Origin of the sequence: Legionella sp., assembly GCF_049790535.1 — a bacterium.
In the GTDB taxonomy this organism is placed as follows: domain Bacteria; phylum Pseudomonadota; class Gammaproteobacteria; order Legionellales; family Legionellaceae; genus Legionella.
Map to the genome: position 1 here is coordinate 1 of NZ_JBAQZB010000131.1, position 57,671 is coordinate 57,671.

The window sequence follows — 57,671 nt, forward strand, 5'->3', positions numbered from 1 at the left end:
AAAAAAGGCTATTCTGAAGCAGCAGAGGAGGCTTGGAGTATTTATGAGAAATTAACTTCCAATAAAAAGAAGTTACTTGAGCAAAAAATAAATGTAAATCAATTTGTAGAGCTATGTAAAAAGACCATTGATTCCCAAGAAACAAAAAATCTATCTGAGCACCGGGGTATATTAAAATACATCGCAGTGATTCTAATCGTTTTTTCTGTTTTAATTAAAACAGATTCTATGAAAATAGTTGACGATATTGGAAAAATATTCGATTCAATTAAAGATGAATATGAGAAGGATGAATATGAAAAGGAAGTGCATGAAGTAGGCGAAGTAAGGTTTAGTTTGTGAGGATATTGGAATAATTTGAATAATTCTGAATAAACCTTACGTGTTAGCGCAATCTGTTGCCCGCGTTTTTCCGTCTGGTGCTTTTAATTTCAACTGTCGACAAATTGTCGACAGATCAGTGCTGTTCTCATCTTTGACGCGAATTTTCATTTTATACCTTAGCTGAGCTGAAACAAGCAGGTGAATTGCGCAGCCTCCCGCCGCCATCCGCTAATAATTTTTTTCTAAATGAAAAACGGTCCTTTTGTACCTCTTGCTAGACCTGCTTTATCTTAGAAATCCAGGTAAAATCTCCACAACATGCGCAATCCATTGATTATTGTCAGTTCGAGTGAGAGTACTGGTACGATCACACACTTGACTGTTTAAGTTACAATGCGTTACCGAGGAAAGTATTTCATTACATTTGACTGAAAAATAACTGCGACTGGTCGAGAGAGTTTTTATATGATTTTTCAGTAATAATGTACCAAAAGGAATATTTGTATTAAGCACGTCTGCTATTACTTTTTTGGGTAATTCGTTAAAGTTCATCGTAATAAAAGCTAATTCAACTACCATTATCTCTTTCTTTTTTTGTGCGAGAGCTACATTATTTCTCGTTTTGTTATGATCCAATAACATTATAACTGCTCGATAATAGGTATTGTCATACTGATTCTTTTTAGCATAAATCGTCTGAATAATGGGTGTACGCTGATAATATTTTTCTATTCCTATAGTCATTAATGGTTGAGTTAGTAAATAATCATAAGGGCTAGGTAACATAGATTGACTAACTTGAGTAGCCATTTTGTCGATATTAGCGAGCATGCTCACTTTCTTTTGAATGTCTTGCAATTGCCGATCTACAGGGATAGAAGCCGCGTGCGGTATTTGAAAAATAAATAGTACATAAAAAACGTAAAATTTTCTAATCATTTTCTACTCTCCTAAGTCTATTGCTGCAATTTTTTAATATCATATAGCCTCATATAAAAATGACAATAATATAATCAGGCTATGATTTGGGGAGTGTGGAAGTAGATCTGATCTGCCTTGACACACGAGTTGCTATTGAAATTGATGGAGTTCAACATCTTTCATCCAAAGAGGCTTAGCGTACAGTGTTACTACAGAGCATGGCTTGGTTTTGCGTTTTCTTGTCGAAGATGTCAGTAAACGGCATGACTATTCCATCAGTCATGGCTCACTTGGGAGTTACTACTAAATTCTCCTAGCTTATAATATCGGGGGTGAGATCATAAATTTAATCGTACTTTGCCTACTTCTTGCCCTTCCTTCTCATATTCATCTTTAATTGTATCTAATATTTTTCTAATATCGTCAACTATTTTCATAGAATCTGTTTTAATTAAAAAAGAAAAAACGATTAGAATCACTGCGATGTATTTTAATATACCCCGGTGCTCAGATAGATTTTTTGTTTTTTGAGAATCAATGACTTCATTACATAGCTCTACAAATTGATTTACATTTATTTTTTGCTCAAGTAACTTCTTTTTATTGGAAGTTAATTTCTCATAAATACTCCAAGCCTCCTCTGCTGCTTCAGAATAGCCTTTTTTAAGCAATGCCTGATTTTTATCATGAATATTATTTAAATTATAGTCAAATCCGACTTTGATTAATAATGCCTCAAATGCCACTACTTCTCTATTTAGCTGGTCTACTTCTGCTGTGGTTCTCTCTGCAGTTTGAGGGAGCGTTGCAATTTTAAATTTAAAGCATTCATTTAACGTAAAATTTACCTTAGTGACCGAATCATTTGACGGAGGATCTACATTCTTTGATTTGAAACCTATATCCTTTAACTTAAAATCTACATTCTTTAGAAAAAGATCATGCTTATCCAAATCCTCTTTCTTAAGTACTGTATTTTTCTCTAATTGTAATTGTAATTGTAATTGTTTATTTATTAGGTCATCTGGATTTACATAGGGCTTCACTATATCTAGTTGTAATAATAGTTTTTGTCTCTCTGCCGCTTTTCTTTCTTCTTCTATTTTTTTAGCCTCAGCTCTTTTTATTTCTTCGTTTACTCTTTTTTTCTCCTCCTCTTTTTTTTGAGCTTCTAGTGTTCTTTGAGCCGCTAAATTTTCTTGATTGATAATTTCTTTTGCAATTGATTTTAAGGTAGCAGTGCATTGTTCACTGGCATTAATAAATTTTGATACCTCATCTTTGTTTATTAAAATTTTTCTTAACTCAAAAAATTTAGGCATGCCTATTGAAGCAACTAATTTCTTTTGATTTTCTGAAAAATCAATAGTTTTCAATCCTTTATTTATTTTTGTTATTATATCGTGTAATTTATTAGTCAAAAAATCGTTTATTACTTTTTCGCCCCTTCTTTTCTCCATTTGTGCATGTTTTTGTTTAACACTCTCTTCAGATATTGGAGTTTTTTCAGCCGTTTTAATTGTTTTTGGTTTTATAGGTATATATGTATCAGGCTCATTCAAACAGGATTGCAAATTCTGTTCGGGCGTTCGTAGTATCGCTTTATTATTACTTGTAGTGAGATTATGCGTAGGAAGAAAAAGAGAAAATTGAGGTGGTGGTGGTGGCATTTGAGGTGGTGGTGGTGGCGTAGAAATAGAAAATATCCTTGGGCTCGTTGATAAGTTCCTGGTTTCGAGCTTTTTTTCTTCATTTTTTGATAATTCAGAAGCAACGTTCACTTTTACTTTTGTTAACTTATTTTGCATTTCTGCTTTGAACTTATTTAATTTTTCAATCGTATCACTTTGGCTCTCCAATATTTGCTGATACACTTTTTGATGAGCTTCTTCTAGTGCCAGTTCTCTATATAATTTCTTAATTTTGTCTGTGCCCTCCATTTTTTGTGAGTTTAACCCTTGGACTTTTGTTAGCGTCGATTTTTTACTCATTCTTCCTAATGTTTGCATACCCATTTGAAGGTCTTTTAAATCGGGTGGTTTGGTTTGATTCATTACTTTTTGTTCAGAAGGTGATGGTGAACCTCCTCCTAATAAAAGCTCAAGTGAGGTTAGAGGGACATTTGAAAGTTTTTTTAGCTCGTTTACAATGTTTTTTTTCAAGCATTCGATTTCATGTATTTGATTATTAATTTCAATTTTATTGCTTGTAATTTTCCACTTATCTTTCTTAAAATTATTAATTTCTTCTGTTAATTCCTTTACTATCTTAGACAAGTCAATTGACGTTTCTTTTGAAGGTATAAATGATGAAGGGACAAAAAAATTGCGTTCCATATTGTTTCTCTCTTTATAAAAATAAGAACCACTAAGGTTTTTTTAGAGCGATGAAAACATTAAAAAAACTGAAAGTTTAAATAATGATCATTTGGAATTGTAAAATATATTCAAATTTTTAGCTATATATTTATTAATTAAAATCAATAAGTTATTAAACAATCGTTTTTTAATGACTAATTATTAAAAATGGATATATTTTGTGCGTTATTTGGAAGATACAAGCTAGTAGCAATCGGTAAACGAAAAATCCAACAATCAAGTAGCTAAGCTGCTGGATCTTTTAATTTTATCTTTTTTTATCGTTAGCCCTTTTATCTTTCGTGCTCATGCGTTAAATTTGGTCTAATATAGTTATATAGTTTGCATAATTTGGTAAGCACATGGCAGAATCAGACATTGAAGAACATCCCGATCTTCCTGGTGATCACGACGAAAATGATTTAGATCTGAGAAAACTGGAAATGACAGCAGATTTGAATGATCCCGTAGCTTTAGTGGAGCGAGTTTACCAAATCTGGGGACATTGGGCTGATTTCCATCTATTTATTATTTCTCCGTCTATTCCAAAGATTTATCCACCAGTAGTGATTAAACCCGAGCTAATAACGGGTACTCATGAATTTGAGTTTGTTTATGATATTCATGATACAGGCTCGAAATTATCCACTTCTAAGGGCGAGAACATGATGAATGTGGGTATGTCTATGTGTAAATTATATATGACCATAGAAAAAATAATTTATCTTCTAGTTGAACGTCTAAAATCAGGAGGAATAGACCCTGAAACCGAAGTTCAGGTTGCTTTTGGGGGGCATTTGCTTCCACAACGAAAGGCCTTTGAATCCATTATCAATCTGCCTTACAATGTAGTAGTAACTAACTTTGATCCTGGTGAATGGGGTGAGCGTTATTTACAAATCGTCAAACAAAATGCGGAAAAATTTGGTTATCCTCTTGAGGCGCCACGTTCAATATTCCGACAGTCACGCGAAACCACTGGAATAAAGCTCAAATAATTGTCAAATTCTTATGGTTGAACTGCATGAATTTTGCATCATTTACCTACTTAATGGGTACTATATCGTCTACTGAGCATGGCTTAATCTTGCGTGATAAAAACAGAGTGTTATACTTCACATTTATGTATCGTTTTATGTAACTGCTTACTCCGTATCAAGGAACTGCTCTATTTGACGCAACTTGAACGAACACCTTATTGAATAATGCTTACGTAGTTATCTCTACTGCGTTTTTTTGATGAGGTGTATGTTCCACCTAGACTTAAATCTGGCCGTTCGCCAAGATTTTTATATGGCGATTGAGTAGTTATATTTTATAAATTTTTCTAATTAAGGAAGAAACGTACAGTGAACAAGAAAAGGCCCGTTAATCTTGATTTGGGTAGTTTAAAATATCCCCCTATGGCAATAGCATCTTTGTTACATAGGATTTCAGGGGTGGTTTTATTCTTATTATTGCCAATTATGTTGTTTATTTTTGGACAGTCAATGCAATCGGAAGAGTCCTTTGCGCAGATGAAAATTTTATTAACTCATCCGTGCTATAAATTAGTGTTATGGGCTTTTGGAGCAGCATTGATTTATCATCTGCTTGCAGGTATTCGGCATATGATTATGGATTTGGGATTTGGTGAGCATCTTTGTGTTGGTCGGCGTACGGCTATTCTAGTGATTGTTCTTGCCATTATTTTGACAATTTTTCTAGGATTCTGGATATGGTAACGAATGTCACCAGCTTAACCGGCAATGGGTTAAAAGATTGGTTAATTCAAAGAATTACTGCACTTTATTTTGCGATGTATACAGTGTTTATTTTGGGGTTTTTATTGTTGCATCCTGCATTGAGATATGAGCAATGGCACGCTTTATTTGCCTGTTCTCTCGTGCAAATTGCTACTGCCATCGCATTACTAGCGTTTACATTACACGCTTGGATAGGTATTTGGACGGTGACTACAGATTATATGAAATGTACTGTGTTGCGTTTATCAGTACAAATGCTTGTTGTACTATGGCTCTTTAGTCAATTGATTTGGGGCCTTATGATTCTTTGGGGGCGGTAAAGTATGGCTATTGCACGTAATACATTTGATGCGGTAATTATTGGTGCGGGCGGTGCTGGAATGCGCGCAGCACTACAGATGGCCAATTCGGGCTTAAAAGTTGCACTCTTATCTAAAGTGTTTCCCACGCGCTCTCACACAGTTTCTGCTCAAGGCGGCATCACCTGTGCCTTGGGAAATTCACATGAGGATGATTGGCGCTGGCATATGTATGATACGGTAAAAGGTGCTGATTATATTGGTGACCAAGACAGTATTGAATATCTGTGTAAAACAGGTCCAGCAGCAGTCTATGAATTAGAGCATATGGGCTTGCCGTTTTCACGTATGGATAATGGTAAAATTTATCAGCGTCAGTTTGGTGGTCAATCGAAAAATTTTGGTGGTGAGCAAGCTGCTCGTACTTGTGCTGCAGCAGACAGAACTGGACATGCTTTATTGCATGTCCTATATCAACAAAATTTGAAAGCTAAAACTCATATTTTTAGTGAATGGTATGCGCTTGATTTTGTTAAAAATGCTCAAGGTTGTATCTCTGGCATTACCGCAATGAGCATTGAAACGGGTGAGGTGGTGTTTTTCCAATCTCGAGTATGTATTGTGGCCACGGGTGGGGCAGGCCGTATTTATCAATCCACAACGAATGCCTTTATTAATACTGGCGATGGTTTGGGTATGGCTTTAAGAGCAGGTATCCCATTACAGGATATGGAAATGTGGCAGTTCCATCCTACAGGAATAGCTGGGGCAGGAACTTTAGTAACTGAAGGCTGTCGCGGTGAAGGTGGTTATCTGATTAATAAAGACGGCGAACGTTTTATGGAACGTTATGCGCCTCGCGCCAAAGACTTGGCTTCTCGTGATGTGGTTGCACGGTCTATGGCTTTGGAAATGCGCGCTGGTAAAGGTTTTGATCCTAAAGGACTTGACTATGTTAAGTTAAAATTGGATCACTTAGGTGCAGATCTCATTAAATCGCGTCTCCCTGGAATCCGTGAATTGTCCATTAAATTCGCAGGAGTTGATCCTATTGTGGATCCTATTCCTGTCGTGCCAACATGTCATTACAGCATGGGAGGAATTCCTACCAATATGTATGGACAGGTAATTACTAAAACTAAGGGTAAAGAGCATCTAGTAGAAGGTCTTTATGCTGTAGGTGAGTGTGCTTGTGTTTCTGTACACGGTGCAAATCGTTTAGGTGGTAATTCTTTATTAGATTTAGTTGTATTTGGTCGCGCTGCGGGCCTGCATGTTGAAGAACTATGGCAATCAAATCAATTACCCGACATGACCTACATCAGTGATGAGGATATTGCTGCATCTTTAGTGCGTTATAACCGCTGGAATAATTCAAAAAATGGTGAGAATATAGCTGTAATTCATGATGAAATGCAACGCGTGATGCAAGAAGATTTTGGGGTATTTCGCACGGGTGAAGTGATGGAGTCAGGTCTAAAACGCTTACAAGCTCTACGTGAGCGATTGGCGAATGCCAAATTAGACGATAAAAGCCATGTTTTTAATACAGAGCGTGTCAGTGCATTGGAATTAGATAATTTAATGGCAACGGCCTATGCAACAGCACATTCTGCACTTATCCGAACTGAAAGTCGTGGAGCGCACAGTCGTGAAGATTATCCAAAGCGTGATGATGCAAACTGGATTAAACACACACTGTATTTTGAGGAGGGTGAGGTAATCGATTTTCGCCCAGTTAATACATCACCCAAACATATTGCGCCTTTTGAGCCAAAAGAACGCATTTACTAAAGAGGATATTTCACATGGCAGATAATAGAAATTTGACATTATCAATTTATCGCTATAATCCTGAGGTCGATGCGAAACCTTACATGAAAGATTATCTATTGGCGATACCTGCTAAAAGCGATCCCATGCTACTTACCTTGCTGGAACGCTTAAAAGCAGAACAAGATCCTTCTATTACTTACCGACGATCATGTCGTGAAGGAGTATGTGGTTCTGATGGGATGAACATTAATGGGACTAACGGTTTAGCGTGCATTACTCATATTTCTGAATTAAAAACAGATAAAATTGTGATTCGTCCTTTGCCGGGATTTCCGGTAATTCGCGATTTGGCCGTCGATATGTCGCAGTTTTATCAACAATATGAACGAGTTGAGCCTTATTTGCAAAATGATCAGGTTGCACCAGCCCAGGAGCGTTTGCAATCTCCAGAAGAACGAGCTCAACTTGATGGATTATATGAATGTATTTTGTGTGCATGTTGCACCAGTTCATGTCCTTCTTTCTGGTGGAATCCAGAAAAATTTGTCGGTCCTGCCGGATTATTACAGGCAAGAAGATTTTTAGCAGATAGTCGTGATACGGCTACAGATCATCGTTTGGATAAATTACAAGATCCATTTAGCGTGTTTCGTTGTCGTACTATTATGAATTGCACGAATGTTTGCCCGAAGGGACTCAATCCAACAAAAGCAATTGCAGAAATTCGCATGCAAATGTTGAGGCAGGAAACGTGATCAAGGTAATTAGTCAATTGTGATCTTCTTTTCTTTTTGAGCGAAGAGCGTTTTGAATTAGTTACACCCTTTGGAGAGAAATTATGAGTAGTTCCAATCTGCAAAATGAATGGGCTTCTTCCTATTTGTCGGGTGGAAGTATGGCCTATGTTGATAGCCTTTATGAAGATTATCTTGATGATCCGGATTCAGTTCCTGCCGATTGGAGAGCAGTATTTACTGCCTTACCAAAGGTGAATAACAGTAACCAAGAATTGTCTCATCGTGATGTTCGTGAGTATTTTTTACAGAATGCGAACAAGAAGGTTACGCACGTTGTGGAATCAGCGGATAGCCAACAATATCAAGTCGCCAGTTTAATTAATGATTTTAGAGCATTAGGTCACCTTGCGGCAAAACTTGATCCTTTGGACATGACCCATCGTCCAGTGGTACCCAATTTAGATTTAGCATACCATCATTTATCGAATACGGAGAAAAGCCGTAAGTTTTTTGCTAAAACTTCCTTTAATAGTCATGAAATGTCCTTAGAGGAACTCTATAATGCATTGCATGAAACCTATTGTGGCAGTATTGGTATTGAATACATGCATATTTCTGATATTCAGGAAATTGCATGGTTACAAAATAAAATGGAAACGACGCATGGACAAACTATTTTTAATCCAGAAAAAAAAATAGAAATTTTAAAAGATTTGATTGCTGCGGATGGTCTGGAGCGTTATTTAGGTACTCGTTATGTTGGACAAAAACGTTTTTCTCTTGAAGGAGGGGATTCATTAATTCCTTTAATGAAGGAAATTATTCGTTGTGCCGGAAAAGATAATGTAAAAGAGTTAGTCATTGGGATGGCACACCGCGGGCGTTTGAATGTGTTAGTTAATGTATTGGGTAAGGAGCCCAAAGAGCTTTTCCAGGAGTTTGAAGGTAAAATTAAGTTAGAGCGCACTGGTGATGTAAAATATCATCTGGGTTTTTCTTCTGATGTTAGAACAGAATCTGGTTCTATAGTGCACTTGGCTTTAGCATTTAATCCATCCCATTTAGAAATTATTGGTCCTGTAGTGGAAGGTTCTGTTCGTTCACGTTTACGTCGTCGTAATGATTTAGTAAAAAAAGATTCAGTAGTGCCTGTGGTCATCCATGGCGATGCTGCTTTTGCTGGCCAAGGCGTAGTTATGGAAACTTTTAATTTTTCGCAAGCGCGAGGGTATGCAACTGGTGGGACGGTACACATAGTCATTAATAATCAAATTGGTTTTACCACCAGTAACCCTCTGGATGCTCGTTCTACAATGTATTGTACTGATGTAGCTAAAATGGTGCAGGCACCAGTGCTTCATGTAAATGGTGATGATCCTGAGGCAGTGGTATTTGCCACCCAAATTGCGTTTGAATTCCGAATGAAATTTAACCGTGATGTGGTACTTGATCTTGTGTGTTACCGACGCCATGGTCATAATGAGGCTGATGAACCGGCAGTAACGCAGCCTGAGATGTATAAAAAAATTAAATCCATGCGTCCGCTACGAGAAGTATACGCAGAGCAACTCATTCAGCAAGGATTAATTAAGAGCAAAGATGCTGAGCAATTAATAGAGGCCTACCGTGATGGTCTGGATCAAGGTAAAGCAGTAGTTGACGTGGTTTATGGTGATTATGATGGTAAGTTCGCAAAAGATTGGACACCTTACATTAATGCCAAGTGGACCGATAAAGCCGATACGAGTATTACCCAGGCCAATTTACAAAAGCTTGCCAAACAATTAAATGATTTACCTGCAAATTTTAGCTTACATCCTGTTGTTCAACGCTTATTAAGCGAACGCGATAAAATGACGGCCGGTGAGATCCCGATGAACTGGGGTTATGCTGAAATTATGGCTTATGCGAGTTTGGTTCAAGAAGGTTATGGGGTTCGTTTATCAGGTCAAGATAGTGGTCGTGGAACTTTTGCTCATCGCCATGCTGTCTTGCATGATGTTGAGAATGGTGACATTTTTACACCGTTAGAGCATATAAATAATGAACAAAATAGATCTTTTTGTGTAATCGATTCAGTTTTGTCTGAAGAAGCTGTATTAGCTTTTGAATACGGTTATGCTTCTTCTGAACCTAATTTTCTGGTACTTTGGGAAGCACAATTTGGTGATTTTGCTAATGGTGCTCAAGTAGTAATCGACCAGTTTATTAGTTCGGGTGAACAAAAATGGGGTCGTTTGTGTGGTTTAGTGATGTTGTTACCTCATGGTTACGAAGGACAGGGTCCAGAACATTCTTCTGCCCGTTTGGAACGGTTCATGCAACTGTGTGCTCAACATAACATTCAAGTATGTACTCCTACTACGCCAGCGCAAATATTTCACTTGTTAAGAAGACAAGTGATTCGTAATTTCCGAAAGCCGTTGATTGTCATGACACCTAAGAGTTTATTGCGTCATAAATTAGCTGTCTCTCCTTTGGACGATTTATTTAAAGGGACATTTCATAATATTATTCCGGAAATTGATGCTTTAGATGTAAAAAAAGTTACCAAGGTGGTGTTATGTTGTGGAAAGGTTTATTATGATTTATTGCAAATGCGACGTGACAAAAAATTGAATCATTGTGCAATAATTCGTATAGAACAATTATACCCATTCCCCAAAAAAGCACTTACTGCTGAGATAAATAATTATCCAAATGCCAAAGCAGTAATTTGGTGTCAGGAAGAGCCACAAAACCAAGGTGTATGGTTCTCCTCTCAGCACAATGTGAGAGATTGTCTGCGTCCTGAACAAACACTAAGTTATGCGGGGCGGGAATTTGCTGCAGCTCCTTCAGTAGGAAGTTCAGCATTGCATGCACAACAACAGTTGGCCTTAGTTGAACAGGCGTTGTTGGGATAAATCAAAATTTAATAATATTATAAAATAAGAAGGTATAACCATGTCTATTGAAGTCAAAGTACCTGTTCTGCCTGAGTCTGTTGCGGATGCAACTGTAGCGGCATGGCATAAAAAAGTAGGGGATAAAGTCACTCGTGATGAGAATTTATTAGATCTTGAAACGGATAAAGTAGTGCTCGAAGTTCCGTCTCCAGTAGATGGAGTGCTTTCTGAAATAATGTTTCAGGTTAATGATACAGTAACCTCTGGCCAATTACTTGCAAAGATTACAGAAGGGGCTGCAATTACCGCAACTCCTGCCGCTAAAGGTAAAAACGAGAGCATAAGTGACGAGGTGGTTTCTGCTAAAGAAGATAAATATAGCAGTCCTGTAGTGCGTCGTATGATGGCTGAACATGATTTACAACCCGGTCAGATTCAGGGAAGTGGTAAAGAGGGCCGAGTCACTAAAGAAGATGTTCTTGCATACATCAAATCAAATAGAGAAAAATCAGCCAAGCTTGAGAACGCTAAAAAAGAACCTGTCTCTGCATCAATGGCAAGTGGTTCACGCGAAGAGCGTCGTGTACCCATGACTCGCTTAAGAGCCAAGATTGCTGAACGTTTATTAGAAGCCCAACATAATGCAGCCATGCTGACTACGTTTAATGAAGTCAACTTAAAAGCAGTCATGGAGTTACGTGCTCAATACAAAGATAGTTTTGAGAAAAAGCACGGTGTAAAACTTGGTTTTATGTCATTTTTCACGGCCGCAGTAGTCGAGTCATTAAAGCGTTTTCCTGCAGTGAATGCCTCGATTGATGGTCAAGATGTGGTTTATCATGGTTTCTATGATATTGGTATCGCTGTATCTACTGAACGAGGCTTAGTGGTTCCTGTGATTCGTGATGTGGATCAAATGAGCATGGCGGAAATTGAAATGGCAATTAATGACGCAGCTACAAAAGCGCGACAAGGTAAATTGTCTATGGAACAAATGCAAGGTGGAACATTTACTATTACAAATGGTGGTGTATTTGGTTCATTATTAGCTACTCCAATTATAAATCCACCCCAAACAGGTATTTTGGGAATGCACAAAATTGAAGATCGGCCTGTGGTGGAAAAAGGGCAAATTGTTATTCGTCCTATGATGTATGTGGCCTTATCTTATGATCATCGTCTGATTGATGGTAAAGATTCCGTACAGTTTTTGGTGAGTGTTAAAGAGTTACTCGAAGATCCAGCTCGTCTTTTACTTAATATTTAATAATCACAATTAACCGCAAGACGCGCCAGTAACGAGTTTTGCTTTTTAGAAAGGTAATTGCAATGAATTTACATGAATACCAGGCCAAACAACTATTTGCTAGCTATAACTTACCTGTTCCAGCGGGTGAAGTGGCTTATAATGTTGAAGATGCTTTACAAGTAGCCTCCCAACTATCAACTACACGTTGGGTTGTTAAAGCACAGGTTCATGCAGGTGGCCGAGGCAAAGCCGGTGGCGTTAAATTAGTTTCTAACAAAGAGGAATTAGCCGCCGCAGTGAAAGCATTAATAGGCACGCACTTAGTTACGTATCAAACAGATGCGAAGGGACAACCAGTTAATGCGGTTTTAATTGAAGAAACTTGTGATATTGACAGAGAATTATATCTTGGTGCTGTAGTGGATAGAGCAACTCGCCGAGTGGTAATTATGGCCTCTACAGAAGGGGGCGTTGAGATTGAAAAAGTTGCTGAAGAAACTCCTGAAAAAATCTTTAAAGTAATTGTTGATCCTTTAGTTGGGGTGATGCCATTTCAAGGCCGTGACGCAGGGTTTAAATTAGGTTTACATGACGAGCAAATCAAGCAATTTACTCATTTAATGGTTTGTTTAGGTAAAATGTTTATGGAATGTGATTTAAGTTTGTTGGAAATTAATCCTTTGGTAGTAACCAAATCAGGGCAATTAATTTGTCTGGATGGTAAAATTAATATCGATGGTAATGCGTTATATCGGCAAGCAAAATTGAAGAGCATGCGTGATACTTCTCAAGAAGATGAGCGTGAAAACCGGGCCAGTGATTGGGAATTAAATTACATTCCCCTAGATGGTTCTATTGGTTGTATGGTTAACGGTGCTGGTCTGGCTATGGCTACTATGGATGTTATTAAGCTTCATGGTGGTGAACCAGCAAATTTCCTCGATGTAGGTGGTGGTGCAACTAAAGAACGAGTGAGTGAAGCGTTAAAAATTATTTTATCTGATAATAAAGTCAAAGGTATTTTAGTAAATATCTTTGGTGGTATCGTTCGTTGCGATCTTATTGCAGAAGGGATCCTTGCTGCTGTGAAAGAAGTTGATATAAAAATTCCTGTGGTAGTCCGACTCGAGGGCAATAATGCTCAATTAGGCGCTGATATTTTAAATAAAAGTGATTTAAATGTAATTGCTGCAACTAGTTTAACTGATGCTGCGAAGAAAATTGTGGCGGCGGTTGCTTAATTATATCTAGCGCTATAGAGCGAGTGCCTGAGTCCATAATTGGGCTAGGGTTTTAAACTAAATTTTGAGGTTAACAATGAGTGTATTAGTTAATAAACAAACCAAAGTACTGTGTCAGGGATTCACTGGCAAGCAAGGAACTTATCATTCAGAACAAGCGATTGACTATGGTACTCGTATGGTTGGTGGTGTAACACCAGGTAAAGGTGGTCAAATGCATTTGGGTCTTCCAGTATTTAACACAATGCGTGAAGCGGTAGAAGAAACTAAAGCTGAAGCCAGTGTAATTTATGTTCCGGCACCATTCTGTAAGGATTCCATTATAGAGGCTGCTGATGCGGGGATTCAATTAATTGTATGTATTACTGAAGGTGTACCTGTATTAGATATGCTGGAGGTAAAGGTTTATTTAGAAAACAATACCCAGGCTCGTTTAATCGGTCCAAACTGCCCAGGAATTATTACGCCTGGTGAGTGTAAAATAGGCATTATGCCTGGTTTTATTCATTTACCTGGCAAAGTAGGTATTGTGTCACGTTCTGGGACCTTAACTTATGAAGCTGTAAAACAAACTACAGATAAAGGTTTTGGCCAAAGTACTTGTATTGGTATTGGTGGTGATCCAATTCCTGGTACTAGCTTTATTGATGCACTAGCTTTATTTGAGCAAGACTCTCAAACACAAGCCATTATTATGGTTGGCGAAATTGGTGGTTCTGCGGAAGAAGAAGCTGCTGAATACATTAAATCAGAGGTTAGTAAGCCTGTGATCTCTTATATAGCGGGTGTTACTGCACCTGCAGGGAAGCGTATGGGGCATGCGGGTGCAATCATTTCGGGTGGTAAAGGCACAGCTGCTGAAAAATATGCTGCTTTAGAAGCTGCAGGTGTCAGAACAGTACGTTCACCTGCAGATTTGGGTGATGCAGTTGCTGAGGTAACAGGCTGGTAATTTAACGAGAGTTTTAAATAACATTTAGTTAGTATTTTGCTCCGCTTTAGCCATGTCTCGAAGTTTTGGCACGAGTTTCAAGTCCTGCATCAAAGCTTCGAAACGTAGTTCTCGTTCCTTTATTACAATGCCTTCTTAGGAGGAAGGCTTAACTCACATCTTAAGGTATTTCATGACGAATTTCAGAAGCATTGCTGATATAAGACGCGACTATGGTGAGTTAAATTTAAATGAAAAATCAGTTCATAAGGACCCCTTGATACAATTTCAACTTTGGTTTGAGGATGTTTTAAAAAATGAAACAAGTGATCCGACGGCTATGGTACTTTCTACTGTAGATGATAAAGGATGTCCTGATTCAAGAGTGGTTTTATTAAAAGGCATTAATGAAGGAAATTTCCTCTTTTATACTAATTATGAAAGTGCAAAGGCAATCCAAATGTTAAATAAACCTTATGTCGCACTTAATTTTTATTGGCCCCAGATGGCAAGACAAGTACGTATTCGGGGTGCAGTCATTCAAGTTAGTAAAGAACAATCAGATAATTATTTTTCATCAAGACCCTTCAAGAGCCAATTTAGTGCGATTATTTCACCTCAAAGTCATGAAATTTCTAATCGTGAAGCGTTAGAAACGGCTTTAAATGAACTCATTCAAAATCATGGCCAAGATGCTGTGGTGCGTCCAGATTATTGGGGAGGGTATAGAGTCATACCTGATGAAATTGAATTTTGGCAAGGCAGGGATAATCGTTTGCACGATAGAATTCATTATTACCGGCAAAAGGGGCAATGGAAACACCATCGCTTGGCTCCTTGACGGCAAAATTTACCGGTGAACATTTAGTTTTTGTCTTATAAGCTGTTTCACAAACAGAGTTTCTCTTTTCACGCCTAATTAAAATAGAAAAAGTCCTTAATTTTTACCTACTTCTAAGTTTCATAATTTTTCCATGAAATCCAGCGATCAAGTGCCGCAGCGAGATTTGTGGATACACTGTGGATAAGGTGTTGAATATAGGTAGATAAATAGTGTAAAAAAAAAAAATTGGCCCGTTAATTGCATCTATAATATTGAAAGCATAAAAGAAGAAATAAGTTTTGCTTTAAATTGTCAAAAATTAGTAAATATTTTTACTTTGGATTTTTAGTGAATTTTAAAGTCGTAGAATTGCTTTATGTGTATAAAATTAAATCATAAAAATATGAAATGAACACATCGTTTTAATAATTACACTTGGAGTAGTCACAGTTGAACGTAGAAAAATATAAAATAGATATATAAATTGAGGGTACAATAATGAACGACATTACTACAGCCTTACTACCAGACATCAAATTACGCTTTAGTATCGAACATCCAAGTTATGAGGAGAGCTATGACCTGGGTTATAAAGATGCATTGGCTTATGCTGCAGAAGAAGACAACCCGTTTCCCCAAGGTTCTCAAGAAGCTTCGCATTGGTTAGAAGGTTGGTGGGATGCATTAGCAGGAGAGGAGCCTTTGTTTGATACCAGTACCTTACCAAATCAAGAAATTTCATCAGAAGTTGCTGCAAATGATCAGCAATATTGTCACAAATCTAGTTTTTTATCATTAGTCATTGAAATTAGTGGTGCGATTGCTGCTTCAGCAATCTTGGGTTATCAACTATTTGAGTTGGTAGCTTAATTAGTCGTTATCTTGTTTTTATGATTAGGCGCGCATACGTTGGACCCTATGGTCCAACGGCCATTTGTATTAATTTTTAAAAAATTTTAAGATAAGAGAACGCATTCTAGCTGTTTCAGATGGATTAAATTCTTTATAAATATCACTACCAATGTCAAGGCATAGAGTAACCTTATCACCCAGTCCTTTTAGTAAATCTATCCCGGATAATTTAAGTAAATTAATTTTTTGTGTTATATCTCTAGCCCAAGCATCAAGATAATTCATTTCTGTGAAGACAGGAAGAAATACATTTTCATTATCTCGAAGAAATAAGACCTTTGGTTGCTCATCCTCTTGGTTTTTTTCAATAGGAATAATGAAATTTGCTTTTATAAATTCAAGATAAGCTTTGTTTGCTTGTTTAGTATTTCCAGAACAATCAAGCGCTTCTTTTATTGCCTTATTAAGTGCGTTCATTTTTAAGAATATCTTAGTGGTATAAAAATGGATTATAACTGACAGTGGTTCTTATTAAAATGAAATGTACTTCAATTCAGAATTTCATAGTCTTTGTATTTATTGGACAAAAACATAGATGACGGTATGTATATGCTTATACACTGTTGATATTAATAAGGCAAATAATTATGAAAACGCATGGCGGTTGGTTTGAGCTAGTTGAAAAATTGGCATCTGTACTCCTTTCTTTAGGTTGCTTTAATTGCTTCTACCAAAAAATTATCTGATAAAGTTATTTACTTTGCACGTGTTTAACCCATAGTCCTACAGAAATCAAACTATAGGTATGAAATAGATAACATCAGCAGTATAATGCATGTCTTTTGTTAATTTATCGTCATTTCAAATGATGAGTCGCTACTCGTGTGTTTACAAAACCAGACGAATTAGAGCTTTATACGTAGGGATTATATGAACATAATAAATGATTTTAAAATAGAGGTATATAACAATAAAAGTTATATGGGATTTGCCTGGTTGGTTTGGGGCCTGGCTGCGGCATTTTATTTTTCTGATTATTTGGCACGCGTTGCACCTGGAGTAATGCACCGATATTTACAAATTGATTTTGGAATTAATGAAGCAGGCTTCGGAATCTTAACTGCCTCGTTTTATATCCCATATATTTTTATGCAGATTCCAGTAGGACTCACCGTTGATCGTTTAAGCATCAGGGGGCTATTGACAGTGATGTCTTTAATCACCGCATTGGGTTGTTGTGTTTTTGGTCTTGCGGATGGTTTATTAATGGGATCAATCGGAAGAATGCTTATTGGTTTTAGTGCTGCTTTTGCGTTTGTCTGTTCTCTTCGTCTAGCTACATCCTGGTTTCCACCCACCATGCTGGGTTTGTTAGCCGGTTTAACCCAATCTTTGGGGATGTTAGGTGCTGCTGCCGGGGAAGCTCCTGTTTCTTTTCTCGTTAGTAATGTTGGCTGGCGCCATAGTATGTTGATTATTGCGTTTTTATTTATTGCTCTTGCTGGTTTGTTATATCAATTTGTACAAGATACCCCTGGGAAGCATTGTAGTGAGTCTCATTCGGTTAACCGACTCAGTGTTTTTCAAAGTTTAACAATCATTTTGTCATGCAAACAAACTTGGTTTAATGCCTTGTATGCTGGATTTTTATTTGGACCCACAGCGGTAATTGGTGAAGCAATTGGTCCTGCTTATTTACAATTTGGTCGAGGATTGGGAGCACATGCTGCGGCTTTTGCCACGGGTTTAATTTTCATTGGCTGGGGTATTAGTGGTCCAATATCTGGCTGGTTATCAGACAAAATGGGACGTCGTAAACCGATCATGATTCTTTCAGCAGTTTGCGGTATTATTTTCACTTCTTTATTTATATTTGGCCCTGATTTGAGTCAAAATTCTGCTTATTTACTCTTTTTTGCATTTGGTTTAACAAATACAGGTGTTGCTATAGCTTATGCGGTTTCTACAGAGTTACACACTCGCGATGTAGTTGGAACGTCTATTGCTTTTACCAATATGATTTCAATTTTTATTGGGGCTTTATTACAACCGTTGGTAGGGAGTTTAGTGGATAGGGTTGCAGGTGCTCGTGGTTATAATGTTGAATCTTTATCACTCTCAGATTTTCAGGGTGGGTTACAGCTATTACCTCTGTGTTCACTAATCGCTTTAATATTGGCATTCACAGTTAAAGAAACTTATTGTAAGCAAGTTAAGAAAATTTGATTAACAGAACATCTGATGTTTTGACCCTGATTTATTTGGTTTTTAAAGCCATGGAGTTATCGCACTTTCAGGTTATTTGCTGGTATACTTTACTCTGCAATTTTGCTACAAGCGAATTATTAACGTGGAGAACATAATGAAAAAATTGGCAGGATTAGTGATTATCCTGGCCGCTTTAGTTTTAGGCGGGTATTATGGTATGGGAGTTCTTACTGAGAGAACAATCAGAAAGAATATGGAGGTAATGGACCAATCGAATGGGTTGCACGCCAAAATAAAAAACTACAATCGAGGATTATTTAGCTCTACGGCTGAAATTGAGTGGCAGCTCCATATTCCTCAACGTGTTGTCACTGAGACAAATGGGACAGTGCAAACAATTTCTGCGCAAGATTATACCTTGGGAACACCACTTATTATTCATCACGGCCCGGTTATTTTTATTAATGATCACATGCGTTTCGGGATGGGTTATGCGGAGTCAGTGTTTCCATTTCCACACCAATATGATGCTCAATTTGACTCAACATTTACAAAAGAATCGATTAAACCACAATTGGATTTAAGCGTTTTCGTAAATTATTCTAATTACAGTACAATTAACTCCCACGTGCCCGCATTTCATTTATATGGCAAAGAAAGTAATTCTCGTTTTGATTGGTCAGGTATGAATATGACGACTACGATGTCGCCGGGAATGAAAAAAATTAGTGGAACTGTAGATCTTGATGACATACATATTGCAAAAGATGACTCCACAGCTGATATAAGTAAAGCTTCGACAGATTATGATTTGCATGAAACTTTATCTGGATTGTATTTGGGTGATGCAAACTTTAAACTGCCATCTTTTAATATTGCAGTGAAAGGTCAAAAGATATTTGAGATTATTGATTTGATAGTGAAATCAGACAGTGATATTGAACAACATCTTTTTAATAGTAACTTTGCCCTTACTATGAAATCAATATTTGCTAACGCACAAAATTATGGTCCGGGTGAGTTGGTAATGTCGCTAAGAAATCTTGATGCTGATGTTTTAGTTAAAATAAATCAACAAGCAGCTGCCATGCAAAATGGAACGGACGTACAACGCCAACAAGCCTTGATTGCATTGCTTCCAGAGTTAGCCAGATTATTTAGCAAAGGTGCAGAGTTTGAAATTTCTAAACTCAGCTTTACAATCCCGCAGGGTGAAGTTGAAGGTTCTCTTTTTGTTTCATTGCCTAAAGGGGAGAATATAAATCCATTTGAATTAATGCAAAAGATTAATGGTAAAGCTAAGTTGAAAGTTCCTGCAGCTGCTGTGAAAGAATTGATGCGACAATCTGTAATTCAGCAAATTGCAAAACAGCCTGATTTACAACAAACCCTGGCACAGCAATTACAGGGTAATCAAATTGTTTCAACGTCGGAAAATCAGCCAACACTTACAGTTGACCAAATTGCATCGATACAAACAGAAAAGCAATTGAGTGCGTTACAGCAAACAGGGTTGATTACAGTATTAGGAACTAATTATTTAATCGAAGTTACTTTGGAGCAAGGAAAGTTTATTGTTAATGGAAAGCCGTTTGATTCTGCAATGTTGAAATTCTAAAAACCATCTACTTTTCAAAGAGATAAACTGTTACAGTATATCTTACATTGGAATTTAAAGGGATTTTGGAACCCGGAAACACTGGTGATACGATGGTTATATGTTGATTCTTAACATAGTTTTTTCAGTTCTACCCTTGTCTCACACTGTTTGATTCGGTAATATATTGTTTTTAAAAGGAGGAGCTAATAATAATGACAACAATCAGTAATGAAGTAGGGGATAGTACCGCTTCACTAGCCGAGAGCGTAACACATTCAGTACAAAAATATTTTTCAGAGCTTAAGGGAACTGATCCTGTTGACTTATACCAGTTTGTACTTGAAGAAATTGAGACACCTCTCTTTCGTGCAGTAATGGAACACTGTAAGTACAATCAGTCTCGAGCTGCAATTATGCTGGGAATCAGTCGTGGAACATTAAGAACTAAGTTAAGACGTTATTTTGATGATAAATATGTGGGTACACGTGATTAGTAATTATTCACCTCGAATGTATACGATTGATTAAAAGGAGCCTAGGCTCCTTTTTTAAAAGTTTAAAGCCTATTGCTCTGCAAACATAGAACTAACAGATTCTTCAATATTTACGCGCTTAATTGCTTGTGCCAGCATATCAGATAGGCTAACTACACGGATCTTTTTGCATGCACGCCCTTCATCCGATAAAGGAATGGTATCAGTAATTACTACTTCATCAAGCCCTGAATTTTTAATATTGCTCACCGCTGGACCTGACAAAACGGGATGGGTAATGTAAGCCCTGACGCTTTGAGCTCCACTTTTCTTAAGTTCATGAGCTGCAGAACAAAGAGTACCTGCTGTATCCACAATGTCATCAATAATAATGCAGTTTTTATTTGCAGGTTCGCCAATGATGTGCATTACTTCGGATTTATTAGGCCCACTTCGTCGTTTATCAATAATAGCTAATTCAGCATGTTCAATTCGTTTCGCAACCGCACGGGCTCTCACAACGCCCCCAACATCAGGGGAGACCACCATTATATCTTTCAAGTTCTTTTTGGTGATGTCTTCTAACAATATGGGTGTGGAGTAGACGTTGTCAACAGGCATGTAAAAGAAGCCTTGAATCTGATCCGCATGCAAGTCTACAGTTAGAACACGGCAGATACCAACAGATGCCATCATATCTGCAACAATTTTTGCGGTAATAGGCACACGTGCTGAACGTACGCGTCTGTCCTGTCGGGCATAACCAAAGTAAGGAACAACTGCTGTGATACGAGCTGCCGAGGATCTTCTTAAAGCATCTGCCATGGCTAAAAGTTCCATCAGATTATTATTTGATGGAGCACAGGTGGATTGGATGACAAAAACGTCTCTACCGCGGACATTTTCTAAAATCTCAACCATAGTTTCACCATCACTGAAGGTTCCAACAGTCGCTTGACCTATGGGCAGTTGTAAATGAGCGGAAATTTTTTGTGCTAAGTCCGGGTTGGCGTTACCGGTGAATATCATCATTGTGGACATGCGTAAAAAGCCTTAGATTTAGGGTCATCATTTAACTTAAACACATAGCAGAAGACAGCCAAAAAGATATTATTATTATTCGAGCATTAAATTAAAATGCATCCTTCCAAGTTATCTTCTGCTGTCTGTTTACGTGTGAATCAACAAGAAAATGGCAGGGGTGCTAGGATTCGAACCTAGGTATGCAGGGATCAAAACCCTGTGCCTTACCGCTTGGCGACACCCCTATAGTTGCAGATTCTAAAAAAACTTCCGTAAGTTAATAAAATCTTTCATCCCTGCCAGATGTGATGCGTATTTTGCAGCGCTTTTGAGTCTATGTCAACTTTGAAGCACTAAATTTTTTTAATTTTTATCGTAAGTTATAAACCACCATTTTCTTGTTTGTAAATCTTATCCAGGAAGCTAGTGGTTTACTTACAGTTTAGCAAAAAAGTATTTCTAAACCGACCAATTTTTGATTATAACTTTAACCATTACCCCATTTCCATCAAGGCGAATTATTTTGGGAAGGTCCACTCCTTTAACTGAAGTGTAATTTCCAAAGGTAATGGTATAGCCATTTTGTCTTAATTGAACCAAATGGTTGTATTGATCGCGTTGTTCTGAACTTACTTTAGATGGGGCAGGTAAGCCTCTAATCCAATAAAAAAGATTGTTTACAGGCAGTCGGATTCCAGTTTGTTGGAGTAATAATTCGTCGGCATTGCTGGAACTAATTTTTTTAGGTCCATCCTGGAAGGTAATTGTATTGCCGTGTTTATTAATAAGAACAGTGCCTGCGCCTAATGGACCTATTAGACGAATGTGGTATGCTTCTGGACCATTTTGTACCCAATTCATCGATGCAGACCAGCCTTTAGATTTATTTTTGGCTGCCAAAGCGCCACTAATTTCCCAGGAAGTAATCGTGTTGGTTTTTTCCTTACGTTGTTTTACTGAAATTACTTTATTAAGTGTGGGAGGTTGATTAAGTGTTGGGACTTGTTGTGTTTCCATTAAGGGTTTTGGTGGAGCACAAGCTGTCAATAAGTAAATCGGAATTATAATGAAACGTTTTAAATTATTCATGTTTGCCTCAGTCCCTTATTCTAGTTTTTTAATTGTAACTACCCACTCAATATCAAAAAGTGGGTATATTTCCACGCAAATCTGGGCTGTTTCCCAAGATATTTTTACATTCCGATTAAGTAGTTACTTTTAATTAACAATACGCTAGACTGTTCATCTATGCAACCAGTCTTATTTAAACTAACATGAAATTAAAAGCAATATATCCAGGAACCTTTGATCCGGTGACTAACGGTCATGTGGATATTATAGTTCGCGCGATAAAAATTTTTCCGGAACTTATTGTGGCTGTGGCGAGTAATAAAGCAAAGCATCCTTTTTTCCCGTTGGAAACCAGAATTCGATTTCTAGAAGAAGCAGTTGGTCATTTATCTGGAGTGACAATTATTGGATTTGATAATTTATTAATTGATTTGGTGCAAGAACATAATGCTGAAGTTATTTTACGGGGTTTGCGTGCTGTTTCAGATTTTGAATACGAGTTTCAATTAGCAGGAATGAATCGAAAATTATATAAACAAGCAGAAACTATATTTTTAACCCCTTCAGAAAGTTTAATGTTTGTTTCTTCTACTTTGGTGCGAGAAATTGCTTGTTTAAATGGTGATATTTCTCAGTTTGTGCCTTTGTGTGTGGTCAAAGAGTTAGAAAAGAAGCATCAGCGTAAAGGAGCTATATAGTAGAATGCGTATCCATTTTTTGAGAGTTACTTTTGCCATCAGTTGTTTACTTCTGGGTACATCAGTGATTGCCAAACAACAAAACAGCCGTCCTCCTGGTTATGCAGTGGCTACGGCAAATCCTTTAGCAACTAATGCCGCCTTAGAAATGTTAGCACAAGGCGGAAATGCTTTTGATGCCAGCGTAGCAGCTGCTGCAGTACTGGCTGTTGTGGAGCCTTATCATTCAGGATTGGGGGGGGGTAGTTTTTGGCTATTACATCTGGAAAATGATCACAAAAATATTTTCGTTGATGCAAGAGAGACTGCCCCATTAGCAGCTAAAAAAGAGATGTATTTAGATGCTAATGGTAAAATTATTCCTGGTTTGTCATTAAATGGTGGTTTAGCTGCAGCGATTCCTGGTCAACCCGCGGCGCTTGTCTACATCGCTCAACATTATGGGTGTTTACCCTTATCCAAAACACTTGCGCCAGCAATTCATTTAGCACAGGAAGGGTTTTTAATTGATAATCAGTTTAACCGTTTTTTAAATAGACCCGATCGGCAAGAGCAAATTAAAAAATATCCGGCTACTGCGGCACTTTTTCTAAAAAATGGGCGACCGTATCAAATTGGGGAACGGTTGGTGCAAACTGATTTGGCCAAAACCTTAAAGTTGCTTGCTGAGAAAGGGCAAGAGGGTTTTTATAGTGGACAAGTTGCTCAAAAATTGGTTCAAGGTATTAATGCAGCGGGAGGAAAATGGACACTTGCTGATTTAGTTCAGTATCAAGTTAAGCTCAGAGAGCCTTTAGTAGGGGCATATCATAACATGTTGATCATTACTGCTCCGCCACCTTCTGCAGGTGGGGTTGCCTTATTAACTATGTTAAATATTTTATCTCATTATCCTTTATCATCATTTTCCAAAGTACAATGGATTCATTATTTAGTGGAGTCAATGCGTTTGGCTTATTGGCAGTATGAAGAATTCTTAGGGGATCCAGATTTCGTAGAGGTTCCTGTAGAAAAATTAGTTTCTTCAGAAAATGCAAAACAATTAAATGCTTTAATTCCTGAAAATAAAGCCATTTCTAGTAAAGTGTTGCAAGGACCCTTCAACAAGCCAGCTAAAGTTACGAATACTACACACATTTCCATCATGGATGCTGAAGGAAATCGTGTCGCTGCCACAATGACTATTAATTATATTTTTGGTTCCAGTGTGGTTGCCCCAGGAACGGGTGTTTTGCTTAATGATGAAATGGATGATTTTACTGCAAAAGTAGGTGAAGAAAATGTTTTTGGCATTGTAGGTATGGATAAAAATACAATTGCTGCGGGTAAAAGACCAGTATCAACAATGACGCCAACCTTCCTTGAGTCACCAGGGCGCGTCGCAATTTTAGGCACACCAGGTGGAAGTCGAATTGCTACCATGGTTCTCATTGCATCGTTAATTTTTCATGATGATTTTGGCGCCATTAGCATGGTATCTGCAATGCGTTTTCACCATCAGTTTATACCTGATGTAGTGCAATTTGAGCCTGATACTTTTTCGTCACAAATTCAAGAGGCATTAAAGAATATGGGCTACCAATTAATGCCCTTAGCCCAGTATTATGGGGATATGCAGGCCATTACTTGGGATAAAGAGACAAACATTTTAACTGCTGCTTCGGATCCTAGAGCTATTGGCTTGTCCACTTCAGTAGTGGTTAATAAGGGTGGTTATGGCGTGAAGTATTAACGTACTCATTTTGAGCTAGAGGGGTTAATTAGTCTGATCAATCATTCAATTTTTTAACTTATTCCCCGATTAAGTCTTTTATCGCCTGGTAGGTGCGTTCAATCAGTTGACTTTTATCTTTCAGGGAAAATTGGGAGGCATCGATGGGTTTGCCAACATGTATTTCTGCTTTTTGATTCAAATGAATAGAAAAGGTGCGGGCAGGAAGAATATTCTGAGCACCTCTAATCCCAATAGGAATAATGATTGCATTTGCTTCAATTGCGGTAACAAAAGCACCTTTTTTAAATGGGGCTAATTTTCCATCTTTGGAACGAGTACCTTCAGGAGCAACCCATATAATAATGCCGCTTTCCATTAATTCTTTTACGTACGTGAGGTCTTTCATTGCCTGATATCGTTGCTTGCGATCTATAAAGGGAAATTCTGCTGCCGCCATTCCCTTACCAAATAGAGGGATTTTAGATAGTTCCTTTTTTGCTAACATCCGAATGGAACAATTAGGAAATGCTTTAAAGCTTAAAGGAATATCGTAGGCGCTGGAATGATTGCACATCAAAATAGTAGCTTTTCCTGCTTCCGGGTGTATGTTATGAGGGTTCACCAAAGTATATTCTACTTTTACTTTATTAAGTAATTGATCAACCCAATGATGAATTACTTTATCTGTCCATGCTCTGGTGAGGGTACTAAAATAATATTTGCAGATACAGCGCATACTACTTATCGCAGTATAAAAAAATAACACGCTAATGATCCATGCGGTTCTGAGTTTATTTAATTTCATTATCGTTAAGGTCAGTTATATTAGTGATTAATATAGCTTAAGTCAGCTTCATTGCCCAGATAGCAAAAGATTATTTTGCACTATTAAAATTTATAGTGTTATTATTTTTGACACTCAGGACAAAAAGACGAACTGCGTCCACCAATGACCATGCTCGCAATGGGATGTTGGCATTGGAAACAGGGTTGATTTTTGCGACCGTACATTCTAAGCGAATTACTAAAATAACCTGGTTTGCCATCACAAGCATAAAAATCACGTAGCGTAGTGCCACCGCTTTGAATTGCCTGTTTAAGTACCTCTTTAATATGAGTTGTCAAAATATGACACTGTTCTTTAGAGATATTTTTTGTCGGTTTGTTTGGGTGGATTTTGGCCAGAAACAGACTTTCCGTAGCGTATATATTCCCAATACCGACCACAACTTTATTATCCATGATGAATGATTTGATGGGTTTATTTTTATTTTTTGCTCTGTGGTAGAAGTAGTCACCACTAAATTCTTCAGAAAGTGGTTCCGGACCTAAATGAGCTAGTAATGGGTGTTGGTGTGGGTTGTCATCGATATAAATGAACATTCCGAAACGTCTGGGATCATAAAATTGTAGTAGCTGATCATTAGACAGGGTTAAAGTAATATGATCGTGTTTTTGCGGAATGCTGTGCTTAGGAGCGATGCGCAAATGTCCTGACATTCCTAAATGTATTAGAAGATGTCCTTGTGAAAGCTGAATCAGAATGTATTTTGCTCGGCGAGTTAGAGCAACAATTTTTTTACCGAAGCAGAGTTCAGCAATATTATTCGCTACAGGTATTCTAAAATTAAAATTACGTACGGTAATTTCTTGAATAATTTGTCCTTCCAAATGAGGTTTAATTCCTTGTTTCGTTGTTTCAACTTCAGGTAATTCAGGCATTATTTTTTATCGTCGTGTTCAATGATTCGGCCAGGAGCCTTCTTAGTTATTACAGAATTTTTAGAATTTGGGAAGAGAAGTCCTTTAACTAAAGAGAGCAGCCAGAGCACACCGCCGATCATTAATCCCCAAATTACAACATAGGAAAACATAAACAATAGACCGATAAAAAGGGCGATAGCAATTCCTGCAATGATAAATGGAACTAAGGTTTCAAAGATCTTTGATGGTTGTAATTTAGTGTTCATGGCATTTCCAAACTTGAACTTTAATTTCTCATTATCGACTACATTGTAATATGTTGCAATGTTTAGAAATGTGTTATAATTACTTCGATATAAAAGTACTTAAAGTTTTAGAGGGAGAATCCAGCTTAGGAACGGCATTTCTTAATAGTGCATTTGACGTGGAGTTATTATGGTTTTTGGCTATTTAAACCTATCTCTTTGGGGATACATTCTTGCAGGATTAATTTTAACGCAAATTACTATAGCCGCGGTAACGCTGTACCTTCACCGCTATCAAACTCACAGAGCATTAATTTTACATCCTATTATAAGCCATTTTTTTCGTTTCTGGCTGTGGTTAACTACCGGAATGGTTACAGCAGATTGGGTGGCTATTCATCGAAAACATCACGCTACCACTGATGTTGAAGGTGATCCTCATAGCCCTGTAGTCTTAGGAATTAAAAAAGTATTTTGGGAAGGTGCTGAACTCTATCGAGATGCACGTAAAGACAGAGAAATGGTAGCGAAGTATTCTCATGGTACACCGACAGATTGGATAGAGCGAAAAGTTTATTCTTCTCATTCTTCCAAAGGTATTTTGTTAATGCTTTTCATTGATCTATTCTTGTTTGGTGTTCCTGGAATAACGATGTGGGCTATTCAAATGATGTGGATTCCCGTACATGCTGCTGGTGTAGTTAATGGAATTGGTCATCATTGGGGCTACAGAAATTATGAATGTCGCGACGCAGCAACTAATATTTTTCCTTGGGGATTTTGGATTGGGGGTGAAGAGTTGCATAATAACCACCATACTTTTGCCTCTTCTGCAAAGTTTTCTGTTAAGTGGTGGGAGTTTGATATTGGTTGGTTGTACATTCGTATTCTCTCATTTTTCGGATTGGCAAAGGTAAAAAAACTTCCTCCCAAGTTGGCTGTTGATGAAGGTAAATTAAATGTAGATTTGGATACCGTGAAAGCAGTAATTTCTAATCGGTTCCAAGTAATGTCGAATTACTATAAAAATGTGATAAGACCTATATTGAAACAAGAAAAAAATAAAACCTCTGATGCTAAGGAAATTAAAAAACTGTTTACTAGAGCTGGAAGTTTATTACGACGCGAAGATTCTTTATTAACATCACATGCTAAAATGCGTTTGTATACTTTATTAGAAGCTCGTGAACAATTACGTGTTGTTTACGCATATAAACAATCATTACAAAATGTTTGGATGAAAACAGCAGCTTCACAAAAAGAATTAATCGAGGCATTACAGCAATGGTGTCGCCATGCTGAAGAGTCTGGTCTTGAAGTACTTAAACAGTTTGCGCAGCAATTAAAAGGATATGTACCAGTTTATCAGACAATTTAAATTTAATTAATTGTCAACTGCTTTTGATTCTTCTTAATTTCATTAATAACAGGGAGTTATTCATGACGAAAAGAGTAGCAATAGTTACAGGTGGAACTGGGGGAATCGGATCAGCAATTTGTCAGCGTTTAGCTGCAGATTTTCAAGTTATAGCCTGTTACTTTAAACATGGAAATCATGAAGAAGCAAAACAGTGGCAAGAAGAACAAAAAAAACTCGGCTTTGATATGGATATCATTTATGCTGATATGGTTCAATTTACTGATTGTGAAAAACTAACTGCTCTAATTTTAGAGCGTTATGGTTATATTGACGTGTTAGTCAATAATGCTGGTATTACTCACGATTGCAGTTTAAGAAAAATGTCTCCCCACCATTGGCAGCAAGTTCTTGATGCTAATCTGACCAGTGTTTTTAATATCACTCGCAATATAATTCCCCATATGCTGGATAAAGGTTATGGTCGTATCGTCAGCATTTCTTCAATTAACGGACGCAAAGGACAGTTTGGTCAATGCAACTATGCTTCTACTAAAGCCGCATTATTTGGTTTTACTAAAAGTCTAGCTTTAGAGGTAGCGACTAGAGGAATTACTGTTAATACTATTTCTCCAGGATATATAGACACTTCCATGCTTGCTGCACTTAAAAAAGAAACATTAGATGCAATTATCGCAAATATTCCTATAGGACGATTGGGTACACCAAAAGAAATTGCTGATGCAGTTGCTTTTTTGGTTTCGGAAAACAGTGGATTTATTACTGGAGCGAATTTAGATATTAATGGCGGTCAATATATGTAACAGGACTAATTTCCAAAATTTGGACGTTTTGCGAATTCTGCCAACCTCTACTCAAAAAACTAACTAAAAGAGAATTTTATGCATAATTACAACCTGGTTTTAATTACCGGCGGTACAGGAGATATTGGTACTGCAATTGCCAAACAATTAAATGCTTCATCAAAAAATGTATTTGCGCTTGATTTAGTTCCCGTAGAAGAAGGTAAAGCATGGGAAAGTAAAGTGAGGCAAGAGGGGTATAATAATATATCTTTTCGTCATATGGATGTAACTAATTATGATGAATGTGAACACGTTATTTATTCAATCATTAAGGACTGTGGTAATGTTGATGTCTTAGTTAATAATGCAGGTATTACCCGTGATGCAGTGTTTACTAAAATGACTAAGAAGCAATGGGATGAAGTATTGCGTGTGAATCTTGACGGTATGTTTAATGTGACTCGTCAAGTGGTGGATAATATGAGAGAACATGAATTTGGAAGAATTGTGAATATTTCTTCTGTAAATGCTCAAAAGGGACAGTTTTCCCAAGCAAATTATGCTGCTTCTAAAGCAGGCGTTTACGGTTTTACGAAAAGCTTGGCGCAAGAATTAATGAGTAAGAATATTACTGTGAATAGTTTATCTCCTGGTTATGTGGATACTCATTTAATGAAAGGAATACGACCTGATATTCTCAAATCGATTGTTGCTCAGATTCCGGCAAAGCGCTTGGCAGATCCCAAAGAAATTGCTTGGGCTGTTGAGTTTTTGGTAAACGAAAAAAGTAGCTATATCACAGGCGCTAACCTAAGTATTAATGGCGGTCTTCACATGTACTAGTGTTACTGTTGTTATCCTATCAACATATTTTAATGGTTCTTACTCTACCGACCCAGATTTTATCTTCTCTCTTAATAGGGGAAGTTTTGATTAAATTAAACTTTGGTTGTTGTAGCTTAAGCACTTGCCACTTTGCAAAATTATATTAATATTCATGGGAGAATTAGATGAGTCGTTTAATAAAAAAATATAAAAATCGTAGGCTTTATGATACTGAAACAAGTCAATACATTACCCTTGAGCAATTACAGCATTACGTAGTGGATGGTGTTAAATTTAAAGTGGAAGACTCTCTAAATGGAAAAGACCTGACTAATTCGATTTTGTTGCAAATAATTGTTGAAATGGAAGCAGGTGCCACACAATTTTTATCCGCTGATATTTTGCGACAAATAATTTCTTTAGCGAATCATCCCATGCATTCTTCATTGAAAACTATGATGGAACAAATGTTTCAAGTTATGGAAAAGCCATTACAAAATAATCCTTATGCTAAGGCAACTGAAACTTGGAATCAACAATTGCAGAACATAATGCAACAGTGGCAGAATTTTTTTAAGTCGTAAAGGAAATTTTTTTATGCTGCATTGCAAAAAAAGTGTTTTAACTCATTGACAAAATTAATATAGATATACTATTATTAAATTGTGCAGTGCAACATAACTTGGAGAACATCATGAACCAGCCTAATTTTGATAAATGGAGCAATTTGGCTCAGAAGTTACAAGTGCCTTTTCAAGCCCTAGCCGATTTGAATGTTAAAGCGCTACAAAATGTAACTTATATGAAACCAGAAGAACTTGCTACTATAAAAAAACCTGAAGATTTGTTGGAAAAGCAAATTAATTTAGTAGTTGAGAATGGCCATAAGGCATTAGATTACATGCAAAAATCTTTTCAAATTCTTGAAAAAGCAATGCTCAGTCTGGTTGAAGAAGCTAAAAAATCTTAAGCTTAATGGGGTAATTTAAAAAGCAACTCGTTCCCGCGCTAGGCGGGAATCCATCAAATCACATGTCCTCTTGTTGTATTAATTCTTTGTTTGCAGCATGAATGAAAAAGGGCAATTAAAACTGCCGTTACCTAGTCCCGTCACTACAAAAGCAAAAAAACTGTAATTCTAATCAGTAATCAGAACTTACTGACGCCATTTCATTAGTTAAATGAAACGGTTTTTTTTATTTTAGTGTGTGAGAAATGGCACTTTAGTGAATCTACGATCTGTTGCAATACACTACCCTAGTTAGAACAATTAACATCCCCTCACTATATCAGCTTGCTAAATACAGACTATTTATCAGAGTGTAGGTTATAAAAGCAAGCTCATTTTCATTAGGTAAAGCAAACACAAAGCCTCCTTGAGTTCCCACATACATCATACTGGCACTGGCAGGGACGAAAAGGCTATAGACTTGCTGGGCAATTGCTGTTCCCCAAGAACCGCCACCCATTAAGGAAGCGCTGCTGTATACCAATTCATTTGCAGTTCCTACATACAATAGACCATTGGCGAGATAAACGCTACGGATAGCGCTTCCATCCGGTTTGCCATTAATCTCAGTCCAACTAATCGCAGCATTGCTTGAGTAGTACACAAACCCATTTGCAGTACCAGCGTATAAGTCATTAGCAGAGACTACATAAAGACTATTAACCGACGAACTATCTGGAGAACCGATAAGGGTCCAATTACCACCAGGATTAGCTAAAGATAAAGAGTACACATTACCTGCGGCAGTACCTGCATAAAGCGTAGTAGAGGTAACGTAAATACTTTGCACTGAAGTTAGATCAGGTGGTAGGGTTGCTTGCCACAGAATTCCTTCATTATTTGAATAATATACATTACCATTTGCAGTACCTGCATAAAGTGCAGTTGGACTAGCAAATACAGCATTCACAGAACTTCCATCAAGCCCTGCAGTTGGAGCCCAGGTCGTTCCATTAGTTGATGAAAAGTAGACAATCCCATTTGCACCACCAGCAACAAAGCTTGCAAAAGGGGTTACCGCATTAGAGGGGGCTGAAGCAGGATCCGTGCCCGTTGCATTGGTAGCTGTGACCATGAAGGTATAGCTTACGCCGTTCGTTAAGCCAGTAACAGTACATGTTAACGCACCCGTTGTAGCACAGGTGAGTCCACCGGGGCTTGAAGTTACTATATAGCCGGTAATTGGTGCACTGCCATTAATAACAGGGCTCCAGGTAACTGTTACCTGAGCGTTGCCTACAGTGGCGACTACATTAGTAGGTGCGGCAGGAACGCTCGTGCTCTGAAGGACGATGCTCTTAGCTACGGTAGGACGCACTGGAAATAAACAATAGCCATTGGGAATCGGAGTGCATGCAACTCCTAGGTTGGTTATGGCATAGCCGGGGGTATTAATTTTAATTCCGGCAGAGGAATAAAAATGATTGGGTACCGCAAGGATGCTTAAATTTAATGCTGAAACAGTATAATTTTGACAGGATATAGGCCCTTTACCATTTAAACAGAGGGTAATATCAACATTGGCTGGTACACCGGTGGCAGTGACGTTAAACAATAAGCCACTTTCAGCAAACACAGTTTGACAGAACATTAATAACAGGGCAACCCCCGTTTTAATCACCATCCTTTTTATCATTTTCTATTCCTTATATAAAAACAGGTAAATTTCGCATAGGACTTCCTAGGCTTACATACTGTCCAATCTTAGCGCATTAATCAATTGTTTTTTAAATTCGTTCTGTCTCAAAGAGAAGTCGCGATAACCACATTCCAGAGGTATAGAACCAAATAATTACTTTATTTGCTTTACATTAGAATACTCAATAACATATTAAAAGTTATTAATTTTTGACAATCAATTACCACAAAAAAATATTATGGTAATTAATTGTCGCTGTAAAGAGTTTTATGTCTTTAAATATTTTTTTTCTATAGAGTTTAAATTCATGTAGAACATTTAATTATTCATGGCCTTAAATAAAAGAAAAATATATTTTTATTAAATATACTGTACTTCAATAATTTCGTAATCAACCAAACCACCAGGAGTATTTACGGTGACTGTATCATCCAATTCTTTACCAATTAAAGCGCGGCCAATTGGTGAGCTGTATGAAATTTTTTGTAGTTTGATATCTGCTTCATCTTCACCAACAATTTTGTAAGTGATTTCCGCATCGGTTGCCAGATGACACACAGTGACGGTAGAACCAAAAACCACTTTGCCGTTATTAGGGAGTTTACTGATATCAATAACTTGCGCATTCGATAATTTTGCTTCCAGTTCTTGAACTCTACCTTCATTGAAACTTTGTTGTTCACGAGCGGCATGATATTCCGCATTTTCTTTTAAGTCACCATGCGCACGTGCTGTGGCAATAGCTTCAACAATACGAGGCCTATTGACAAATTTTAAATGGTGTAATTCTTCTTTTAGTGCTTGCGCACCTTCAATTGTCATGGGATGTTTATTCATATCTACCTCTAAATATAATGCCCTGGTATTAAAACTCTTTCCTAGCCCTCTTCTTGTAAGCGGAAACCCAAACCTCATACCAAGATATCAATTAGTTAATGTAAATCCTGTAACCGAGTTACAGTTTCTCTGTCTTCATATTTCATAGCAAGACATGCTGCTTCACCACCTGATAAGGTTGTAGTATAGCTAACCTTGTGTTGTAATGCATTGCGTCTAATTGCAAAAGAATCGGCAATCGCTTGCTTACCTTCAGTGGTGTTTACAATAAAATCAATTTCATTATTTTTGATTAAATCCAAAACATGAGGACGTCCTTCACCTACCTTTAATACTCTGCGACATTCAACGCCTGCTGCTTGTAATGCTAGGGCAGTACCTCGAGTTGCAATGATTTCAAAACCTAATTCAATTAAGCGTTTTGCAATCTCACCTACTCGAGTTTTATCGGCATTACGCACTGAAATAAAAGCACGTCGTCGCCTAACAATGTTACAACTTGCACCTAATTGTGCTTTAGCATAGGCTTGTCCAAAACGTCTGGCAATACCCATGACTTCTCCAGTGGATTTCATCTCAGGGCCCAAAATGGAATCCACTCCAGAAAACTTAATAAATGGGAAAACTGGTAATTTAATTGAGTAAAATGCTGGCATATGATGATGGTTTTGGCTCAAACCCTGATCTTTAAGACTAATACCTAACATGCAACGAGCAGCTATTTTTGCTAAAGGCAAACCCGTAGCCTTTGAAACAAAAGGAACTGTTCTCGAAGCGCGTGGATTTACTTCCAGCACATAAATATCATCTGCCTGAATGGCAAATTGTGCATTAATCAAACCAACGACACCTAATTTCAATGCCATTTGGCGCATTTGTTCCATCAAATCTTGTTGCACTACCACGCTTAAACTAAAAGGAGGCAGTGTACAAGCTGAATCACCTGAATGAATTCCTGCTTGTTCAATATGTTCCATTACCGCACCAATCAACACTTCTTTGCCATCGCAAATCGCATCAATATCTACTTCAATCGCATCATTCAAAAATTTATCCAATAACACAGGAGAATCATGTGAGACAGCTACCGCATGGGCTAGATAATAACGTAAATCTTCTTCTTGATACACTATCTCCATAGCGCGACCACCTAGAACATATGAAGGTCTGACTACTAAGGGATAACCAATTTTATTAGCTAAGATAATGGCTTCTTCTTCACTACGTACAGTGCCATTTTCGGGTTGATGCAAACCTAATTCAGTAATCATCCTTTGAAAACGATCTCGGTTTTCAGCCATATCAATTGCATCTGGAGAGGTACCAATTATTTTGACACCATTAGCTTCTAAAGAATATGCTAATTTTAATGGCGTTTGACCACCATAATGGACAATGATGCCATCAGGTTTTTCTATATCAACAATTGCTAAAACATCTTCAAGCGTTACTGGTTCAAAATATAGGCGATCTGAAGTATCGAAATCAGTTGAAACAGTTTCTGGATTACAATTTACCATAATCGTTTGGCAACCTGCTTCTCTTAAGGCCATAGCAGCATGCACGCAACAATAATCAAATTCGATTCCTTGACCAATGCGGTTCGGGCCACCGCCTAGAATCATAATTTTTTTCTTACCACTTTCAGGTCGTGCTTCACAACTACGCTCATAACAAGAATACATATAAGCAGTATCACTGGGAAATTCACCAGCACACGAATCAATGCGTTTATATACGGGAAGAATACCTAACTTTTTACGATGATGACGTATATCCTCCTCAGCACAAGAGAATAATTGCGCTAAATAAGCATCTGCAAAACCGTGCCGCTTTAGTGAATGTAATAGTGTCTTATCGAGTTCTTCAATTGCTAAGCCTAATACTGAACGCTCCATAAGCACTAATTCTTCGATTTGTGCCAGAAACCAGGGATCAATACGGCTTTCCAAATGAATTTCTTCCAGCGAGATATGCTGACGAAATGCATCTGCAATATACCAAAGCCTATCGGGAGTAGGTTCACGCAAATGGCCTCTTAATTGGGCTAGCTCCCCTTTTTTAAATAAAGAATTTAAACCACAACGTCCAATTTCCAAACTACGAATCGCTTTTTGTAAAGACTCTTGAAAATTGGAGCCAATAGCCATTACTTCTCCAACAGATTTCATCTGGGTAGTTAAAATGTTGGAAGTTTGTGGAAATTTATCAAAGTTAAAACGTGGTATTTTGGTCACTACATAATCAATGCTTGGCTCAAAGGATGCCGGAGTTCTACCTCCAGTAATTTCATTTTTAAGCTCGTCAAGTGTATAACCAACAGACAATTTCGCTGCGATTTTCGCAATTGGAAAACCAGTTGCCTTAGAAGCCAAAGCAGAGCTGCGCGATACTCTTGGGTTCATTTCTACAACCAGCATACGCCCATCTTCAGGATTGATGGCAAATTGTACATTAGAACCACCACTATCTACACCAACAGCTCTTAAAACCTTAATTGCCGCATCACGCATCCGTTGGTATTCTTTATCTGTTAAAGTTTGTGCAGGCGCTACGGTAATTGAATCACCCGTATGAACACCCATGGGATCAAAATTTTCAATAGTACAGACAACAATGCAATTATCATTTGTATCCCGTACTACCTCCATTTCAAATTCTTTCCAACCAAGCACTGATTCATCAATTAATAATTCATGAGTAGGAGATAATTCCAAACCGCGAGTACAAATTTCTTCAAACTCTTCTCGATTATAAGCAATGCCACCGCCACTGCCACCCATGGTGAATGATGGACGAATAATTGCAGGATATCCCAATTGTGCCTGTACTTGAATCGCTTCTTCCATACTGTGTGCGATGGCAGAACGAGGCATATCCAAACCAATTTTTATCATTAATTGACGAAATTTTTCACGATCTTCTGCCTTATCAATGGCCTCACGGGTAGCACCAATCATTTCTACTGAATAGCGTGCTAAAACACCCTCACGTACCAAATCTAAAGCACAATTTAAGGCTGTTTGACCACCCATGGTAGGTAATAAGGCATCAGGACGTTCAATTTCTATAATAGAAGCCACTTCTTTCCAGGAAACCGGTTCGATATAAGTTGCATCCGCAAGTTCGGGGTCTGTCATAATGGTTGCGGGATTGGAATTGACTAATATAACGCGATATCCTTCCTCTTTCAGCGCTCGTACGGCTTGAGTACCAGAATAATCAAATTCACAGGCTTGCCCAATGACAATGGGACCTGCACCAAGTATCAGTATGGATTTAATGTCAGTTCGTTTAGGCATAGCGACCACAAAAAAAATACGTGCTTTATTTTACCGACTTTTGCTTAATGTTTACACCTTTGATTGGCATCTTTGAATAATTTAGCGGTATTCATTAGCTAAGATCACTTGCAAGCCAGCTTCAGTTAACGATAAATATTTATAATTAGGATCTGCAGTGGTACGCTCCAACCATTCATTTGCAATGCAAACGTCAGTTAATTTTTGCGCCATTTCAACTGAAATAGGAGTATGAAGTTTTTGCGATAACATCGATGCTGCTTCGTCTTCAATAGTTAAAAACACCTGATCCCGAGTAACACCACGGACTCTCATTTCATCATAAAATAATTTTAAAATGTCTATTTCATTCATGAGGCTCACCTTAAATTAATTTAGGGCTAAATTCCATAATATAAAGTATTGTTGATAACTCTTAGGAATGTCAATTCGAACATAAATTATAGAGAATTTTTAATATCTAAAACCTGGAAAATCCAAGTAAGCTAAATAATAAATTTCGTTTCAAGGTACTGAAATAAGCTACATTGTGTTGATTTTATAAATATCTAATACAATCAATTAACAAACGGTACTGTTGGTAAGCAAATTATCCTTTTTTATCGAAAAATAAAAAGTGAGTTAAGAGGGAAGTTAATCTTTCAACGTGCTCTACGCATTAAATAAAGCCCAAATAACGCAAAAACAAAAGTTGGCCCTAACGCAGCTAATTCAGGTGGAATTTGAAATACCGTGCTTACTGGACCAAAAAAACGACTCAAAATATGAAAACCAAAACCTGCAGCTGCTCCAATTAGTAATTTTGAACCCATAGTTGATGAACGCAAGGGACCAAATATAAAAGGAATAGCTAAAACCATCATGACCATCGTTGTAAAAGGCTGAATAATCCGTTGTAAAAAAGCAAATTGATAATTATGTGTATTTTGATGAGTATGTTTTTGTTCGCGAATATAACGATTAAGTTCACGTAACGTCATTTCATCAGGCTCAATACTACTAATTGTCAAAATTTTCGGCTTTACAGGCACATCCCATGGAAGCATCGCAAAAGTATGTGCTTTAGTTTGCTCTCCATTGAATTCGGTTTGCTGAACGTTATAGGCAATCCAACCTTGCGACGTATATTTTGCCTCACCAATTAGCCGAGCAATTTTTAAATGATGTTGTGCATCAAAACGAAATTGATAAATATTTTGCAACTCATTAGATTGAATACGACCTACTGAAATAAAATCATTTCCATGTCGCAACCAAAAGCCTTTTGAGGTTCGTATGCTTTGTCCGCCACTAACGGCAGCCGTTTTATAATCATTAGCATAATGAGAAAAATACGGAACGATGGTTTCACCCAATATGGTGACCAGAATAATCAAAAGCACAGAGGCTTTTAAAACAGCCCCTGTTATTTGTAATAGAGACATCCCAGAAGCACGCATCACCACTAACTCATGGTGATTCGCCAGAATTCCAAGGCCAATCAAAGACCCTAGTAGGCTGGCCATAGGAAAAAATAAATAAACTTGATAGGGCATTTGCAACAAAACAAAAAAAGCTGCTTGCATAATTCCATAATCAAATTTTCCCAAATCACCCAGCTGATCAACAAATAAAATAAAAATCTGCAGTCCTACTAGCATTAAGGTGACTAAACCAATAGAAGTCAGAACTGTTTTTGCAATATATCGCTCTAACATTTTCATGCTAATTTCACCTGATTACGCCAGATCAAGAATAAACCTAAGGCGATCACAAGAAGATGAATCCACCATAAACCAAGCCACGGTGGAATTGTCCCGGAAACTACAGCATCACGTCCAATAAACATCAAATTAGCATATAAAATATAAATAATAATGGCAGGTAATAATTTGGCATACTTGCCCGAACGTGGGTTTATCCGGCTAAGTGGTACGGCTACTAGAGTCAAGGTAAGTACCATAATAGGAACCGATAAACGCCATTGCAATTCTGCTGCTTTTCCTCGATCTGCATTATTTAAAGGCCATAGACTCACCGTGCTAAATGTTCGTAAGTCATCACCAATTTTTATTTTCGGATGGGGCAAACGGGCTTTATATTCGCCAAATTCAGCAATTTGATAATCTGCATGGCCAGGAGTCCCCTGATATTCCTTACCATTTTGGAGAATTATATAATCTTCTCCTGTTTTTGCATCGGTTTCTGCAAAAGCCTTATCTGCCCATAAAACATCCCAACGTATTTTATTATTTTCATTAGTATGTTTTGCCAAAAAAAGTTGTTTTGCCTTACTGTGATCACGACTCATAGATTGTACATAAAATACTTCCCGCCCATCGTTAATGGCATGAAATCGTCCAGGCATAATCGTTTGGACTAAAGTTTGTATTCCCGTTGTACGTAACAATTTAGCCCGCTCAATGTAAATATATGGACTAGCCCAAATCATCACTGATGCGACAATAGCAGCCACTACTGTCGCCATAATAAAACTGTGTTTTAACAATTGGCTTGGGCCATAACCACAAGCGCGTAATACTGCCATTTCACTTTCAGCATACAAACGACCGTAAGCAACCAACATTGCAATATAAAAACCTAAGGGAATTAGCAAACTCAGTAAAGTAGGTAATTCGAGCATCATTAATTTCATAATAATGACACCTGGAATACTTCCTGAAGCAGCCCGATTTAAATATTGAATCAATTGGTTACTCAAAAAAATTAAGACCAATATAGAAGTCAACGCAATTAACGTAATAAAGACTTCTCGGGCTAAATAGCGAAAAATAAGCACTCAAATCCTTATATTGAGATGATATTTAGAATGTTTTTTCATTGGTGTCTTCTTGTTGAATACCGCCGATAACCCATTCTTTATTGTTATCAAACTGACGGAAATGCCAGATTTCAGTAAATCGAGTTGCGGGATCGTCATTTTCTTTAATCAAACCCGTAAAACGAACACTGGCAATGAATGAATTAGTTTGTTTAGAAATATCGAGTAATTCTGCATCCAAATTAATTACCTCAGTTTGATTGGGTGCATCACCCTGTTCATCAAGTTGCATTTTTATTTCTGCAAAAACTTCAGGGGCGGTAAATTCTCTTAAATCATGTATATTCTTCTCGTCATAAGCTGCTTGTAAACGATTAAATTTTACTTTAGCTTCACGTAAAAAAGCTGCTGAAGAAAAATTTGCCGGCATGTTGGTAGTGCTACTATTCGCTGCAGTACTGTTAAATGCTTGGGTAAAATCATTAAAAGAGTTTTTATTAAAAGTATTGTACTGTCCTGCTTGCAAACCGGGTTGCATTCTTTTACGGAATAAATTGACCACAAAAAATATCAGTGCACCTAAAAAAATCCAGCTTATTAAGCCACTAGCAAGACCATGTCCCATAAAGAGACTGGTTAATAAGCTACCAATTAACAACCCCCCTAACAGGCCACCCCATTTATTGCTACGAGCACGTTGCCCCAGGGGAGTAGTATTTTTTGAGGCTTTATTAGGTGAGAACATGCTGCTTTGAGAGCGTTGGACACCAAAGCTTCTACCATTACCGAAGCGTTTGGCTGATGCTTCATTAATTAATAACCCAAAGCTTAGTAATGTAATAAGTAAACATGAAGTGAACATCCGCATAATATCTGACCTTATTTTAAATAGGGATTATTAGTATATCTGAAGTAGGGCAATTTTTCCTCTGTTTAAACAATCACTTCGTTTAATATAAAACCATTTAAAATCCCTGGTGTAAATGGATTCACCTGATTATTGGTTTTTAACAAATAACGTCCTGAATTGCTATTTACTTCAAAGAGTATTTGTAAACTGGAGCTGTCTTGTTCATCAACTAAAACGTTCACTTTTTCCAGTAATTTAAACAACGCCCAGTTTCCTTGCTCAGCCAGTTCGTAATGATTGCCTTCGATAGAATTGAGTACTAATTTTGCGTTTGCTTGTGGCCAGAAAAAGCGAATTAAAGAATCACTGCTTTGGTTATCTGTGAGCCTAGTTTTACCAATCTCAAGAACAAGGCTGGCAACAACTGGATCAAGATTGATTTTTTGCAGACTGAATTCAATCCTACTTTCATTGCGTTGATAAGGAAAAAACATATTGGTAATAATATTTGCACGTACTAGGGCATCGAGTGTATCGGATGATATAGGTATTATTGAGTCATTTACTGCTTTGGGTTTCCATTCAGCACTTGAAATATCTAAGAATGGTTTCACAAAGTTTTCAGTAAAAGTATTTAATGAACCATTTGTGGAAAAAAAGTGATTAAAGTCAGTAATTGCTATTTCTTTTTGCTGTGTGGAGTCAAAGGGATAACGTTTGGCGATGTTACTCTGGTATTCTTTATAAATTGTGTGTTGCCATTGCTGGTTAATGTATTTACGACTGTCTTTAATGAGCAGAGTCCAGGTTTCACTTGCTAATTGTTTGGCCCAGGTACTTAATGGTTCTGGTAATTGTTGTGCCTGATTATAGAGCAGGCTTACTGGATCGGAGGCCACATCATTGATAAAACGTGATCGTGTAATATTAAATGCTGTTTTTCCATCATCATCGAGCATGGAGAAAGTAGAAATAAAACGCTCTAAGTCCATAATTTTCACGCTTAATTTTTTAGTACTGGAGAGACTCATTAAGTTTAACTCAGCAAATTGATTGGCAATGAACTGATTAAAAGGCGACGTATTGCTTGTCATATCTGCGTTGGTTTCTTTTTGAATTAAATGAACCAAATTGGTAATTGTATGTGATTGTGCCAGATTCTCGATAATCTCACGTCCTTGTTGATAGTCTTGATAATGCGCAGGTTGTGACTTACGTATAAACGTTTGCCACCAGGTCACATAATCAAGGCAATAGGTATGTATTAACATATTAGGTAATTCAGCCAAGTCTTGACGCGCCAGTACCCAGTTTTCTTTTTGTAAAGTTTGACTTATCTGTGTTATTTTTTGCATCACTTTACTAAAGCCTGTTTTGGTATAATAGACAGGCAATTTCTCAGTTGCTAAAGTAAATCCCTTAGCTGAAATTTTTTGATGGTCTTTTGGAAACAACTCTTTAGCAAGAAAATAATAGAGATAACCAGTAGGTAAGGCGTTTAAATAATTTCTGGCATCACTGACCACCTGCTGCTTCACTAGTATTTCTTGAGGTGGTTTTTTTAATGATTGTTTGAGTAGTGCTAATTGTTTTTTCAAAACATTTTTAGGAAGATTATTCCATCGTGCAGCAAACCAATTATGTATTTGCATTGCTGAAAAATGTTCAGGTTGACTCAACATCAAATATACTTTTAGGGCGTTGTAACGAACAATAGGTGTATTATTTGGATTATTAATGACTTCTTCAATCTCCATAGCTAAAGCAGGTAGAAATTCAGCATGCAATCGATATGCAGTCGTGTTTTGTAAATGGCTTTTTAATTTATATACAGCAGCTAGGGATAAAGAATTACTGGGAATGGTGGTCATTGTCTTAGCTGCATGAGATAGATGATAAAGGGCTTGTTTGTCTTTGTCTTTTTGGTTATTTAATAACTCATAAGCAAGTAATTCTCTACTTGCTACATCTAACAGACGTATCGCTTTATAATGATGGTGGATTAAAATACATAAGCTGATTCCTGCAATGGCTACAGTAATGCCAATAAGTGGTTTTTGGGGAAATCTTATTGGTTGCGGTATCAGACTGCATTGTTTTTGAATTGTTTTTAAGGCACCTTCAACAAAGAATGCCCTAAAATTGGTGGCCTGTGGAAATGTATCCTGCACAACAAGCGCATATTCATGCTCAATTTTTTTGTTTAAACGGTCAACACTGACACCGCTTTGTTCTGCGCTGGTGAAATAAATCGAGTTCAGTTGAAAGAGTTTGGGTGAAATACCCTGTAGCAGTGAATGAATAGGGGCGCGTAAACTGGCAACCTGAATTGGAAATTCACGAATTAAACTGCGTCTCATTGTTGAACGGACAGTGTGCATTTTGCTAATTACTTGTTGGCCCAATGTTTCAATAAACTGACTGAATTGTGAAGTAAAGGTTTCAATTTTTTTGTTTAATTCATTGGGGCAATTCAGTGAAAAGCCTAGTGGTTTTGATAAATCTGAGACATGATTTGTTTGATAAAACTCAGTAAAACCGGCTAAAGCATCCATTTTTGTGATTATTAACGCTAATTCAACCGGATACCCTAAATTAATTCCCCAGCGCTCTAGTAACTGTAAGTGTGCTTTTCTTTGTTCGGTGAATTGTGTGCGATCAGTAATGAGTAAGTCATTAACCTCAAGACAAAGTACAAGCCCAGTAATTTTAAGGTAATGATTGCAACAATTTAATTGTTTGAGTGTATTTTGTATTAAAGTCTTACTATTAGTGAACCAGCTTTCACCCAACTCGACCATAATTCCTTGTTGGTTAAAATAAATTTTGGCCTGTTGTTCGCTAAATACAGGTAGTTCTTCCATAGCGCTTTGTTTTAGTAAAGAGGATTTGCCTTGAGCATGTTTTCCTGTTACCAGTACAAAAGATAGCTGATTATTTTGTGGTTTTAATCTGGAGAGTATTTTTTTTATGGTGTCGCATAATACGCGTAAGGAATTATCCATTAGTTATCCAACAATGTAAATTGAGAGTGTCCAAATAAAATGATTTTTGCTTTATTATCCAATAAAAGATGACTGGTAAAAAACGCAAGTGTGACTATAGCTGCTGCAGCGGCTAAAGTTATTAAAGTTGTTTTATAATTTTTTTTGATTACTTTGGATAAAGGATTTTCATTGAGTAAACGTTGTGGTTTATTAAAGCGGTGCTGCTGTATTATTTGGTAGAGTTCTTCAATGTAATTGTCTAATACTTGGCGACCATCTGCCTTAAGATGATATTGTCCTTCAAAACCGATAATTAGGAAAAAATAACTCAGTTCAATCAGATCAAGGTGTTGGTTAGGTCTTTCTTTTACATAATCAAGAATTTCAAAAAAACGCACTTGCGGCGGAGTATTATCATGGGTCAATGGGGTGAATGCCTTAAATTCAGCAGTCACATGGTTTACGCGCATGTAATTCTTACCCAAAACTTCATCTACAGTCGCCGACACTAAATAATAGGCAATGGCAAGTGTCTGTTCAGGGTATTTAGAAGCATTGAGTTTACTATGAAAAGCCAGCAATTCATGTTCAATATTTTCTCTAAAGCGTTCAATAGGAGGCAGTGATAAGCTGAGGTAAAGACGCTCTAATACGGATAATAAGGGGCCAGCAGCAGCAACCAGAGAATTGGTAGAAACAGGAGTGCTAAATAATTTGGAGCGATAGTAACCTTGTGGGACTAATAAAGCGCCCGAATCAACGATGAGATTGCTGACAAGTGAGGCAGGATAATTCTCAGCGGACATGGTTTGCTCCTAAATCAGTTTTACCTAGCTTACAAAGCCGTTTGCAAATTTTAAAAATTCAAAAAGAAGATAATACGTATATAATCCTCTTAGTTCAAGTAAGTCAAGTTTTGTCTAGAGGAAGTACCTTAGGAGAAACAGCAATTAATTAAAATGAAGCATATAGGGTTAAGTGCATTTAATTTTAAGTGTATTTCAGTTAATTTATTCACCTTGACCTCTCTGGCTAGGTGCAACCCCGAAAGGAAAGTTATCCACGGTTACTCTGCAATAGGGAATATTTTATTTGCATCACTCTGTAAAAATAAGATACTATCGGCGGCGTAATAGGGTCTATTTTAGTGCTATATTTATAGCATGGATACTTATTATTAATGATATTGGGTTTTGTCTTTAATTAAGACTTAATTAGTACTAGATTATTAGCTTTCGGAGTGTTATGCTGCGCATCAGCAAATTGGCCGATTATGGAACAGTTGTGATGGTGTACCTTGCTAGGCATGCACAGGAACTGTGTAATGCACGTGATATTGCCTTACATACTCATTTGAGTGTCCCTACGGTAAGTAAAATTTTAAAATGTTTAACCAGCGCGCGCCTCTTAGCATCCGTACGTGGGATGGCTGGTGGGTATCGGTTATGTAAATCTGCTACTGAAATTTCTATAGCAGAAATTATTTTTGCGTTGGAAAAACATCGTGGTTTTACCGAATGCAGTTTACAACCTAATGACTGTTCGTTACAAGAAGTATGTACTATCCAAACTAATTGGCGATTAATTAGCCAAGCGATTGAGGCCGCATTGGATAGTGTGAGTTTGGATTCCTTGGCAAAACCAACTCTGCAAGCACGTGATACAGAGCGTGTTCGACAATTAGCAAGTGGAGTCAATCGTGGCTAAAAGCAGTGAGCAAATTAATTCTCTGCTCGATAGAGAATATCAACATGGTTTTATAACCGACATTGAAGTAGAAACTTTTGAACCCGGACTGAATGAAGAGGTGATTCGTCATTTATCAACCATTAAAGGGGAACCAGAATTTCTACTCGAATGGCGTCTGAAAGCATACAGACATTGGCTAACTATGCCTCATCCTGAGTGGGCCAGCGTGCATTATCCACCGGTGGATTACCAGTCTATTTCTTATTATTCGGCACCTAAAAATCAAAAAAACGCACCCAAAAGCCTGGATGAAGTTGATCCTGAATTGCTTAGAACTTATGAAAAACTAGGAATACCTTTAAGGGAACAGGAACTGTTGGCAGGTGTTGCCGTTGATGCAGTTTTTGATAGTGTTTCTGTAGCGACTACCTTTAAAGCTAAGTTAGCGGAAAAAGGTGTAATTTTTTGCCCATTTTCAGAAGCGGTACATCAATACCCTGACTTGCTAATGAACTATCTGGGTTCTGTAGTGCCTTATCGAGACAATTTTTATGCTGCTTTGAATTCAGCAGTATTTAGCGACGGTTCTTTTGTGTATATCCCAAAAGGGGTACGTTGTCCTATGGAATTATCTACGTATTTTCGTATTAATACAGCGTCTACTGGTCAGTTTGAGCGTACACTCATTATTGCTGATGCTGACAGCTATGTGTCTTATCTGGAAGGCTGTACTGCACCGATGCGTGATGAAAATCAATTGCATGCAGCGGTAGTTGAGTTGGTTGCCTTAGAGGGGGCACAAATTAAATATTCTACCGTACAAAACTGGTATCCCGGCGATAAAGAAGGTAAAGGCGGTATTTATAACTTTGTAACTAAACGGGGTGCCTGCCGTGGTAAACGTTCTAAAATTTCCTGGACGCAAATTGAAACAGGTTCCGCTATTACCTGGAAATATCCTAGTGTGGTTTTGCAAGGTGATGATTCTGTCGGTGAATTTTATTCGGTTGCTTTAACCAATAATTATCAGCAAGCTGATACCGGCACCAAGATGATCCATATTGGTAAAAATACGCGTTCAACAATTATCTCCAAAGGAATTAGTGCAGGACGTGCCCATAATGCTTATCGTGGCTTGGTGCGCATCGCGCCCACTGCGACGAATGCGCGTAATTATACGCAGTGTGATTCAATGCTTATGGGTTCTGAGTGTTCTGCGCATACTTTTCCTTATATAGAAGTCAAAAATCCTACAGCTCAGGTAGAACATGAAGCGACGACTTCCAAAATTAGTGAAGAGCAATTGTTTTATTGTCAACAACGAGGAATTGACACTGAAGATGCGGTTTCTATGATTGTAAACGGTTTTTGTAAGCAGGTATTGAAAGAATTGCCTATGGAATTTGCTGTGGAAGCCACTAAGTTGTTGGGTTTGAGTCTAGAAGGGGCAGTAGGTTAATATGTTAAAAATCAATGAATTAAATGTAGAAGTTAACGAACAATCAATCTTAAAGGGCATTAATCTAACCGTAAATGCAGGAGAAATTCACGCCATCATGGGTCCTAATGGCTCTGGTAAAAGTACCTTATCTAAAGTCCTGGCTGGTCATCCTTCTTATCATGTGACTCAGGGTGAGGTGACTTATTTAGGAACAGATTTGGCACCCTTATCACCTGAAGAGCGAGCGCGTGCCGGCGTTTTTTTATCTTTTCAATACCCAGTAGAAATTCCTGGGGTAACGAACATTAATTTTCTTAAAGCTTCAGTCAATGCAGTGCGTAAAGGTCAAGGAAAAAATACTTTGGATGCTATTGAGTTTTTGACCTTTATTCGTGAAAAATGCGCCTTACTGGATATGGATGAAAGTTTTTTATATCGCAGCATCAACGAAGGTTTCTCAGGGGGTGAGAAAAAACGTAATGAAATTTTACAGATGGCTGCTTTAGAACCTAAATTAGCAATTCTTGATGAGACAGATTCCGGTTTGGATATTGATGCGTTACGTATTATTTCTCAGGGGGTGAATGCAATGCGTTCTCCTGAGCGTTCAATTATTCTGGTTACTCACTATCAACGCTTGCTTGACTATATTGAGCCTGATTTTATTCATGTCTTAGTGAATGGTCGTATTATTAGATCAGGTGACAAAACACTGGCGCTCGAACTTGAGAAGAAAGGATATGGCTGGCTTGAAGAAATGGTGCAGTGATGAATGAGATTCTGGATTTTTATCAACAACAAGCAGCGGCCAGTTTATCGATCATTCCTTGGCTTGCCCAGTTACAATCTAAAGCATTAACTGATTTGAATCAGTGTGGTTTTCCAGGGCGACACGATGAAGAATGGAAATATACTCGTGTTGATGCTTTATTAGAGCAATCCTTTAGGTCGTATAATAAAGATTTAACTGTCTTTGCGCCTAAAACATCGGATTTACCTATAAGTCAACAAATCGTCATTGAAAATGGACTGATTGGAGGTGAAGTAAAGCTTGCTAAGACTTTGCCTGCAGGGGTGGTGGTATTACCTTTAGCCACGGCATTAACGAGTCATTCTGAATTAATAAAATCGTATTTGGGAAAAATTCTGCAACAAGAACATGGATTTCATTTTTTAAATACAGCGATGATTCATTGCGGTGTATTAATTTATATTCCCGCTGGCATTTGTATTGAAGAGCCTATTGCCTTGACGCATAGACAGGATCAATCAAACCAGATGGTTCATTTACGGCATTTGATTATTGCTGAAGAGGGTAGTTACGCTACGATTGTTGAGGATTACCAAGGTTTGGAAAATAGTAGTTATTTAACTAATACCGTAACTGAAATTTTTGTAGGGACGAATGCCAAATTCACACATTGTAAAATTCAACGAGAAAGTAAAGCTGCATATCATTTAGGGCATGTAGCGGTAAAACAAAATACCGGCAGTGAATTTGCCACTCACTCACTAAGTGTAGGTGGCAAGTGCGTGCGTTCGGATCTTAGTTTGTATCTACAAGAAGAAAAAGCTCATTGCTTAATGAATGGAATTTATGCGCCTGGAGAAGGACAGCATGTAGATCATCACACAACCGTGTATCATCTAGTCCCGAATTGCACTAGTGAACAGGATTATAAAGGTATTTTAACGGGTCGTTCGCGTGCAGTGTTTAATGGTAAAGTGTTTGTTGCTAAAGATGCACAACATACAGATGCCAAACAACAAAATAAAAATCTATTACTTTCAGCACATGCGGAAGTGGATACTAAGCCACAATTAGAAATTTTTGCTGATGACGTGCTCTGCTCGCATGGTGCGACTGTGGGGCAATTGGATGAAGAGGCATTATTTTATTTAGCGACGCGAGGAATTGCTCGTATTGAAGCATCACAGTATTTAATTCATGCGTTTACCAAGAATAATTTACGGCTTATTCCGTACCCGAAACTGGCTGATTTTATGAGTCATTTATTAACACAACAATTGGAGGAGACAAATGGATACGATTGATTCCTTAGTTGAAACTCTTGATCTCATTACGATTCGCAATGATTTTCCTATCCTCCAGCAAAAAGTAAACGATTATGATTTAATTTACTTTGATAATGCTGCAACAACTCAAAAACCTAAAGCGGTAATGGATGCGATTACACAGTACTATGAGCATGATAATTCCAACGTGCATCGAGGCATACATGCGTTAAGTGTCCGAGCGACTGACCTTTATGAAGCAGCTCGTTCCAAAGTAAAGCATTTCATTAATGCACGTTCGGCGCGTGAATGTATTTTTGTACGCGGTACTACTGAGGGAATTAATTTAGTCGCACAAAGTTATGTTGCACCACGTCTTTTACCTGGAGACCAAGTATTAATTACCCATATGGAACATCATTCGAATATTGTTCCATGGCAGATGGTCTGTCAAAAGACTGGGGCCAAATTACAAGTAGCACCTATTTCTCTGGAAGGTGAAATCATTCTGGAAGAATTTGCCAAAAAATTAAATGAAAAGACGCGTTTTGTTGCGATTAATTATGTATCAAATGCTTTAGGCACGATTAATCCTGTGAAAAAAATGATTGAAATGGCGCATGAATGTGGCGCTTGTGTTTTATTGGATGGTGCACAGGCAATTGCTCATTTACCAATAGATGTACAGGATTTAGGTTGTGATTTTTATGCTTTTTCAGGACATAAAATGTATGGTCCGACTGGCATTGGTGTGTTATGGGGTAAAGAGTCTCTTTTAGAGGAAATGCCGCCTTATCAAGGGGGAGGCGAGATGATTCATTATGTTTCCTTTGCCTCCACTGAGTATGCGCCGTTGCCACAAAAATTTGAAGCAGGTACACCTAATATTGCTGGTGCTATTGGTTTGGGCGCAGCAATGGATTATTTAAGAGGCTTGGATTTAAAAACGGTAGCACTTTATGAGCATGAATTATTGAATTATGCAACTGCTGGGGTTCAATCTATTGGTGATTTTAGAATCATTGGCACTGCCAAACAGAAAGTACCTGTGATTTCTTTTATACATGAAACGATTCATGCACATGATATTGGTACCATCATGGACAGCAGAGGTATTGCTTTACGAAGCGGTCATCATTGTGCTATGCCGTTGATGGAGTTCTTCGGAATTGCTGCAACTTCACGTATTTCACTTTCTTTTTATAATACGAAAGAAGAAATAGATCGCTGTATTGACGCATTAAATCAAGTGAAAGAGGTATTTGCATGAGTGCTGATTTGCGTGAACTGTATCAGGAAATCATTATTGATCATAATCGTAATCCACGTCATCACTACCCTATGGACGATGCTACAACTCAGGCTAATGGTTTTAATCCTTTATGCGGTGATAAATTAACTGTCTATGTCAAATTAGAAGATGATAGAATTAGCGAGTTGAGTTTTTTAGGGTGTGGCTGTGCCATCTCTCAGGCTTCGGCTTCTCTAATGACAGATATAATTAACGGGAAAACAATTGAAGAAGCTCATGAATTATTCCATCGTTTTCATCACATGTTGACACAAAACGAAGAAGGACAATTAATGTTAATGGATAAATTATTGGTTCTGGCGGGAGTCAAAGCTTATCCTGCACGCGTAAAATGCGCTACTTTGGCTTGGCATACTTTGGAAGCAGCATTAAATAAAAATGCGAATGTGGTGAAAACGGAATAGGGTCTGGCGATATTTCCGATGCTCACCTACTGATATGCTGCGTTTGGATGCTCTAAAAACAGTCCATTATGGTGCAAACGAGCAAAAAATAAACAGACCCTAGATAAAGTACGAATTTTATAATAAATGGATACCTGTATGTTTGGCATGAAAAAAAAGCAAGATACTGAGGTAATGAAAGAGGCCGTAATTACTGCCCTCAAAGGGGTTTATGATCCTGAAATTCCGGTAAATATTTATGATCTGGGTTTAATTTACACGATAACGATTAATGATGAGGCACATGTCGACGTACAAATGACTTTAACTACTCCTGGCTGTCCTGTAGCGCAGACTTTTCCTGGAACTGTAGAACAGGCAGTAAATCAAGTTGCTGGTGTTCGTGATTGCACGGTTGAATTAGTATGGGAACCGCCATGGACCCAAGAGCGAATGACGGAAGCGGCACGACTAGAGTTAGGAATTTTTTACTAAAAATGTGGCAACCTTCGGCATCGATTGAATTATTACGGCAACGTGCGCAATTACTAGCAAGAATCCGCGATTTTTTTAACACTCGTGGTTATCTGGAAGTAGAAACGCCAGTGATGGCACGTTATGGTACAACGGATGTATATTTGAGTACTATTAAAGCCACATTTCGTAACAACGTCTATTGTTTACAAACCTCGCCTGAATATCATATGAAACGCTTGCTTGCAGCGGGAAGTGGGTCTATTTTTCAATTGGCACGGGTGTTTCGTGATGACGAATTGGGACGTTGGCATAATCCTGAGTTTACTTTACTGGAATGGTATCAATTAGGTATCGATCATCATGCTCTTATGGAGGAAATGGACTTATTGTTACAAACAATAATGCAATCTCCACCGATGATTAAGAAAACGTATCAGCATGTCTTTCTTGAAGCGTGTGATCTTGATCCATTGACGGCTTCGTTAGTCCACTTACGAAAGGTTACAGCACGTTATGATTTGGATTATGTATTTTCACTTGAGGAATGCGATCGAGATCAGTATTTATTTTTACTGATGAGTCATGTGGTAGAACCATTCCTTGCTAGAGAAAAGGCTCCAGTTGCTGTCTATAATTTCCCTAGCTCGCAAGCTGCTTTGGCAAAAATTAGTGAGGGGGTCGCTGAACGTTTTGAAGTATATTATCAAGGTGTAGAATTGGCTAATGGCTTCCATGAGTTAACGGATGGGGAGGCACAGGCAAAACGCTTTGCTCAGGATCAACAATTAAGACGTGAAAAAGGGTTTCCTTTCGTAGAGGCAGATCCTAATTTGTTAGATGCTCTGGACCATGGCTTGCCTGCATGTAGTGGCGTAGCTTTAGGAATAGACCGATTATTAGCTTTAGCTTTAGATCAGCCTGAAATAGCCAGCGTTATCTCTTTTGATTTCACCCGTGCTTAATTTGATCTTCCGTCGGTAGCTTTCAATAGCTAAAGTAGTAATGAACAGTATTCCATAGCTTAAATGTGAGCTTCATGCAGAAAACCTTATAATCCGTACCGTGTAACCCTTCTTAGTTCAGATCGGGGACGAAGCGATATGGAAGAAGTAACCCTACCTCCGATTTCATAATCTACATTATCTCCAAAATTAAAATAGAGATTAGGTTGGCTCTGTTACACAGGAGCATTTATAAAAATAGAGTTGCTTCTGTTCTTGGATAGTTCCTTTTGTATCGTTGGAGTAGTCGAACTTACCGTTTGTTGCCAAATTTTTTGGTAACTTTCAGCAACAACTCGTCGTGTTTGCTGTGAAGAGATATAACACTGTTTTTGACTTTCATCTAACTCGCGAAATTCCTTTATTTTCTTATTAATTCGTCTGCAAAGAATCGTCTTATATTTCAGCGAAATCAGACTCTAATGCTACAAAGTCTTGTGGGGAGTTAATCCTGTATTTTATTTCTTCAAACCGGAGGAGCTCTTCAAAGGTAAAAAGATTCTTTATACGAATGAGTATGTTATTAAAAAATTAGCTTCTTTAACAATCAGTTCCAACGCATCAACAATTAAATCAAACTCAGCCATTTTTTCAACAACAATTGAGTCAAGTACTTCATTAATTGATTCAACGTAATCTGCTTTAAGTTTATTATCGAACGGTAAAGTGCTAATTACAAACCCACTTACTTTCTGCAAAAATGGAATAGACTTCATTATCGCCAATTACTATGTGATCGAGCAAGTGGGCATCAACTAATTCTAAGGCATCACGTATGCGTTCAGTTACAGCGATGTCTTGATGACTCGCTCTGGAGACACCTGAAGGATGGTTATGTGCAAGGATTAAAGCTGCGGCATTAAGCTGCAGAACACGCTCTACGATTGGTCTTGAATGAATTGTTGCGGTATTGATTGTTCCAGAAAAAAGTTCTTCATAAGCGATAATACGATACTGGTTATCTAGAAATAAGGCAGCAAAGGTTTCATTTTTATAATCACGCAGACGCTTCTTTAAATAAGCATAAGTTTGTTTACTGTTGGTGATCTGAGTTTCTTTTTGTAGCTGGATAAAATCACTGCGTCGGCAAATTTCCTTAACTGCTTGCAATTGTACGTAGCGAACAGTTCCTAATCCATGGACTTGTTTAAAACAGAGTTGATCAGCATTGAGAACAGCACGTAAATCACCCAAATGTTTGAGAAGATCAGTAGCTAGTTGCACACAGGATTTTTTACCACTACCAGAGCTGATAAAAATTGCCAGTAATTCAGTGTCAGAAAGATTTTTCACTCCATTAGTTAGTAATTTTTCACGCAGATCCAACTGTCTCCTGCTCGGGGCAAATGTCATAATGTATTCCTTTATTGCGAAGTTTAACGAGGCTATTTTTATCCAAAATCAATAGATTATGCAAGAGCCATCGCACAATTATTTTATTTGATGTAACTACTTTTTCTATTATAAATATTTCTTTATGGTGAAGATTATGTTTTGATCAGGGCAATTTTTTAAAAAAATGGTAGATTATGCACGATTTTATTGGTAAAAAAATTCTTCTTGGTGTTTGTGGAGGTGTTGCTGCTTATAAATCAGCTTATCTGACTCGCGAGTTAACTTGTTTGGGTGCTGAAGTAAAGGTAGTGATGACTCAATCCGCTCAACAATTTATTAGCCCTTTATTGATGCAGGCTTTGTCAGGAAATGAGGTACGCACTGATTTATTTGATGCTCAGGCAGAACGGGCCATGGGGCATATTGAATTGGCGCGTTGGGCTGATTATTTGGTAATTACTCCTGCTTCAGCCAATTTCATTGCGAAAATGGCGCAAGGTATTGCGGATGATTTATTATCTACTTTATACCTTGTTGCTGAAATTCCAGTGTTTGTTTGTCCTGCGATGAATCACAGCATGTGGCACCATCCAGCAACTCGGGCAAACTGCACTTTGTTGCAAGAACGAGGAGCAATTTTCGTTGGTCCAGAGGAGGGAGCACAAGCCTGTGGTGAAGAAGGTCTAGGTCGCGTTAGTGAAGCAGAACAAATTATCAGCGCATTGCGTTTACACGAAGTGCATCAGTTATTAATGGGTAAAAAAGTTTTAATTACAGCCGGACCAACGCGGGAATCGATTGATCCAGTGCGTTATATTAGTAATTACAGTTCAGGAAAAATGGGTTATGCCTTAGCTGAAGCAGCAGCAAGGGCAGGTGCGGAGGTGACTTTAATTAGTGGTCCCTGTAATTTATCCATTTCTGCAGGAATTAAACTTATTAAGATTGAGTCCGCCGAAGAAATGTTGACTGCCACCATGCATGAACTAGATGATGGATGCATTTTTATTAGTGCTGCAGCGGTTGCTGATTATCATATTCACCACCCGGCCAAGCAAAAAATGAAAAAAACTGAGCAGCCAGAGTTAACACTGCATTTGATCAAAAATCCTGATATTTTAAGTAATGTTGTCGACACCGGTAAAGCTTCTTTTGTAATCGGCTTTGCTGCGGAAATCACCGATGTAGTTCGTTATGCTACCGAAAAATTAAAACGTAAGAAATTGGATATGATTGTTGCGAATACAGTTGGGAAGGAACTAGGTTTTGAGCAAGATGTGAATCAAGTCACTGTGATTAATCACAGCAGGCAAATTGAATTAGCATTAACGCACAAAACACGATTGGCTGGACAAATTATTGCAATCCTTGCCGCAACTCTGCACAATGATGCCATTTAATTAATGCCGTATCTTATAGGAAAAATGATGACACAAGCAATTCAATTTAAAATTCTTGATTCAAGAATAGGAAACAGTATCCCAGTACCAACTTATGCCACTGAGGGTTCTGCAGGTCTGGATTTGCGTGTTTGTATTAATGAACCGTTGCAAATAGCCCCTCAAGAAACGGTATTGTTACCCACAGGACTTGCTATTTATATTGCCGATCCTAAATTGGCAGCGGTTATCTTGCCTCGTTCAGGTTTAGGACATAAACATGGAATTGTTTTAGGTAATTTGGTGGGTTTGATTGATTCTGATTATCAAGGTGAATTAAAAATTTCTTGCTGGAACAGAGGCATTGAACATTTTACCGTAAACCCAGGTGATCGCATTGCTCAATTAGTGTTTATTCCAGTAGTGCAGGTTGTTTTTGAACTTGTGGAAGAGTTTACTGATAGTTCGCGAGGCGAAGGAGGGTTTGGAAGTTCTGGAAGAAATTAATAATCTACTAGAAAAAGCCAGTTCCATGATCAGCTTGAGAAGCTGTGACGTATCTGAGCCTTTCTTCTCAAATCTTATTTTTTTAATACATACAACATGACCTCAAGTGGATGTTGATTTTGTATGCGAGCAGGAATTTTTTCTTGTTTAATCAATTGTAACTGAGTTTGTTCTACTAATTGTTTAATATATGTCGGGTGATGACTAAAGCGGGCACTCGTTTGTAAGAACCAGGGACTTTTAGGACTAATTTCTGTCGTAAAAATAAAATAACCGTGCTGGTTTAAATGGTGCTCAATGCTGTGAAAAAATGAATTCAATTCACCCAAATAGGGGAGCACATCTGCGGCAACGATTAAATCATAGGACGTGGAATTTTTTTGGAAAAATTCACTAATTTCTGCTTCTATCAGTTCATCATAAATACCTTTTGTTTTCGCCTGAGCCAACATTTTCGCTGCAATATCAACTCCAGTTAAATGAGAACTCATTTCGCGAAGTACTATTCCAGTTAAACCAGTACCGCATCCTAAATCCAGGGTTTGAGTTTTTTGAGGCAGCTCTAATTGGTGGATTGTGCGCGCGATGTGTTGAGGAATTGTATAGTGTAATGTGCCTTGCATGTGCTGATCATAATAAAGAGCATAATTATTAAATAAATTATGAGCATATTCAGGGCTGGTTTTCGCCTGACTGTCTCCATCAAGCGCATGGAGCATGTGACTGCTTACACTGTCATTAGGATTAATTACCAGGGCTTGTCTGAGGTATTCACGTGATGTTTCGCGTTGATCTATTTTAAGATAAATCGCTGCTAAATTATTTAGTGAGGCTGCATGGTTAGCTTGTAAACGCAGAACATGATCAAAGAAAATAATGGCTTCATTTAAGTGGCCCAAAGCCATTTGGGCTACACCTGAATTATATAAGTATTCAATATTATCGGGTTCTTTTTTTAATAAAACATCATAATGCATGAGGGCATTTTCAAAACGATCATGGTGCATGAAGGTGGCTGCCAGATTATTGCGTGCATCAATATTCTCATTATCTAAAGCCAATGCTTTGCTAAAATAGTCCACTGCCAATTGATGGTGTTCTCTTTTTAACGCAATAACGCCTAAATTAGTAATGGCTTGAATTTGTTCATTATCTTGCTCTAAAACAAGAAGAAATGCGCGTTCCGCTTCGTCAAGAGCATTGTTTTCAAGATGCAAAATACCTAAATAAAAATAGGCTTCTGTGTGATGTGGATTTAAAGAGACTACATTATTAAATTGAGTTTGAGCTGCCTTAAGTTGATTATTTTGCAGTAATAATAAACCTAAATTAAAATGAGCGGCGCTAAAATCGGGTTCAGCATGAATTGCCTTGGAATAATGCTGCAAGGCTTTAGCGTAATTATTTTGTAAGGCATAAATAGTTGCTAAATTGTTATGAGCTTGCGCGTAATCAGGTCTTAATTTAATTGCATGTAAATAACAATTAATGGCTTTATCCAATTGCTGAGATTTTTTGTATGCATTAGCAAGATTGTTCAATAAAATTGCATCATCAGGACTTAAGGTGTGCGCTTGCGATAAATAGAGGATGGCTTTATTAATGTCATTCAATTGTGCGTATGCAAGACCTAAAAAGTGTAGCGTGTTTAGGTGAAGGGGATTTTTAGTTATTATTTGCTCATAAATGCGGATTGCCTGCGACAATTGACCTTTATTGTGTAAATTATAAGCTTCTGCAAAAAGTGTTTCTAGTTCAGCGTTCATTAGAGGTTTGGGATAAGTTTGCGCAGTTGGTTTAATGCCATTGCGCGATGACTAATAGTATTTTTAATAGTAGCAGGTAATTGTGCTGCGGTGCATTGATATTCATTAATATAAAATATGGGATCATAACCAAAACCACTGGTACCGGCTGCTTCATAATTAATGGTGCCTTTGAACATACCTGTGGCAATGAAAGGAGTAGGGTCTTTAGCGTATTGAACAAAAGCTATAGCACAATAAAAATAAGCTTCACGCTGTTTTTCTTGAAAAGTAGCCATTTTTTTTAATAATAAATCAATATTTTCCTGGTCAGTCGCATTAATTCCAGCATAACGGGCGGAATAAATGCCCGGTTCACCATTTAAGCAAGGAACAACTAAACCTGAATCATCTGCCAAAGCAGGTTTGTTAGTATATAAACTAGCATGCCGAGCTTTAATAAGGGCGTTTTCTATGAAGCTTAAACCATCTTCTACGGTGTCTGAGACTCCTAAACTAGTTTGAGAGATGCAATGAACAGGCGCTAGAAGTGCGTTTAATTCTTTAATTTTGCCTTGATTATTTGTAGCCAGAACAATTTCTTTCATTGTGATAAGTGCGATCAAATAATAACTAGTGTAACGCGATAAGATAAAAATCGAAACGTTATTTTCGCTTATTTATGTATAAAAATAATATTCACTATGTAGAATTATTGAAATTTTTGTGCTAAAATAGGGGTTTTTATAAGTATAACTGATTTACAATGCCCATTTCTCATCTTTTATTAGTACTTTTAGTTGTTCTAGTTTGGGGAATTAATTTTCTTTTTGTGAGTCTTGGCCTCACCGAAATCTCTCCTTTGCTTCTTTGCGCCTTACGTTTTCTTTTAGCCAGTATTCCAGCCATATTTTTCGTCACATTACCGAAGAATTCATTTAAAGTTGTCGCTTTATACGGTTTAGTCATGTTTGCTTTGCAATTTGCTTTTCTTTTTATTGGGATGAGCTTAGGTATGCCTGCAGGTCTTGCTTCTCTCTTGATTCAAGTTCAGGTCTTTTTTAGTATGTTTTTTGCGGTAATTTTTTTAGGTGAGCAACCCAACAAGGGGCAAATTGTGGGCGCTTTAATTTC

Annotated in this window: 52 protein-coding genes, 1 tRNA gene and 1 pseudogene (1 of these 54 running past the window's edge); 33 read left to right on the forward strand and 21 right to left on the reverse strand. The window is 37.6% G+C overall.

What is annotated here, in order from left to right:
- Positions 1–342, forward strand: a pseudogene (locus WA877_RS08415) (hypothetical protein); the annotation flags it as partial.
- A 267-nt stretch (positions 343–609) separates the two neighbouring features.
- On the opposite strand, the gene WA877_RS08420 reads toward WA877_RS08415, so the two are convergent.
- On the reverse strand, positions 610–1,263 hold the full coding sequence (locus WA877_RS08420) for a hypothetical protein (RefSeq protein WP_425170472.1): 654 nt from the start codon (positions 1,261–1,263) through the stop codon (positions 610–612).
- 320 nt (positions 1,264–1,583) lie between these two features.
- Positions 1,584–3,581, reverse strand: coding sequence for a hypothetical protein (locus WA877_RS08425; RefSeq protein WP_425170473.1), 1,998 nt, complete (start codon positions 3,579–3,581; stop codon positions 1,584–1,586).
- Positions 3,582–3,964: 383 nt separating this feature from the next.
- On the opposite strand from WA877_RS08425, the gene WA877_RS08430 reads away from it, so the two are divergent.
- From WA877_RS08430 to WA877_RS08480, 11 genes are all read left to right on the forward strand, one after another.
- A complete protein-coding gene (locus WA877_RS08430) occupies positions 3,965–4,600 on the forward strand; it encodes a virulence factor (RefSeq protein ID WP_425170474.1) in 636 nt (211 codons plus the stop codon).
- A gap of 351 nt (positions 4,601–4,951) precedes the next feature.
- Positions 4,952–5,326, forward strand: coding sequence for a succinate dehydrogenase, cytochrome b556 subunit (sdhC, locus tag WA877_RS08435; protein WP_425170475.1), 375 nt, complete (start codon positions 4,952–4,954; stop codon positions 5,324–5,326).
- Positions 5,320–5,667, forward strand: a complete 348-nt coding sequence (gene sdhD / locus WA877_RS08440; protein WP_425170476.1) for a succinate dehydrogenase, hydrophobic membrane anchor protein — start codon at positions 5,320–5,322, stop codon at positions 5,665–5,667. Before sdhC ends, sdhD begins: the two co-directional genes overlap by 7 nt.
- Before the next feature lie 3 nt (positions 5,668–5,670).
- On the forward strand, positions 5,671–7,440 hold the full coding sequence (gene sdhA, locus WA877_RS08445) for a succinate dehydrogenase flavoprotein subunit (RefSeq protein WP_425170477.1): 1,770 nt from the start codon (positions 5,671–5,673) through the stop codon (positions 7,438–7,440).
- Between the two features lie 14 nt (positions 7,441–7,454).
- Positions 7,455–8,177: a succinate dehydrogenase iron-sulfur subunit gene (locus WA877_RS08450; RefSeq protein ID WP_425170478.1), complete on the forward strand. Its 723-nt coding sequence runs from the start codon at positions 7,455–7,457 to the stop codon at positions 8,175–8,177.
- Positions 8,178–8,260: 83 nt separating this feature from the next.
- Positions 8,261–11,065 carry a 2-oxoglutarate dehydrogenase E1 component gene (locus WA877_RS08455; RefSeq protein WP_425170479.1) on the forward strand — a complete coding sequence of 935 codons (2,805 nt, stop codon included), beginning with the start codon at positions 8,261–8,263 and terminating at the stop codon, positions 11,063–11,065.
- A gap of 40 nt (positions 11,066–11,105) precedes the next feature.
- On the forward strand, positions 11,106–12,314 hold the full coding sequence (gene odhB / locus WA877_RS08460; protein WP_425170480.1) for a 2-oxoglutarate dehydrogenase complex dihydrolipoyllysine-residue succinyltransferase: 1,209 nt from the start codon (positions 11,106–11,108) through the stop codon (positions 12,312–12,314).
- 62 nt (positions 12,315–12,376) lie between these two features.
- Positions 12,377–13,537 carry an ADP-forming succinate--CoA ligase subunit beta gene (gene sucC, locus WA877_RS08465; protein WP_425170481.1) on the forward strand — a complete coding sequence of 387 codons (1,161 nt, stop codon included), beginning with the start codon at positions 12,377–12,379 and terminating at the stop codon, positions 13,535–13,537.
- A 76-nt stretch (positions 13,538–13,613) separates the two neighbouring features.
- A complete protein-coding gene (sucD, locus tag WA877_RS08470) occupies positions 13,614–14,489 on the forward strand; it encodes a succinate--CoA ligase subunit alpha (RefSeq protein ID WP_425170482.1) in 876 nt (291 codons plus the stop codon).
- 172 nt (positions 14,490–14,661) lie between these two features.
- Complete coding sequence (gene pdxH, locus WA877_RS08475) at positions 14,662–15,309, forward strand: pyridoxamine 5'-phosphate oxidase (RefSeq protein WP_425170483.1); 648 nt, start codon at positions 14,662–14,664, stop codon at positions 15,307–15,309.
- 480 nt (positions 15,310–15,789) lie between these two features.
- On the forward strand, positions 15,790–16,161 hold the full coding sequence (locus WA877_RS08480) for a transmission trait enhancer LetE (RefSeq protein ID WP_425170484.1): 372 nt from the start codon (positions 15,790–15,792) through the stop codon (positions 16,159–16,161).
- A gap of 69 nt (positions 16,162–16,230) precedes the next feature.
- Here WA877_RS08480 and WA877_RS08485 read toward each other — a convergent pair whose 3' ends face one another.
- Positions 16,231–16,620, reverse strand: a complete 390-nt coding sequence (locus WA877_RS08485) for an SseB family protein (protein WP_425170485.1) — start codon at positions 16,618–16,620, stop codon at positions 16,231–16,233.
- Positions 16,621–17,073: 453 nt separating this feature from the next.
- Between WA877_RS08485 and WA877_RS08490 the strand changes: the two genes are divergently transcribed.
- The 3 genes from WA877_RS08490 (at position 17,074) to WA877_RS08500 (ending at position 20,445) form a co-directional block, all read left to right on the forward strand.
- Positions 17,074–18,369, forward strand: a complete 1,296-nt coding sequence (locus WA877_RS08490; protein ID WP_425170486.1) for an MFS transporter — start codon at positions 17,074–17,076, stop codon at positions 18,367–18,369.
- 136 nt (positions 18,370–18,505) lie between these two features.
- On the forward strand, positions 18,506–19,969 hold the full coding sequence (locus tag WA877_RS08495; RefSeq protein WP_425170487.1) for a YdgA family protein: 1,464 nt from the start codon (positions 18,506–18,508) through the stop codon (positions 19,967–19,969).
- 194 nt (positions 19,970–20,163) lie between these two features.
- On the forward strand, positions 20,164–20,445 hold the full coding sequence (locus tag WA877_RS08500; RefSeq protein ID WP_425170488.1) for a helix-turn-helix domain-containing protein: 282 nt from the start codon (positions 20,164–20,166) through the stop codon (positions 20,443–20,445).
- A gap of 69 nt (positions 20,446–20,514) precedes the next feature.
- On the opposite strand, the gene WA877_RS08505 is transcribed toward WA877_RS08500, so the two are convergent.
- The 3 genes from WA877_RS08505 to lolB form a co-directional block, all read right to left on the reverse strand.
- Complete coding sequence (locus WA877_RS08505; protein ID WP_425170489.1) at positions 20,515–21,465, reverse strand: ribose-phosphate pyrophosphokinase; 951 nt, start codon at positions 21,463–21,465, stop codon at positions 20,515–20,517.
- Positions 21,466–21,617: 152 nt separating this feature from the next.
- Positions 21,618–21,692: transfer RNA gene (locus tag WA877_RS08510), tRNA-Gln, on the reverse strand.
- Positions 21,693–21,906: 214 nt separating this feature from the next.
- A complete protein-coding gene (gene lolB, locus WA877_RS08515) occupies positions 21,907–22,536 on the reverse strand; it encodes a lipoprotein insertase outer membrane protein LolB (protein ID WP_425170490.1) in 630 nt (209 codons plus the stop codon).
- A 185-nt stretch (positions 22,537–22,721) separates the two neighbouring features.
- On the opposite strand from lolB, the gene coaD reads away from it, so the two are divergent.
- The gene (gene coaD, locus WA877_RS08520) at positions 22,722–23,216 is read left to right on the forward strand and encodes a pantetheine-phosphate adenylyltransferase (protein WP_425170491.1); all 495 of its coding nucleotides are present in this window, start codon (positions 22,722–22,724) and stop codon (positions 23,214–23,216) included.
- 4 nt (positions 23,217–23,220) lie between these two features.
- A complete protein-coding gene (ggt, locus tag WA877_RS08525) occupies positions 23,221–24,948 on the forward strand; it encodes a gamma-glutamyltransferase (protein ID WP_425170492.1) in 1,728 nt (575 codons plus the stop codon).
- A 58-nt stretch (positions 24,949–25,006) separates the two neighbouring features.
- Here ggt and WA877_RS08530 read toward each other — a convergent pair whose 3' ends face one another.
- From WA877_RS08530 to WA877_RS08540, 3 genes are all read right to left on the reverse strand, one after another.
- Positions 25,007–25,735, reverse strand: coding sequence for a lysophospholipid acyltransferase family protein (locus tag WA877_RS08530; protein ID WP_425170493.1), 729 nt, complete (start codon positions 25,733–25,735; stop codon positions 25,007–25,009).
- A 101-nt stretch (positions 25,736–25,836) separates the two neighbouring features.
- Complete coding sequence (mutM, locus tag WA877_RS08535; protein ID WP_425170494.1) at positions 25,837–26,652, reverse strand: bifunctional DNA-formamidopyrimidine glycosylase/DNA-(apurinic or apyrimidinic site) lyase; 816 nt, start codon at positions 26,650–26,652, stop codon at positions 25,837–25,839.
- Positions 26,652–26,900, reverse strand: coding sequence for a hypothetical protein (locus WA877_RS08540; protein ID WP_425170495.1), 249 nt, complete (start codon positions 26,898–26,900; stop codon positions 26,652–26,654). The genes mutM and WA877_RS08540 overlap by 1 nt, the downstream gene beginning before the upstream one ends.
- 169 nt (positions 26,901–27,069) lie before the next feature.
- Between WA877_RS08540 and WA877_RS08545 the strand changes: the two genes are divergently transcribed.
- From WA877_RS08545 to WA877_RS08565, 5 genes are all read left to right on the forward strand, one after another.
- Positions 27,070–28,257 carry a DesA family fatty acid desaturase gene (locus WA877_RS08545; protein WP_425170496.1) on the forward strand — a complete coding sequence of 396 codons (1,188 nt, stop codon included), beginning with the start codon at positions 27,070–27,072 and terminating at the stop codon, positions 28,255–28,257.
- A gap of 62 nt (positions 28,258–28,319) precedes the next feature.
- Positions 28,320–29,060: an acetoacetyl-CoA reductase gene (phbB, locus tag WA877_RS08550; protein ID WP_425170497.1), complete on the forward strand. Its 741-nt coding sequence runs from the start codon at positions 28,320–28,322 to the stop codon at positions 29,058–29,060.
- Positions 29,061–29,138: 78 nt separating this feature from the next.
- Positions 29,139–29,885, forward strand: a complete 747-nt coding sequence (gene phbB / locus WA877_RS08555) for an acetoacetyl-CoA reductase (RefSeq protein WP_425170498.1) — start codon at positions 29,139–29,141, stop codon at positions 29,883–29,885.
- A 167-nt stretch (positions 29,886–30,052) separates the two neighbouring features.
- Positions 30,053–30,451, forward strand: a complete 399-nt coding sequence (locus WA877_RS08560; RefSeq protein ID WP_425170499.1) for a polyhydroxyalkanoate synthesis regulator DNA-binding domain-containing protein — start codon at positions 30,053–30,055, stop codon at positions 30,449–30,451.
- A gap of 110 nt (positions 30,452–30,561) precedes the next feature.
- Entirely contained in the window at positions 30,562–30,837 is a 276-nt protein-coding gene (locus tag WA877_RS08565) for a phasin family protein (RefSeq protein ID WP_425170500.1), read from the forward strand.
- A gap of 319 nt (positions 30,838–31,156) precedes the next feature.
- Here WA877_RS08565 and WA877_RS08570 read toward each other — a convergent pair whose 3' ends face one another.
- The 9 genes from WA877_RS08570 to icmH all read right to left on the reverse strand — a co-directional run bounded on the left by WA877_RS08570 (position 31,157) and on the right by icmH (position 44,058).
- Positions 31,157–32,512: a fibronectin type III domain-containing protein gene (locus WA877_RS08570; RefSeq protein ID WP_425170501.1), complete on the reverse strand. Its 1,356-nt coding sequence runs from the start codon at positions 32,510–32,512 to the stop codon at positions 31,157–31,159.
- A 363-nt stretch (positions 32,513–32,875) separates the two neighbouring features.
- On the reverse strand, positions 32,876–33,352 hold the full coding sequence (gene greA, locus WA877_RS08575; RefSeq protein WP_425170502.1) for a transcription elongation factor GreA: 477 nt from the start codon (positions 33,350–33,352) through the stop codon (positions 32,876–32,878).
- A 95-nt stretch (positions 33,353–33,447) separates the two neighbouring features.
- Entirely contained in the window at positions 33,448–36,654 is a 3,207-nt protein-coding gene (gene carB / locus WA877_RS08580) for a carbamoyl-phosphate synthase large subunit (protein WP_425170503.1), read from the reverse strand.
- Between the two features lie 81 nt (positions 36,655–36,735).
- Positions 36,736–37,008, reverse strand: coding sequence for a hypothetical protein (locus WA877_RS08585; protein ID WP_425170504.1), 273 nt, complete (start codon positions 37,006–37,008; stop codon positions 36,736–36,738).
- Between the two features lie 287 nt (positions 37,009–37,295).
- A complete protein-coding gene (gene lptG / locus WA877_RS08590) occupies positions 37,296–38,363 on the reverse strand; it encodes an LPS export ABC transporter permease LptG (protein WP_425170537.1) in 1,068 nt (355 codons plus the stop codon).
- On the reverse strand, positions 38,354–39,433 hold the full coding sequence (lptF, locus tag WA877_RS08595; RefSeq protein WP_425170505.1) for an LPS export ABC transporter permease LptF: 1,080 nt from the start codon (positions 39,431–39,433) through the stop codon (positions 38,354–38,356). The genes lptG and lptF overlap by 10 nt, the downstream gene beginning before the upstream one ends.
- A gap of 25 nt (positions 39,434–39,458) precedes the next feature.
- Positions 39,459–40,283 carry a Tim44 domain-containing protein gene (locus WA877_RS08600; protein WP_425170506.1) on the reverse strand — a complete coding sequence of 275 codons (825 nt, stop codon included), beginning with the start codon at positions 40,281–40,283 and terminating at the stop codon, positions 39,459–39,461.
- A 65-nt stretch (positions 40,284–40,348) separates the two neighbouring features.
- Positions 40,349–43,270: a type IVB secretion system protein IcmF gene (gene icmF, locus WA877_RS08605; RefSeq protein WP_425170507.1), complete on the reverse strand. Its 2,922-nt coding sequence runs from the start codon at positions 43,268–43,270 to the stop codon at positions 40,349–40,351.
- Positions 43,270–44,058, reverse strand: a complete 789-nt coding sequence (icmH, locus tag WA877_RS08610) for a type IVB secretion system protein IcmH/DotU (RefSeq protein ID WP_425170508.1) — start codon at positions 44,056–44,058, stop codon at positions 43,270–43,272. The genes icmF and icmH overlap by 1 nt, the downstream gene beginning before the upstream one ends.
- Positions 44,059–44,497: 439 nt before the next feature.
- On the opposite strand from icmH, the gene WA877_RS08615 reads away from it, so the two are divergent.
- The 8 genes from WA877_RS08615 to epmA all read left to right on the forward strand — a co-directional run bounded on the left by WA877_RS08615 (position 44,498) and on the right by epmA (position 51,532).
- On the forward strand, positions 44,498–44,959 hold the full coding sequence (locus tag WA877_RS08615; protein ID WP_425170509.1) for an SUF system Fe-S cluster assembly regulator: 462 nt from the start codon (positions 44,498–44,500) through the stop codon (positions 44,957–44,959).
- Entirely contained in the window at positions 44,952–46,400 is a 1,449-nt protein-coding gene (gene sufB, locus WA877_RS08620; RefSeq protein WP_425170510.1) for a Fe-S cluster assembly protein SufB, read from the forward strand. The genes WA877_RS08615 and sufB overlap by 8 nt, the downstream gene beginning before the upstream one ends.
- A gap of 1 nt (position 46,401) precedes the next feature.
- On the forward strand, positions 46,402–47,151 hold the full coding sequence (gene sufC / locus WA877_RS08625) for a Fe-S cluster assembly ATPase SufC (RefSeq protein ID WP_425170511.1): 750 nt from the start codon (positions 46,402–46,404) through the stop codon (positions 47,149–47,151).
- Positions 47,151–48,437 carry a Fe-S cluster assembly protein SufD gene (gene sufD / locus WA877_RS08630; protein WP_425170512.1) on the forward strand — a complete coding sequence of 429 codons (1,287 nt, stop codon included), beginning with the start codon at positions 47,151–47,153 and terminating at the stop codon, positions 48,435–48,437. Before sufC ends, sufD begins: the two co-directional genes overlap by 1 nt.
- A complete protein-coding gene (locus WA877_RS08635) occupies positions 48,424–49,668 on the forward strand; it encodes a SufS family cysteine desulfurase (protein WP_425170513.1) in 1,245 nt (414 codons plus the stop codon). The genes sufD and WA877_RS08635 overlap by 14 nt, the downstream gene beginning before the upstream one ends.
- Complete coding sequence (gene sufU / locus WA877_RS08640; protein WP_425170514.1) at positions 49,665–50,114, forward strand: Fe-S cluster assembly sulfur transfer protein SufU; 450 nt, start codon at positions 49,665–49,667, stop codon at positions 50,112–50,114. Before WA877_RS08635 ends, sufU begins: the two co-directional genes overlap by 4 nt.
- A 138-nt stretch (positions 50,115–50,252) precedes the next feature.
- A complete protein-coding gene (locus WA877_RS08645; RefSeq protein ID WP_425170515.1) occupies positions 50,253–50,588 on the forward strand; it encodes an SUF system Fe-S cluster assembly protein in 336 nt (111 codons plus the stop codon).
- Between the two features lie 2 nt (positions 50,589–50,590).
- A complete protein-coding gene (epmA, locus tag WA877_RS08650; RefSeq protein ID WP_425170516.1) occupies positions 50,591–51,532 on the forward strand; it encodes an elongation factor P--(R)-beta-lysine ligase in 942 nt (313 codons plus the stop codon).
- A 708-nt stretch (positions 51,533–52,240) separates the two neighbouring features.
- On the opposite strand, the gene radC is transcribed toward epmA, so the two are convergent.
- Positions 52,241–52,924 carry a RadC family protein gene (radC, locus tag WA877_RS08655; RefSeq protein WP_425170517.1) on the reverse strand — a complete coding sequence of 228 codons (684 nt, stop codon included), beginning with the start codon at positions 52,922–52,924 and terminating at the stop codon, positions 52,241–52,243.
- Positions 52,925–53,100: 176 nt separating this feature from the next.
- On the opposite strand from radC, the gene coaBC reads away from it, so the two are divergent.
- Positions 53,101–54,306, forward strand: a complete 1,206-nt coding sequence (coaBC, locus tag WA877_RS08660; RefSeq protein WP_425170518.1) for a bifunctional phosphopantothenoylcysteine decarboxylase/phosphopantothenate--cysteine ligase CoaBC — start codon at positions 53,101–53,103, stop codon at positions 54,304–54,306.
- A 27-nt stretch (positions 54,307–54,333) separates the two neighbouring features.
- Positions 54,334–54,792 carry a dUTP diphosphatase gene (dut, locus tag WA877_RS08665; RefSeq protein ID WP_425170519.1) on the forward strand — a complete coding sequence of 153 codons (459 nt, stop codon included), beginning with the start codon at positions 54,334–54,336 and terminating at the stop codon, positions 54,790–54,792.
- 74 nt (positions 54,793–54,866) lie between these two features.
- On the opposite strand, the gene WA877_RS08670 is transcribed toward dut, so the two are convergent.
- Positions 54,867–56,558 carry a tetratricopeptide repeat protein gene (locus tag WA877_RS08670; protein WP_425170520.1) on the reverse strand — a complete coding sequence of 564 codons (1,692 nt, stop codon included), beginning with the start codon at positions 56,556–56,558 and terminating at the stop codon, positions 54,867–54,869.
- Positions 56,558–57,145 carry an RdgB/HAM1 family non-canonical purine NTP pyrophosphatase gene (gene rdgB, locus WA877_RS08675; protein WP_425170521.1) on the reverse strand — a complete coding sequence of 196 codons (588 nt, stop codon included), beginning with the start codon at positions 57,143–57,145 and terminating at the stop codon, positions 56,558–56,560. The genes WA877_RS08670 and rdgB overlap by 1 nt, the downstream gene beginning before the upstream one ends.
- Positions 57,146–57,303: 158 nt before the next feature.
- Between rdgB and WA877_RS08680 the strand changes: the two genes are divergently transcribed.
- On the forward strand, positions 57,304–57,671 hold the 5' end (the start) of the coding sequence (locus WA877_RS08680) for an EamA family transporter (protein WP_425170522.1). The gene runs 523 nt beyond the window's last position; 368 of the gene's 891 nt are visible here — the first part of the coding sequence; the start codon lies at positions 57,304–57,306; its stop codon lies off the right edge, out of view.

Bases quoted from the DNA above. Each gene is read 5' to 3' on its own strand.
- WA877_RS08420 (WP_425170472.1), bottom strand. From the start codon at position 1,263: ATGATTAGAAAATTTTACGTTTTTTATGTACTATTTATTTTTCAAATA.
- WA877_RS08425 (WP_425170473.1), bottom strand. From the start codon at position 3,581: ATGGAACGCAATTTTTTTGTCCCTTCATCATTTATACCTTCAAAAGAA.
- WA877_RS08430 (WP_425170474.1), top strand. From the start codon at position 3,965: ATGGCAGAATCAGACATTGAAGAACATCCCGATCTTCCTGGTGATCAC.
- sdhD (WP_425170476.1), top strand. From the start codon at position 5,320: ATGGTAACGAATGTCACCAGCTTAACCGGCAATGGGTTAAAAGATTGG.
- sdhA (WP_425170477.1), top strand. From the start codon at position 5,671: ATGGCTATTGCACGTAATACATTTGATGCGGTAATTATTGGTGCGGGC.
- WA877_RS08450 (WP_425170478.1), top strand. From the start codon at position 7,455: ATGGCAGATAATAGAAATTTGACATTATCAATTTATCGCTATAATCCT.
- WA877_RS08455 (WP_425170479.1), top strand. From the start codon at position 8,261: ATGAGTAGTTCCAATCTGCAAAATGAATGGGCTTCTTCCTATTTGTCG.
- odhB (WP_425170480.1), top strand. From the start codon at position 11,106: ATGTCTATTGAAGTCAAAGTACCTGTTCTGCCTGAGTCTGTTGCGGAT.
- sucC (WP_425170481.1), top strand. From the start codon at position 12,377: ATGAATTTACATGAATACCAGGCCAAACAACTATTTGCTAGCTATAAC.
- sucD (WP_425170482.1), top strand. From the start codon at position 13,614: ATGAGTGTATTAGTTAATAAACAAACCAAAGTACTGTGTCAGGGATTC.
- pdxH (WP_425170483.1), top strand. From the start codon at position 14,662: ATGACGAATTTCAGAAGCATTGCTGATATAAGACGCGACTATGGTGAG.
- WA877_RS08480 (WP_425170484.1), top strand. From the start codon at position 15,790: ATGAACGACATTACTACAGCCTTACTACCAGACATCAAATTACGCTTT.
- WA877_RS08485 (WP_425170485.1), bottom strand. From the start codon at position 16,620: ATGAACGCACTTAATAAGGCAATAAAAGAAGCGCTTGATTGTTCTGGA.
- WA877_RS08490 (WP_425170486.1), top strand. From the start codon at position 17,074: ATGAACATAATAAATGATTTTAAAATAGAGGTATATAACAATAAAAGT.
- WA877_RS08495 (WP_425170487.1), top strand. From the start codon at position 18,506: ATGAAAAAATTGGCAGGATTAGTGATTATCCTGGCCGCTTTAGTTTTA.
- WA877_RS08500 (WP_425170488.1), top strand. From the start codon at position 20,164: ATGACAACAATCAGTAATGAAGTAGGGGATAGTACCGCTTCACTAGCC.
- WA877_RS08505 (WP_425170489.1), bottom strand. From the start codon at position 21,465: ATGTCCACAATGATGATATTCACCGGTAACGCCAACCCGGACTTAGCA.
- lolB (WP_425170490.1), bottom strand. From the start codon at position 22,536: ATGAATAATTTAAAACGTTTCATTATAATTCCGATTTACTTATTGACA.
- coaD (WP_425170491.1), top strand. From the start codon at position 22,722: ATGAAATTAAAAGCAATATATCCAGGAACCTTTGATCCGGTGACTAAC.
- ggt (WP_425170492.1), top strand. From the start codon at position 23,221: ATGCGTATCCATTTTTTGAGAGTTACTTTTGCCATCAGTTGTTTACTT.
- WA877_RS08530 (WP_425170493.1), bottom strand. From the start codon at position 25,735: ATGAAATTAAATAAACTCAGAACCGCATGGATCATTAGCGTGTTATTT.
- mutM (WP_425170494.1), bottom strand. From the start codon at position 26,652: ATGCCTGAATTACCTGAAGTTGAAACAACGAAACAAGGAATTAAACCT.
- WA877_RS08540 (WP_425170495.1), bottom strand. From the start codon at position 26,900: ATGAACACTAAATTACAACCATCAAAGATCTTTGAAACCTTAGTTCCA.
- WA877_RS08545 (WP_425170496.1), top strand. From the start codon at position 27,070: ATGGTTTTTGGCTATTTAAACCTATCTCTTTGGGGATACATTCTTGCA.
- phbB (WP_425170497.1), top strand. From the start codon at position 28,320: ATGACGAAAAGAGTAGCAATAGTTACAGGTGGAACTGGGGGAATCGGA.
- phbB (WP_425170498.1), top strand. From the start codon at position 29,139: ATGCATAATTACAACCTGGTTTTAATTACCGGCGGTACAGGAGATATT.
- WA877_RS08560 (WP_425170499.1), top strand. From the start codon at position 30,053: ATGAGTCGTTTAATAAAAAAATATAAAAATCGTAGGCTTTATGATACT.
- WA877_RS08565 (WP_425170500.1), top strand. From the start codon at position 30,562: ATGAACCAGCCTAATTTTGATAAATGGAGCAATTTGGCTCAGAAGTTA.
- WA877_RS08570 (WP_425170501.1), bottom strand. From the start codon at position 32,512: ATGATAAAAAGGATGGTGATTAAAACGGGGGTTGCCCTGTTATTAATG.
- greA (WP_425170502.1), bottom strand. From the start codon at position 33,352: ATGAATAAACATCCCATGACAATTGAAGGTGCGCAAGCACTAAAAGAA.
- carB (WP_425170503.1), bottom strand. From the start codon at position 36,654: ATGCCTAAACGAACTGACATTAAATCCATACTGATACTTGGTGCAGGT.
- WA877_RS08585 (WP_425170504.1), bottom strand. From the start codon at position 37,008: ATGAATGAAATAGACATTTTAAAATTATTTTATGATGAAATGAGAGTC.
- WA877_RS08600 (WP_425170506.1), bottom strand. From the start codon at position 40,283: ATGCGGATGTTCACTTCATGTTTACTTATTACATTACTAAGCTTTGGG.
- icmF (WP_425170507.1), bottom strand. From the start codon at position 43,270: ATGGATAATTCCTTACGCGTATTATGCGACACCATAAAAAAAATACTC.
- icmH (WP_425170508.1), bottom strand. From the start codon at position 44,058: ATGTCCGCTGAGAATTATCCTGCCTCACTTGTCAGCAATCTCATCGTT.
- WA877_RS08615 (WP_425170509.1), top strand. From the start codon at position 44,498: ATGCTGCGCATCAGCAAATTGGCCGATTATGGAACAGTTGTGATGGTG.
- sufC (WP_425170511.1), top strand. From the start codon at position 46,402: ATGTTAAAAATCAATGAATTAAATGTAGAAGTTAACGAACAATCAATC.
- sufD (WP_425170512.1), top strand. From the start codon at position 47,151: ATGAATGAGATTCTGGATTTTTATCAACAACAAGCAGCGGCCAGTTTA.
- WA877_RS08635 (WP_425170513.1), top strand. From the start codon at position 48,424: ATGGATACGATTGATTCCTTAGTTGAAACTCTTGATCTCATTACGATT.
- sufU (WP_425170514.1), top strand. From the start codon at position 49,665: ATGAGTGCTGATTTGCGTGAACTGTATCAGGAAATCATTATTGATCAT.
- WA877_RS08645 (WP_425170515.1), top strand. From the start codon at position 50,253: ATGTTTGGCATGAAAAAAAAGCAAGATACTGAGGTAATGAAAGAGGCC.
- epmA (WP_425170516.1), top strand. From the start codon at position 50,591: ATGTGGCAACCTTCGGCATCGATTGAATTATTACGGCAACGTGCGCAA.
- radC (WP_425170517.1), bottom strand. From the start codon at position 52,924: ATGACATTTGCCCCGAGCAGGAGACAGTTGGATCTGCGTGAAAAATTA.
- coaBC (WP_425170518.1), top strand. From the start codon at position 53,101: ATGCACGATTTTATTGGTAAAAAAATTCTTCTTGGTGTTTGTGGAGGT.
- dut (WP_425170519.1), top strand. From the start codon at position 54,334: ATGACACAAGCAATTCAATTTAAAATTCTTGATTCAAGAATAGGAAAC.
- WA877_RS08670 (WP_425170520.1), bottom strand. From the start codon at position 56,558: ATGAACGCTGAACTAGAAACACTTTTTGCAGAAGCTTATAATTTACAC.
- rdgB (WP_425170521.1), bottom strand. From the start codon at position 57,145: ATGAAAGAAATTGTTCTGGCTACAAATAATCAAGGCAAAATTAAAGAA.